The sequence below is a fragment of the Streptomyces sp. NPDC037100 genome (assembly GCF_055606225.1).
Genome location: NZ_JBVJSX010000003.1, coordinates 839,260 through 894,775 on the forward strand (window position 1 = coordinate 839,260; position 55,516 = coordinate 894,775).

At 71.9% G+C, this 55,516-nt stretch carries 54 protein-coding genes and 1 pseudogene (2 of these 55 running past the window's edge); 31 read left to right on the forward strand and 24 right to left on the reverse strand.

What is annotated here, in order from left to right:
- The 6 genes from dacB to folE all read left to right on the forward strand — a co-directional run.
- Positions 1-124, forward strand: the 3' end of a protein-coding gene (gene dacB / locus ACZ7EG_RS13875; RefSeq protein WP_471076840.1) for a D-alanyl-D-alanine carboxypeptidase/D-alanyl-D-alanine endopeptidase. Its footprint begins 1,463 nt before the window's first position; the window shows 124 of its 1,587 coding nt (coding positions 1,464-1,587); its start codon lies beyond the left edge, outside the window; its stop codon occupies positions 122-124.
- Between the two features lie 253 nt (positions 125-377).
- A complete protein-coding gene (locus tag ACZ7EG_RS13880) occupies positions 378-1,517 on the forward strand; it encodes a zinc-dependent metalloprotease (protein ID WP_471076843.1) in 1,140 nt (379 codons plus the stop codon).
- Between the two features lie 196 nt (positions 1,518-1,713).
- Positions 1,714-2,754, forward strand: a complete 1,041-nt coding sequence (tilS, locus tag ACZ7EG_RS13885; RefSeq protein WP_471076846.1) for a tRNA lysidine(34) synthetase TilS — start codon at positions 1,714-1,716, stop codon at positions 2,752-2,754.
- A 61-nt stretch (positions 2,755-2,815) separates the two neighbouring features.
- Positions 2,816-3,376: a hypoxanthine phosphoribosyltransferase gene (gene hpt / locus ACZ7EG_RS13890; protein ID WP_030845937.1), complete on the forward strand. Its 561-nt coding sequence runs from the start codon at positions 2,816-2,818 to the stop codon at positions 3,374-3,376.
- A 186-nt stretch (positions 3,377-3,562) separates the two neighbouring features.
- Positions 3,563-5,602: an ATP-dependent zinc metalloprotease FtsH gene (ftsH, locus tag ACZ7EG_RS13895; RefSeq protein ID WP_471076849.1), complete on the forward strand. Its 2,040-nt coding sequence runs from the start codon at positions 3,563-3,565 to the stop codon at positions 5,600-5,602.
- A 127-nt stretch (positions 5,603-5,729) separates the two neighbouring features.
- Positions 5,730-6,335, forward strand: a complete 606-nt coding sequence (gene folE / locus ACZ7EG_RS13900) for a GTP cyclohydrolase I FolE (RefSeq protein WP_471076852.1) — start codon at positions 5,730-5,732, stop codon at positions 6,333-6,335.
- A gap of 9 nt (positions 6,336-6,344) precedes the next feature.
- Here the strand turns inward: folE and ACZ7EG_RS13905 are convergent, their stop codons facing one another.
- From ACZ7EG_RS13905 to ACZ7EG_RS13930, 6 genes are all read right to left on the reverse strand, one after another.
- Positions 6,345-6,833 carry a DUF3180 domain-containing protein gene (locus tag ACZ7EG_RS13905; protein ID WP_352098759.1) on the reverse strand — a complete coding sequence of 163 codons (489 nt, stop codon included), beginning with the start codon at positions 6,831-6,833 and terminating at the stop codon, positions 6,345-6,347.
- A gap of 59 nt (positions 6,834-6,892) precedes the next feature.
- Entirely contained in the window at positions 6,893-7,504 is a 612-nt protein-coding gene (gene folK, locus ACZ7EG_RS13910) for a 2-amino-4-hydroxy-6-hydroxymethyldihydropteridine diphosphokinase (protein WP_471076856.1), read from the reverse strand.
- Positions 7,501-7,860, reverse strand: a complete 360-nt coding sequence (gene folB / locus ACZ7EG_RS13915; RefSeq protein WP_389976892.1) for a dihydroneopterin aldolase — start codon at positions 7,858-7,860, stop codon at positions 7,501-7,503. The genes folK and folB overlap by 4 nt, the downstream gene beginning before the upstream one ends.
- A 236-nt stretch (positions 7,861-8,096) precedes the next feature.
- Positions 8,097-8,603: a nuclear transport factor 2 family protein gene (locus ACZ7EG_RS13920; protein WP_471076860.1), complete on the reverse strand. Its 507-nt coding sequence runs from the start codon at positions 8,601-8,603 to the stop codon at positions 8,097-8,099.
- Positions 8,600-9,481 carry a dihydropteroate synthase gene (gene folP, locus ACZ7EG_RS13925; protein ID WP_362244304.1) on the reverse strand — a complete coding sequence of 294 codons (882 nt, stop codon included), beginning with the start codon at positions 9,479-9,481 and terminating at the stop codon, positions 8,600-8,602. The genes ACZ7EG_RS13920 and folP overlap by 4 nt, the downstream gene beginning before the upstream one ends.
- A gap of 71 nt (positions 9,482-9,552) precedes the next feature.
- Entirely contained in the window at positions 9,553-11,388 is a 1,836-nt protein-coding gene (locus ACZ7EG_RS13930; RefSeq protein WP_471076864.1) for a phosphatidylglycerol lysyltransferase domain-containing protein, read from the reverse strand.
- 231 nt (positions 11,389-11,619) lie between these two features.
- Between ACZ7EG_RS13930 and ACZ7EG_RS13935 the strand changes: the two genes are divergently transcribed.
- Together ACZ7EG_RS13935 and ACZ7EG_RS13940 are read left to right on the forward strand one after the other, a co-directional pair.
- The gene (locus ACZ7EG_RS13935) at positions 11,620-12,738 is read left to right on the forward strand and encodes an alpha/beta hydrolase (protein WP_471076867.1); all 1,119 of its coding nucleotides are present in this window, start codon (positions 11,620-11,622) and stop codon (positions 12,736-12,738) included.
- A 135-nt stretch (positions 12,739-12,873) separates the two neighbouring features.
- Positions 12,874-14,385 (forward strand): hypothetical protein, encoded by a 1,512-nt coding sequence (locus ACZ7EG_RS13940; protein ID WP_471076870.1) that lies wholly within the window; start codon positions 12,874-12,876, stop codon positions 14,383-14,385.
- A gap of 66 nt (positions 14,386-14,451) precedes the next feature.
- Here ACZ7EG_RS13940 and ACZ7EG_RS13945 read toward each other — a convergent pair whose 3' ends face one another.
- Positions 14,452-15,786: a PH domain-containing protein gene (locus ACZ7EG_RS13945; protein ID WP_471076872.1), complete on the reverse strand. Its 1,335-nt coding sequence runs from the start codon at positions 15,784-15,786 to the stop codon at positions 14,452-14,454.
- Entirely contained in the window at positions 15,783-16,313 is a 531-nt protein-coding gene (locus tag ACZ7EG_RS13950) for a PH domain-containing protein (protein WP_471076875.1), read from the reverse strand. Before ACZ7EG_RS13950 ends, ACZ7EG_RS13945 begins: the two co-directional genes overlap by 4 nt.
- A 31-nt stretch (positions 16,314-16,344) precedes the next feature.
- On the opposite strand from ACZ7EG_RS13950, the gene ACZ7EG_RS13955 reads away from it, so the two are divergent.
- Positions 16,345-17,496 (forward strand): NADH-quinone oxidoreductase subunit D, encoded by a 1,152-nt coding sequence (locus ACZ7EG_RS13955; protein WP_471076878.1) that lies wholly within the window; start codon positions 16,345-16,347, stop codon positions 17,494-17,496.
- A 120-nt stretch (positions 17,497-17,616) separates the two neighbouring features.
- Here the strand turns inward: ACZ7EG_RS13955 and ACZ7EG_RS13960 are convergent, their stop codons facing one another.
- Entirely contained in the window at positions 17,617-18,618 is a 1,002-nt protein-coding gene (locus tag ACZ7EG_RS13960) for an SAM-dependent methyltransferase (RefSeq protein ID WP_471076881.1), read from the reverse strand.
- 117 nt (positions 18,619-18,735) lie between these two features.
- Here ACZ7EG_RS13960 and ACZ7EG_RS13965 point away from each other — a divergent pair, with 117 nt between their 5' ends.
- Together ACZ7EG_RS13965 and ACZ7EG_RS13970 are read left to right on the forward strand one after the other, a co-directional pair.
- Positions 18,736-19,929 carry a sensor histidine kinase gene (locus tag ACZ7EG_RS13965; protein ID WP_471076884.1) on the forward strand — a complete coding sequence of 398 codons (1,194 nt, stop codon included), beginning with the start codon at positions 18,736-18,738 and terminating at the stop codon, positions 19,927-19,929.
- Positions 19,930-19,997: 68 nt separating this feature from the next.
- Complete coding sequence (locus ACZ7EG_RS13970; RefSeq protein ID WP_234749908.1) at positions 19,998-20,666, forward strand: response regulator; 669 nt, start codon at positions 19,998-20,000, stop codon at positions 20,664-20,666.
- Between the two features lie 313 nt (positions 20,667-20,979).
- Here the strand turns inward: ACZ7EG_RS13970 and ACZ7EG_RS13975 are convergent, their stop codons facing one another.
- Positions 20,980-22,086: a DUF5937 family protein gene (locus tag ACZ7EG_RS13975; protein WP_471076888.1), complete on the reverse strand. Its 1,107-nt coding sequence runs from the start codon at positions 22,084-22,086 to the stop codon at positions 20,980-20,982.
- A 159-nt stretch (positions 22,087-22,245) separates the two neighbouring features.
- Here ACZ7EG_RS13975 and ACZ7EG_RS13980 point away from each other — a divergent pair, with 159 nt between their 5' ends.
- Positions 22,246-22,449 (forward strand): hypothetical protein, encoded by a 204-nt coding sequence (locus tag ACZ7EG_RS13980; RefSeq protein ID WP_471076891.1) that lies wholly within the window; start codon positions 22,246-22,248, stop codon positions 22,447-22,449.
- Here ACZ7EG_RS13980 and ACZ7EG_RS13985 read toward each other — a convergent pair.
- Positions 22,442-23,623 (reverse strand): threonine aldolase family protein, encoded by a 1,182-nt coding sequence (locus ACZ7EG_RS13985; RefSeq protein WP_471076894.1) that lies wholly within the window; start codon positions 23,621-23,623, stop codon positions 22,442-22,444. The two genes, ACZ7EG_RS13980 and ACZ7EG_RS13985, sit on opposite strands and share 8 nt — an antisense overlap.
- A 181-nt stretch (positions 23,624-23,804) precedes the next feature.
- Between ACZ7EG_RS13985 and ACZ7EG_RS13990 the strand changes: the two genes are divergently transcribed.
- The 10 genes from ACZ7EG_RS13990 (at position 23,805) to ACZ7EG_RS14035 (ending at position 31,979) form a co-directional block, all read left to right on the forward strand.
- Positions 23,805-24,743 (forward strand): Rossmann-like and DUF2520 domain-containing protein, encoded by a 939-nt coding sequence (locus ACZ7EG_RS13990; protein ID WP_471076897.1) that lies wholly within the window; start codon positions 23,805-23,807, stop codon positions 24,741-24,743.
- The gene (panC, locus tag ACZ7EG_RS13995; protein ID WP_471076900.1) at positions 24,740-25,741 is read left to right on the forward strand and encodes a pantoate--beta-alanine ligase; all 1,002 of its coding nucleotides are present in this window, start codon (positions 24,740-24,742) and stop codon (positions 25,739-25,741) included. The genes ACZ7EG_RS13990 and panC overlap by 4 nt, the downstream gene beginning before the upstream one ends.
- Positions 25,738-27,444: an L-aspartate oxidase gene (locus ACZ7EG_RS14000; RefSeq protein WP_471076903.1), complete on the forward strand. Its 1,707-nt coding sequence runs from the start codon at positions 25,738-25,740 to the stop codon at positions 27,442-27,444. The genes panC and ACZ7EG_RS14000 overlap by 4 nt, the downstream gene beginning before the upstream one ends.
- A 5-nt stretch (positions 27,445-27,449) precedes the next feature.
- A complete protein-coding gene (nadC, locus tag ACZ7EG_RS14005; protein WP_471076906.1) occupies positions 27,450-28,424 on the forward strand; it encodes a carboxylating nicotinate-nucleotide diphosphorylase in 975 nt (324 codons plus the stop codon).
- Between the two features lie 15 nt (positions 28,425-28,439).
- Positions 28,440-29,237 carry a type III pantothenate kinase gene (locus ACZ7EG_RS14010; protein WP_471076909.1) on the forward strand — a complete coding sequence of 266 codons (798 nt, stop codon included), beginning with the start codon at positions 28,440-28,442 and terminating at the stop codon, positions 29,235-29,237.
- Between the two features lie 134 nt (positions 29,238-29,371).
- Positions 29,372-30,007 (forward strand): hypothetical protein, encoded by a 636-nt coding sequence (locus ACZ7EG_RS14015; RefSeq protein WP_471077089.1) that lies wholly within the window; start codon positions 29,372-29,374, stop codon positions 30,005-30,007.
- An 18-nt stretch (positions 30,008-30,025) separates the two neighbouring features.
- The gene (locus ACZ7EG_RS14020; RefSeq protein WP_104783427.1) at positions 30,026-30,214 is read left to right on the forward strand and encodes a hypothetical protein; all 189 of its coding nucleotides are present in this window, start codon (positions 30,026-30,028) and stop codon (positions 30,212-30,214) included.
- 184 nt (positions 30,215-30,398) lie between these two features.
- Positions 30,399-30,836: a BlaI/MecI/CopY family transcriptional regulator gene (locus ACZ7EG_RS14025; protein WP_471077092.1), complete on the forward strand. Its 438-nt coding sequence runs from the start codon at positions 30,399-30,401 to the stop codon at positions 30,834-30,836.
- Between the two features lie 9 nt (positions 30,837-30,845).
- Positions 30,846-31,379 (forward strand): amino-acid N-acetyltransferase, encoded by a 534-nt coding sequence (locus tag ACZ7EG_RS14030; protein WP_471076913.1) that lies wholly within the window; start codon positions 30,846-30,848, stop codon positions 31,377-31,379.
- 264 nt (positions 31,380-31,643) lie between these two features.
- Positions 31,644-31,979 carry a histone-like nucleoid-structuring protein Lsr2 gene (locus tag ACZ7EG_RS14035; RefSeq protein WP_352098736.1) on the forward strand — a complete coding sequence of 112 codons (336 nt, stop codon included), beginning with the start codon at positions 31,644-31,646 and terminating at the stop codon, positions 31,977-31,979.
- A 9-nt stretch (positions 31,980-31,988) separates the two neighbouring features.
- On the opposite strand, the gene ACZ7EG_RS14040 is transcribed toward ACZ7EG_RS14035, so the two are convergent.
- Entirely contained in the window at positions 31,989-32,768 is a 780-nt protein-coding gene (locus ACZ7EG_RS14040; RefSeq protein WP_471076916.1) for an SCO3374 family protein, read from the reverse strand.
- Positions 32,769-33,219: 451 nt separating this feature from the next.
- Between ACZ7EG_RS14040 and ACZ7EG_RS14045 the strand changes: the two genes are divergently transcribed.
- On the forward strand, positions 33,220-35,745 hold the full coding sequence (locus ACZ7EG_RS14045; RefSeq protein WP_471076919.1) for an ATP-dependent Clp protease ATP-binding subunit: 2,526 nt from the start codon (positions 33,220-33,222) through the stop codon (positions 35,743-35,745).
- Between the two features lie 64 nt (positions 35,746-35,809).
- On the opposite strand, the gene ACZ7EG_RS14050 is transcribed toward ACZ7EG_RS14045, so the two are convergent.
- Positions 35,810-36,448 (reverse strand): HAD family acid phosphatase, encoded by a 639-nt coding sequence (locus ACZ7EG_RS14050; protein WP_471076922.1) that lies wholly within the window; start codon positions 36,446-36,448, stop codon positions 35,810-35,812.
- Positions 36,449-36,888: 440 nt separating this feature from the next.
- Between ACZ7EG_RS14050 and ACZ7EG_RS14055 the strand changes: the two genes are divergently transcribed.
- Entirely contained in the window at positions 36,889-37,602 is a 714-nt protein-coding gene (locus ACZ7EG_RS14055) for a M23 family metallopeptidase (RefSeq protein WP_471076925.1), read from the forward strand.
- A 19-nt stretch (positions 37,603-37,621) separates the two neighbouring features.
- On the opposite strand, the gene ACZ7EG_RS14060 is transcribed toward ACZ7EG_RS14055, so the two are convergent.
- A complete protein-coding gene (locus ACZ7EG_RS14060) occupies positions 37,622-38,218 on the reverse strand; it encodes a TetR/AcrR family transcriptional regulator (protein ID WP_471076928.1) in 597 nt (198 codons plus the stop codon).
- Positions 38,219-38,341: 123 nt separating this feature from the next.
- Between ACZ7EG_RS14060 and ACZ7EG_RS14065 the strand changes: the two genes are divergently transcribed.
- The gene (locus ACZ7EG_RS14065) at positions 38,342-39,934 is read left to right on the forward strand and encodes an MDR family MFS transporter (protein ID WP_471076931.1); all 1,593 of its coding nucleotides are present in this window, start codon (positions 38,342-38,344) and stop codon (positions 39,932-39,934) included.
- 64 nt (positions 39,935-39,998) lie between these two features.
- On the opposite strand, the pseudogene ACZ7EG_RS14070 reads toward ACZ7EG_RS14065, so the two are convergent.
- A pseudogene (locus ACZ7EG_RS14070) lies at positions 39,999-40,115 on the reverse strand (IS30 family transposase); the annotation flags it as partial.
- A 158-nt stretch (positions 40,116-40,273) separates the two neighbouring features.
- Here ACZ7EG_RS14070 and ACZ7EG_RS14075 point away from each other — a divergent pair.
- Together ACZ7EG_RS14075 and ACZ7EG_RS14080 are read left to right on the forward strand one after the other, a co-directional pair.
- The gene (locus ACZ7EG_RS14075) at positions 40,274-40,807 is read left to right on the forward strand and encodes a helix-turn-helix transcriptional regulator (protein WP_471076934.1); all 534 of its coding nucleotides are present in this window, start codon (positions 40,274-40,276) and stop codon (positions 40,805-40,807) included.
- A gap of 65 nt (positions 40,808-40,872) precedes the next feature.
- Entirely contained in the window at positions 40,873-41,319 is a 447-nt protein-coding gene (locus ACZ7EG_RS14080) for a VOC family protein (RefSeq protein ID WP_471076937.1), read from the forward strand.
- A gap of 222 nt (positions 41,320-41,541) precedes the next feature.
- On the opposite strand, the gene cseC is transcribed toward ACZ7EG_RS14080, so the two are convergent.
- From cseC to ACZ7EG_RS14105, 5 genes are all read right to left on the reverse strand, one after another.
- Complete coding sequence (gene cseC / locus ACZ7EG_RS14085) at positions 41,542-42,891, reverse strand: two-component system sensor histidine kinase CseC (protein WP_471076940.1); 1,350 nt, start codon at positions 42,889-42,891, stop codon at positions 41,542-41,544.
- A gap of 14 nt (positions 42,892-42,905) precedes the next feature.
- On the reverse strand, positions 42,906-43,607 hold the full coding sequence (cseB, locus tag ACZ7EG_RS14090) for a two-component system response regulator CseB (protein ID WP_471076943.1): 702 nt from the start codon (positions 43,605-43,607) through the stop codon (positions 42,906-42,908).
- A gap of 166 nt (positions 43,608-43,773) precedes the next feature.
- The gene (locus ACZ7EG_RS14095; RefSeq protein ID WP_471076946.1) at positions 43,774-44,427 is read right to left on the reverse strand and encodes a hypothetical protein; all 654 of its coding nucleotides are present in this window, start codon (positions 44,425-44,427) and stop codon (positions 43,774-43,776) included.
- Complete coding sequence (locus ACZ7EG_RS14100; RefSeq protein WP_030251439.1) at positions 44,415-44,954, reverse strand: SigE family RNA polymerase sigma factor; 540 nt, start codon at positions 44,952-44,954, stop codon at positions 44,415-44,417. Before ACZ7EG_RS14100 ends, ACZ7EG_RS14095 begins: the two co-directional genes overlap by 13 nt.
- Before the next feature lie 285 nt (positions 44,955-45,239).
- Entirely contained in the window at positions 45,240-46,193 is a 954-nt protein-coding gene (locus ACZ7EG_RS14105; RefSeq protein WP_471076949.1) for an HhH-GPD family protein, read from the reverse strand.
- 119 nt (positions 46,194-46,312) lie between these two features.
- On the opposite strand from ACZ7EG_RS14105, the gene ACZ7EG_RS14110 reads away from it, so the two are divergent.
- Both ACZ7EG_RS14110 and ACZ7EG_RS14115 read left to right on the forward strand, forming a co-directional pair.
- Positions 46,313-47,887, forward strand: coding sequence for a sensor histidine kinase (locus ACZ7EG_RS14110; protein ID WP_471076952.1), 1,575 nt, complete (start codon positions 46,313-46,315; stop codon positions 47,885-47,887).
- Between the two features lie 56 nt (positions 47,888-47,943).
- Complete coding sequence (locus ACZ7EG_RS14115) at positions 47,944-48,567, forward strand: response regulator (RefSeq protein ID WP_471077097.1); 624 nt, start codon at positions 47,944-47,946, stop codon at positions 48,565-48,567.
- Between the two features lie 216 nt (positions 48,568-48,783).
- Here the strand turns inward: ACZ7EG_RS14115 and ACZ7EG_RS14120 are convergent, their stop codons facing one another.
- On the reverse strand, positions 48,784-49,425 hold the full coding sequence (locus ACZ7EG_RS14120) for a phosphatase PAP2 family protein (RefSeq protein ID WP_471076955.1): 642 nt from the start codon (positions 49,423-49,425) through the stop codon (positions 48,784-48,786).
- A 174-nt stretch (positions 49,426-49,599) separates the two neighbouring features.
- Here ACZ7EG_RS14120 and ACZ7EG_RS14125 point away from each other — a divergent pair, with 174 nt between their 5' ends.
- Complete coding sequence (locus tag ACZ7EG_RS14125; protein ID WP_471076958.1) at positions 49,600-50,475, forward strand: hypothetical protein; 876 nt, start codon at positions 49,600-49,602, stop codon at positions 50,473-50,475.
- A 165-nt stretch (positions 50,476-50,640) separates the two neighbouring features.
- On the opposite strand, the gene disA is transcribed toward ACZ7EG_RS14125, so the two are convergent.
- Entirely contained in the window at positions 50,641-51,765 is a 1,125-nt protein-coding gene (gene disA, locus ACZ7EG_RS14130) for a DNA integrity scanning diadenylate cyclase DisA (RefSeq protein ID WP_361949538.1), read from the reverse strand.
- An 80-nt stretch (positions 51,766-51,845) separates the two neighbouring features.
- On the reverse strand, positions 51,846-53,255 hold the full coding sequence (radA, locus tag ACZ7EG_RS14135) for a DNA repair protein RadA (RefSeq protein WP_104783371.1): 1,410 nt from the start codon (positions 53,253-53,255) through the stop codon (positions 51,846-51,848).
- Positions 53,256-53,508: 253 nt separating this feature from the next.
- Between radA and ACZ7EG_RS14140 the strand changes: the two genes are divergently transcribed.
- A complete protein-coding gene (locus ACZ7EG_RS14140; protein WP_471076963.1) occupies positions 53,509-55,233 on the forward strand; it encodes a BACON domain-containing protein in 1,725 nt (574 codons plus the stop codon).
- Between the two features lie 79 nt (positions 55,234-55,312).
- Here ACZ7EG_RS14140 and ACZ7EG_RS14145 read toward each other — a convergent pair whose 3' ends face one another.
- Positions 55,313-55,516, reverse strand: the 3' end of a protein-coding gene (locus ACZ7EG_RS14145; protein ID WP_471076966.1) for a DUF3109 family protein. It continues 615 nt past the right edge of the window; the window shows 204 of its 819 coding nt (coding positions 616-819); its start codon lies off the right edge, out of view; the stop codon is at positions 55,313-55,315.

The following is a 55,516-nucleotide window of genomic DNA, read 5'->3' on the forward strand; positions in this document are numbered from 1 at the left end:
CGAGGACGGCCGCCTGCTGGCCTTCGCGTTCATGGCCTCCGGCACGGACCCCGGCAGACCGACAGCGTCCCAGCAGGCCCTGGACCGGATCGCGACGGCTCTGGCGGCGTGCGGCTGCAGGTGACGGTCGGGGCCGGGCGGTGGGTGGGTGCGGGTGACGGGGAGGCCGGTGAGGGTCGGGCGGTGTGTGGGTGCGGGTGACGGTGGGGGTCGGGCGGTGTGTGGGTGACGGTGGGGGCCGGGTGGCGTGTGTGGCTGCAGGTGACGGTGGGGGCCGGCCGGTGTGTGGCTGCAGTGACGGACGGGACCGGCCCGCCGGTGTGGCTCCGGCCGTCGCCGCCCTGCCCGAGCGGGCGGGCCTCACGTACGGTTGACGCATGACGAGCATCGGTGGTGCTTCAACCGGCATGGTCGACTGGAATCTCGCGGTCGCGACCGCGACCCGGCTCGTACGGCCGGGCCCCGAGGTCAGTCGCGACGAGGCCCGGGCCGTCGTCGCGGAGCTGCGCCGGCATGCCAAGGCCTCGGAGGTACACGTCCGGGAATTCACCCGTCTGGGCACCGAGGAGGGGCACGACACCCCCGTCCTCGTCGTCGACCGGCCGGGCTGGATCCGGGCGAACGTCGCCGGGTTCCGGGAGATCCTCCGGCCCCTGCTCGACAAGATGCAGGAACGGCGCGGTGACAGCCCGGGAGGCGCGGTCATGAGCGCCGTCGGCGGCAAGGTCACCGGCGTCGAACTCGGCATGCTGCTGTCCTTCCTGGCCTCCCGGGTCCTCGGCCAGTACGAGACCTTCGCGCCCGCGGCCGGCGACCTCCCCTCCGGCGGTTCCCCCGGCGCACCGGGTGGCGGCAGGCTCCTGCTCGTCGCCCCGAACATCGTCCACGTGGAGCGCGAACTCGACGTCGACCCGCACGACTTCCGCCTCTGGGTCTGCCTGCACGAGGAGACGCACCGCACCCAGTTCACCGCCGTGCCCTGGCTGCGGGACCACCTGGAGGGTGAGATCCAGTCGTTCCTCCAGGAGACCGATGTCGACCCCATGACCGTCCTGGAACGCGTCCGGGAAGCCGCCCAGAGCCTCGCCGGGGGCCGCCCCGAGGCCGAGGAGGACGACGGCGGCCGCTCCCTCGTCGAGATCGTCCAGACCCCGGCCCAGCGCGAGATCCTCGGCCGTCTCACGGCCGTGATGTCCCTGCTGGAAGGCCACGCCGACTTCGTGATGGACGGCGTCGGCCCGTCCGTCGTGCCGAGCGTCGGGGAGATCCGCGAAAAGTTCCAGCAGCGCCGCGCCAAGGGCGCCTCCCGCCTGGACCTGGCCCTGCGCAAGCTGCTCGGCCTGGACGCCAAGCTCCGCCAGTACCGGGACGGCGAACGCTTCGTACGGGCCGTCGTCGACGAGGTCGGCATGGACGGCTTCAACCGCGTGTGGACCTCGCCCAACACCCTCCCCACCAAGTCGGAGATCGGCAAACCGGCGGACTGGGTCGCGCGGGTGCATCGCAGGGCCGAGTAGTGAACACCGCGGGAACGTCGTGAAGGGAAACCGGCCGACGGCAGGCGAACGCCCCTCCAATCACCCGTCCGAGGGACCGTGAGGCAGGGGTAGGCGTGCAATGCTCGGGGAACGGCCCGGTTCTGTCACCATCTACATACTCTGCGTGACCGGCACGCGGGCTCACCCCCCGAAAACTTCATGAAGGGAACCGGACATGGGTCCCCATCCTGCGGTCGCGGCGATACGCCTGGCGGTCCGCCGCGTCCTCCACGACCTCCTCACCGAACACCACCGCGCCCCCGCCGCGGTCCCGCACGCCCCTGCGCACGAGCTTCGCCCGTCCCCGCCGCTCGTGCTCGTGGCGTGCTCCGGCGGCGCCGACTCGATGGCCCTCGCCTCCGCCCTCGCCTTCGAGTCCCCCAAACTCGGCATCAGAGCGGGCGGCGTCACCGTCGACCACGGCCTCCAGACCGGCTCCGACCTTCGCGCCGCGGAGGTCGTCCAGCGTCTGCGCGAACTCGGCCTCGACCCCGTCGACTCCGTCGCCGTCACCGTCGGCCGCACCGGCGGACCCGAAGCCGCCGCCCGCGACGCCCGCTACGCCGCCCTCGACACCGCCGCGCAACGACACGGCGCCGCGGCGGTCCTGCTCGGCCACACCCGCGACGACCAGGCCGAAACCGTCCTGCTCGGCCTCGCCCGGGGCTCCGGCATCCGCTCCCTGTCCGGAATGGCCGCGGTCTCGGGGGCCGGCGGCCGTTACCGGCGCCCCTTCCTGGAACTCGACCGGCAGACCGCCCGCAAGGCCTGCATGGTCCAGTCCCTGCCCGTCTGGGACGACCCCCACAACGCCGACCCGGCCTACACCCGCTCCCGGCTCCGCCACGAGGGCCTGCCCGCACTGGAGAAGGCCCTCGGCAAAGGTGTCGTCGAGGCCCTCGCCCGTACGGCCCAGCTCTCCCGCGACGACGCCGACGCCCTGGACTCCTGGGCCGGCCAGGCCGAGGCCACCGTCCGCGACGCCGACGGGCTCCTGGAGTGCGCCAAGCTCTACGCTCTGCCGCCCGCCGTACGCCGCCGCATCCTGCGCCGGGCCGCCATCGCGGCCGGCGCGCCCGCCGGCTCGCTGTTCGCCCGCCACATCGAGGAAGTCGACCGGCTGATCACCGGCTGGCGCGGTCAGGGAGCCATCAACCTCCCCGGCAAGGTCGTGGCCCGGCGCCAGGGTGGCAGACTGGTGATTCGGCAAGGCTGAACCACGACCCCTCCCCGCAGCCGGCGGAGGGGCCGCTCGGCCGGTGGGACGACCGAAAGTGATGCGGGTGGACGCGAAAGACATGGGTGCCGACCTCGAGAAGGTGCTCATCACCAAGGAAGAGATCGACGCCAAGCTGGCCGAGCTGGCAGCGAAGATCGACGCGGAGTACGCGGGCAAGGACCTGCTGATCGTCGGAGTCCTCAAGGGCGCGGTGATGGTCATGGCCGACCTCGCGCGGGCGCTGTCCACCCCCGTCACCATGGACTGGATGGCCGTATCCTCGTACGGGGCGGGCACCCAGTCCTCCGGTGTGGTGCGGATCCTCAAGGACCTCGACACCGACATCAAGGGCAAGCACGTCCTGATCGTCGAGGACATCATCGACTCCGGCCTGACCCTGTCCTGGCTGCTCTCCAACCTCGGCTCGCGCGAGCCCGCCTCCCTCAAGGTGTGCACGCTGCTGCGCAAGCCCGAGGCCGCGAAGGTCGCCATCGACGTGGAATGGGTCGGTTTCGACATCCCCAACGAATTCGTCGTGGGCTACGGACTCGACTACGCCGAGAAGTACCGCAACCTCCCGTTCGTCGGTACGCTCGCGCCCCACGTGTACGGCGGCTGAAATTCCGGCCGGAGTGCCGTCACGGTGATCGGGAACCCCAGCGGGCTTCCCGCCGTTGGAGCAGGCGTAGGCGGATCGCCAGCTGTCCCACGCGGCTTCAGGTGACAATGCTGGGGTACCGTCCGAAGAACAGTCTTTATCAAACTCACTATGGCAGGAGGGACGGGGCGGCACCGCTCCGTATGGATGGACGTGAAGCGATACTTCCGTGGGCCGGTCATGTGGATCGTGCTGGCCGTCCTTGCCGTGGTCGTGTTGATGCAGGTCGTCGGCTCGTCCGGCGGCTACAAGACGGTGGACACCGGCCAGGTCGTCCAGGCGATCAACCAGAACAAGGTCGAGTCGGCCAAGCTCACCACCGGTGACGAGTCGATCATCAAGGTCACGCTCAAGGACGGCGTCAAGGTCGAGGACAGCTCGAAGATTCAGGCGAGCTACATCGGCACCCAAGGCGTCGACCTCGCCAACACGCTGCAGAACAAGTACCAGGACAAGCAGATCCCGGACGGCTACACGGTCTCGCCGTCCAAGCAGAACCCGTTCGTCGGCATCCTGCTCTCCCTGCTGCCCTTCGTGCTGATCGTGGTCGTGTTCCTGTTCCTGATGAATCAGATGCAGGGCGGCGGCTCCCGGGTCATGAACTTCGGGAAGTCCAAGGCGAAGCTCATCACCAAGGACACCCCCAAGACCACCTTCTCCGACGTCGCCGGATCCGACGAGGCCGTCGAGGAGCTCCACGAGATCAAGGAGTTCCTCCAGGAGCCGGCCAAGTTCCAGGCCGTCGGCGCCAAGATCCCCAAGGGCGTCCTGCTCTACGGGCCTCCCGGCACCGGCAAGACCCTGCTCGCGCGTGCCGTCGCGGGCGAGGCGGGCGTCCCCTTCTACTCGATCTCCGGTTCCGACTTCGTCGAGATGTTCGTCGGTGTCGGTGCCTCCCGAGTCCGAGACCTGTTCGAGCAGGCCAAGGCGAACGCCCCGGCGATCGTCTTCGTCGACGAGATCGACGCGGTCGGCCGCCACCGCGGCGCCGGCCTCGGCGGCGGTCACGACGAGCGCGAGCAGACCCTGAACCAGCTCCTCGTCGAGATGGACGGCTTCGACGTCAAGGGCGGCGTGATCCTCATCGCCGCGACGAACCGGCCCGACATCCTCGACCCGGCGCTGCTGCGCCCCGGCCGTTTCGACCGGCAGATCGCCGTCGACCGCCCGGACATGCAGGGCCGTCTGGAGATCCTCAAGGTCCACCAGAAGGGCAAGCCGGTCGCGCCCGACGTCGACCTGTCGGCCATGGCCCGCCGTACGCCCGGCATGACGGGTGCCGATCTGGCCAACGTGCTGAACGAGGCCGCCCTGCTGACGGCCCGCAGCGACAAGAAGCTGATCGACAACCACATGCTCGACGAGGCGATCGACCGTGTGGTCGCGGGCCCGCAGAAGCGGACCCGGATCATGTCGGACAAGGAGAAGAAGATCACCGCGTACCACGAGGGCGGGCACGCCCTGGTCGCGGCGGCTTCGCCGAACTCCGATCCCGTCCACAAGATCACGATCCTGTCGAGAGGCCGCGCCCTCGGCTACACGATGGTGCTGCCGGACGAGGACAAGTACTCGACCACGCGCAACGAGATGCTGGACCAGCTGGCCTACATGCTGGGCGGCCGCGCGGCCGAGGAGCTCGTCTTCCACGACCCGACCACGGGTGCCGCCAACGACATCGAGAAGGCCACGGGCCTGGCCCGCGCGATGGTCACGCAGTACGGCATGACCGAGCGTCTCGGCGCGATCAAGTTCGGTGGCGACAACACCGAGCCCTTCCTCGGCCGTGAGATGTCTCACCAGCGCGACTACTCGGAAGAGGTCGCCGCGCTCGTGGACGAAGAGGTCAAGAAGCTCATCGAGACCGCGCACAACGAGGCCTGGGAGATCCTGGTCGAGAACCGCGACGTCCTCGACAACCTCGTGCTGCAGCTGCTGGAGAAGGAGACGCTGGGCAAGGAGCAGATCGCCGAGATCTTCGCCCCGATCGTCAAGCGTCCGCCCAGGCCCGCCTGGACCGGCTCCTCCCGCCGCACGCCGTCCACCCGTCCGCCGGTCCTCTCCCCCAAGGAGCTGGCCCTGACGAACGGCGCGAACGGCGCGACGCCGGCCATCTCCACCGCGAAGAGCACCGCGGCGGAGCCCGCCCCGGCGCCCGAGCGGACCCCGGAGGACCGCCCCGAGAGCTGACCTGAGCTCTCCCGGCGGACCACCGCCCCGGAATGGATGCCGCGCCCCCCAGGTTTTAGCCTGGGGGGCGCGGCTTTTCGCCATTTCCGCAGGCCGCCCCGTGAAGAACACAGGAACGAGGCAGCAGATGACCGACCCCGTGGCGCTGGACGGCGACGGCCAGATCGGCGAGTTCGACGAGAAGCGCGCCGAGAACGCCGTACGCGAACTCCTGATCGCGGTCGGCGAGGACCCGGACCGCGAGGGCCTCCGAGAGACGCCGGCGCGGGTGGCGCGGGCGTACAGGGAGATATTCGCGGGGTTGTGGCAGCAGCCGGAGGACGTGCTGACCACGACGTTCGACCTCGGGCACGACGAGATGGTGCTCGTGAAGGACATCGAAGTCCTGAGCTCCTGCGAACACCACCTCGTGCCGTTCGTCGGCGTTGCGCACGTCGGCTACATTCCGTCGGTCGAAGGCAAGATCACAGGCCTGTCGAAGCTGGCTCGCCTCGTGGACGTCTATGCCCGGCGCCCACAGGTGCAGGAGCGACTCACCACGCAGATCGCCGACTCCCTGATGCAGATCCTGGAGCCGCGTGGCGTGATCGTCGTCGTCGAGTGCGAGCACATGTGCATGTCGATGCGCGGGGTCCGCAAACCGGGTGCGAAAACGATCACCTCGGCGGTCCGAGGTCAGCTTCGTGATCCGGCGACCCGTAATGAGGCCATGAGCCTGATCATGGCGCGCTGACGGTCTGCGTCAGACCGTCGGCGCCACCCCCGTGCCGTCGTTCTCGTCGTCCTCGGGGAGTTTGCAGACACGTTCCAGGAAGATCGCTGCCGCTATGACGCCGATGCCCGCGAGGACGGAGAAGCCGGCGTAGATGGCCTGGTCGCGGCGGGCGGGGATGTCGAGGGATTCCAGGAGGAAGACGCCGGTGCCGCCGTACATGCCGGCCACGAGGGCGGCGACCAGGGCGCTGGCGTGGCCGAAGACGACCGCGCGGGCCGCCATGAGGGGGTCGACCCCCTTCGCCTCGGGGCGGCGCTCGCGCTGGGCCTTGAGACGGGCGCGGATGGAGAGCGCCGTGGCCAGCAGGACCACGGCGATCACGGCCAGGACGATGGGGGCGGCCAGCGGGACGCTCGGGAGCGTGCCGACCGAGTTCCACAGGCGGGCGCCCGCCCAGGACAGGATTCCGGCCACGACGAAGACGCCGGCCAGCACCCGGATACGCAGCTCTCTCACGGTGTCCCTTCGGTTCCCCCGGCTTCCGGCCCGGTTCGCGGCCGTCTTGACCTTAACGGCTACTCGGGCAGCCGGAGTTCCAGGTCCTGGCGGGGCGCGACCCCGGTCCGGGTGACGGCGTCGAGGAGACCGGCGACGGGACCGCGGCCGGGCAGCTGCGCCTCGGGATCCAGGTCGTGCCACGGGGCCAGGACGAAGGCGCGCTCGTGGGCGCGCGGGTGGGGGAGGGTGAGCTGCGGGTCGTCGGAGACGACGTCGGCGTAGGAGACGATGTCGACGTCGAGGGTGCGGGGGCCCCAGTGCTCGTCCCGGACGCGGTGGAAGGCCTCTTCGACCGCGTGCGCGCGCTCCAGGAGCGAGGACGGCGGAAGGGTGGTCTTGAGGACCACGACGGCGTTGAAGTAGGCGGGCTGGCTGCCGGGGTCCACGCCCCAGGGCTCGGTCTCGTAGACCGGGGAGACGCCCTTGACGCGGACGCCGGGCGTGTCCTCCAGAGCGTCGATGGCTCCCTGGAGGGTCTCCAGGCGGTTGCCGAGGTTGGAACCGAGGGCGACCACGGCCCGTTTGGGGTTGGACAGGGTCGTGTCGGCGGCGTCGACCTTCTCGACGACGGAGGCGGGCACCGGCTGAACGGTCGGGTCGGTCGGACCCTTGAGGAAGGGCGCGGTCATACTCGGCTCCGGGTGATGGTGACGGTCACGTCGTCGAAGGGGACGGTGATCGGGGCGTCCGGCTTGTGGACGCAGACCTCGACCTCCTGCACTCCCTCGTGCTTCAGACAGGCCTGGGCGATGCGCTCGGCGAGCGTCTCGATGAGGTCGACGGGCTCGCCCTGGACGACGGCCACGACCTCCTCCGCCACGATGCCGTAGTGCACGGTCTTCGCCAGGTCGTCGTCGGCCGCGGCCGGTCGGGTGTCCAGGCCGAGGACGAGGTCCACGATGAAGGTCTGGCCCTCCGCGCGTTCCTCGGGGAACACGCCGTGGTGCCCGCGGGCCTTCAGGCCGCGCAGCGCGACACGATCCACGCGAATCACTCCTGCAATCGTCGGGTCGGGGCCGGTGGGTGCCGTGTGCGGTCGGCACACCGGCCTCGGTCGAATCTACCTGCGCGCACAGGCGGGCCCGGGCCACGGGGTGGGGGCGGCGGCCGGGCCCGGCAGGGTTCATCCAGCGTTTCCCCTGGGGAACCCGTCGGTGCACAGGTTGGTAGCCGCCCCTACCCGGGCGTAGGTGATTCCAACCACTCCTGGCGCGTACCCACTCAGGCGGGGGTGTCGTCCTGCTCGTCCTCGTCTGTTTCCGCCAGGACCGGAGAAGCGTGGTGCGACCAGATCTTCCACCCCTGGGGCGTGCGCCGGAACACGTTGGTGGCGACCACGAGCTGTCCGACGAGCGGGCCGAGCTCCTCGCCGGCGCCCTCCGGTGCGGGGCCTCCGCTGAGGATGTTCTCCGTGCAGGTCACCAGGGCGGTGTCGCCGGTGACCGAGACGTGCACGTCGGTCAGGAAGAACTGGATGTAGTCGGTGTTCGCCATGATCAGCGCGTACGACCTGAGGACCTCGCCGCGGCCGGTGAGCACGGGCCAGCCGGGATGCACGCAGGAGACCACGCCAGTGTCGGCCGGGTCGTGGTACGTCTCGTCGACGCCCAGGTCGGAGGGGGTCAGCCAGAGCGACGCCAGCTCCTCGAAGTCGCCCTGCTCCAGTGCCTCGTAGAAGGCGGTGTTGGCGGCTTCGACCTGTTCGACGTCGGTGTGCGGGGCGCTCACCGGGCTCCTTCTGCGCCGGTGCGTGCTCCTTCGATGGCACGGGCGACCCGTACGGCGTCCGCGGTGGCCCGCACCTCGTGGACGCGGACCGCCCAGGCGCCGGCGTGCGCCGCGAGCGCGGAGACGGCCGCGGTGGCCGCGTCGCGTTCGCGTGCGGGCGGCGGGGGACCGTCGGGGCCGGCGAGGACCCGGCCGAGGAAGCGTTTGCGGGAGGCGGCGACGAGCAGCGGGTGGCCGAGCGCGAGGACCCGGTCGAGGCCCGCGAGGAGGGCGAGGTCGTGCTCGGCGTCCTTGGAGAAGCCGAGACCGGGGTCGACGATGACCCGGTCGGGGGCGATGCCGCCGGCCAGGACGGCCTCCACGCGCGCGTGCAGTTCGTCGACGACCTCGGTGACGACGTCGGCGTACTCGCCCCTGACGTTGCCGCCCTGGAGGAAGCCGCGCCAGTGCATGACGACGAAGGGGGCGCCGGCGTCGGCGACGGCCGGGATCATGCGGGGGTCGGCGAGGCCGCCGCTGACGTCGTTGACGAGGGCGGCACCGGACGCGAGGGCCCGTTCGGCGACGGAGGCGCGCATGGTGTCGACGGAGACCGTGACGCCTTCGGAGGCCAGGCCGCGGACGACGGGGATGACGCGCCGCAGCTCCTCGTCCTCGTCGACCCGGGTGGCGCCGGGGCGGGTGGACTCGCCGCCGACGTCGACCAGGTCCGCGCCCTCGGTGACCAGGCCGAGGCCGCGTTTGACGGCGGCCGTGGTGTCGAAGAAGCGGCCGCCGTCGGAGAAGGAGTCGGGGGTGACGTTCACGACTCCCATGACCGCGCAGCGGTCCCGTTCCGGTAGGCCCGCCACGCGCCCGCGTCCGCTCTGGTTGCTCATATGTTCAGCGTAGGCCCCGACGGGGGCCGTCCGGCGCTGCGGCCCGGGTGACGGCCCCGGGCGGGGCGGGGTCACGCCGCACGGACGTCCCGTTCCGCCGGGGTGCCGTGGGCGCAGGGGCGGGGGGTGGCCAGGCGCCGGCGGCGCAGGAAGCGCGGCAGGGGCAGGGCGAGACGGACGAAGCCCTCGGCCTGCATGGCGGCGAAACCGATCCGGGGCAGGTCGGCGGGGGCCCGGTAGACGACGAAGCGCGGTTCCCAGCGCGGCTGGAACTTGGCGTTGAACTTGTAGAGGGACTCGATCTGGAACCAGCGGGAGAGGAAGACCAGCAGTCCGCGCCAGGCGCGCAGCACCGGGCCGGCGCCGATCTTCTCGCCGCGGGCCAGCGCCGCGCGGAACATGGCGAAGTTGAGGGAGACGCGTGCGATGCCGAACCGGGGGGCGGCCTGGAGGGCGGCCACGATGAGCAGCTCGTTCATGCCGGGGTCGGCCGAGCGATCGCGGCGCATCAGGTCCAGGGAGGCGCCGTCGGTGCCCCACGGCACGAAGTGCAGGATCGCCTTCAGGTCGCCGTAGGGGCCCGGGAGGTCGTCCTGCTTGTGGGCGGTGGCGATCAGGCAGTCGCCGTCGGCGGGGTCGCCGACGCGGCCGAGCGCCATGGAGAAGCCGCGTTCGGTGTCGGTGCCGCGCCAGTCCTCCGCGGCGCGTCGGATGCGCTCCAGCTCCACCTCGCCGAGGTCACGGACACGTCGGACCCGGGTCTCGTAACCGGCGCGCTCGATGCGCTTGACCATCTGGCGCACGTTGCGCATCGCGCGGCCGGCGAGGGAGAAATCCGCGACGTCCACCACCGCCTCGTCGCCCAGTTCGAGGGCGTCGAGCCCGGTCTCGCGGGTCCACACCTCGCCACCGGTCTCGGAGCAGCCCATGACGGCGGGGGTCCAGGAGTGGGTCCTGGCCTCGTCCATGAAGCGTTCGATGGCGCCGGGCCAGGCCTCGACGTCGCCGATCGGGTCGCCGCTGGCGAGCATCACGCCGGAGACGACACGGTAGGTCACCGCCGCCTTGCCGCTGGGGGAGAAGACGACGGCCTTGTCGCGGCGCAGCGCGAAGTGGCCGAGGGAGTCGCGGCGCCCGTGCTTCTCCAGCAGGGCGCGCAGCATGGCCTCGTCCTCCTCGGTGAGCTGCGCGGCCGGGTGTTCGGGGCGGAAGGCCAGGTAGATGGTGGTGACGGCGGTGAGCAGACCGAGGGCGCCGAGCGAGAAGGCGACGGTCCAGGAGGTGTCGCCCCGGTAGTCGACCGGGCCTTCGAAGCCGAACAGGCCGTAGATGACGTGGGTGATGCGGTCGGCGAGACTGGGGTCGCCGATGATGCGGCCGCTGTTGACGCTGACGACGAGCAGTCCGAGCGTGAGCGAACCGGCGCTCATGAGCACGAAGTTGGCGAGGGCCTTCCACCGGCTGCGCGGGTCGGGCAGGGCGTTGAACTGGTCGCGGTGGCGCAGCAGGGGCGCCAGCAGTACCAGGGAGATCAGCACGCCCACGAGCGAGTGCCGGTAGGTGAACTGCGCGACGGCACCGGCGGGCAGCAGCGCCACCGCGGCCCGCCAGGCCCGGCGCTTGGCGCGTTTGAGGCCGTGGGCGAGCAGCAGCAACAGCACGCCGGCGCTGAGCGACAGGGCGGCCGCGAACGGGCCGAGCGCGCCGGGCAGGACCTCGGCGATGGCATGCATCCTGCTGTGCCGGAAGCGGGGGAAGACGCCCGCGGCGATGTCCAGGACGCCCACCAGGGCGCAGGCTCTGCCGACGAGGACGGGAACGGCCTCGGGGCGTGGCCCGCGCGGTATCCGGCTCAGCCGGCCCGGACGGGCCGCACCGCTGCTGCGACGCGGAACCTCACCCGACATTTCCTCATCTGTCCTGACAGACATCGCATCCCGTAGTTCTGCGAGAGACCTTGGATCCGGTGCCGATTCGGGCATCCGGCGACATTGCGCCCTCTAGGACGGTGTCTCGGGGAGAGAGGTTCACTCCCCACGTCAAAGCCGTTTCAAAGACCGAGGAAAGTCCGGCACAAGCCCTTGCGAAGGTGTGAGGGGCAGGGGGCCGGACGGAGAGCGCGGACAGGTGACCGACCCATGGGGCTGACGAGCAACGAGGTGCTGGCGCTGGCCGTGCTGTCCGCCGTGCTGCTGTTCACCGGCACGGTCTGGCTGTGGCCACGGCTGGCCCGGCGCAGCCTGCGTGCCGTGAGCGGGCGGGTCGCCCTGCTGCTGGGCACCCAGGTGGCGCTGTTCGCCGCGGTGGGCCTGGCCGCCAACCAGTCCTTCGGGTTCTACGCGAGCTGGGCGGACCTGTTCGGGCAGGAGAAGGACCAGGGCGTGGTCGTCGACCACCTGCGGGGCGGGGGCCCGTTGGAGGTGGTCGGCTCGCGCCGGGTGCCGGGGGCGGGCTCTGCGCTGCCGCAGGCCGGCGGCCGGATCCAGCAGGTCGACATCGTGGGCCGTACGACGCGCATCGCCACGCCCGCGTACGTCTATCTGCCGCCGGAGTACTTCCAGCCCCGGTACCGCACCCACCGGTTTCCCACCGCCGTCGTGCTGACGGGTTATCCGGGTACGGCGTCGGCGCTGGTGGAGAAGCTCCGCTATCCGCGTACGGCTCTGGAACTGGCCCGGGCGGGCCGGGCGAAGCCGATGATCCTCGTGATGCTGCGGCCCACGGTGGCGCCGCCCAGGGACACGGAGTGCGTCGACATCCCGGGCGGTCCGCAGACCGAGTCGTTCTTCGCGAAGGATCTCCCCGACGCGTTGCGCACGCACTACAGGGTGACCGAAAAGCCGGGCGGTCTGGGCATCATCGGCAACTCCACGGGGGGTTACTGCGCGTTGAAGATCGCCCTGCACCATCCCGGTGTGTACGGAGCCGGGGCCGGCCTGTCGGCTTACTACAAGGCGCCGATCGACGCCACGACAGGCGATCTCTTCCAGGGCGACAAGGCGCTTCGCAATCGCGCGGACCTGCAGTGGTACCTCGCTCACGAGCCCGCTCCCGATACCTCCCTGCTGGTGAGCAGCAGCAAGCAGGGAGAGCCCAACTACAAGGACACGCTGAGGTTCATCGAGCGGGTGGAGGGCACCGGGCGGACGCGGATCTCGTCGATCATCCTCGAAAGCGGCGGGCACAACTTCAACACCTGGCGGCGCGAGATTCCGGCGGCGCTGGAGTGGATGAGCGGGCGGCTGATCGAGCCCTGAGAATGATCTTGGGAATTGGTTGAGCGGTCGATTCCGGTTGTTCCCGAGTTCTGAAGTGGTGTGAACGTTTCGGTGTGGCTTTGTTTTTGCGGGGTGGGTCACCATGATTCGCCTACGCGCGGTAAGTTTCTGGCCATGCCACGTGGACGTCACCGCCATTCCCCGCCCCTGCACAGGATGCTGCCCCCGTCGGCGATCGCAGGCGTCTCCCTCGTCTGCGCCCTGGGGCCCTGGGTGTTCACGGAGCCGATGGTGCTCCGCGGTCTGGCCGCCGCCGCCGCGGCGACGGCGGTCATCGGCGCGGTCGTGCTGCGCCGTTGGGACACCCAGGCGGGCAAGCGCGTCGCCGACCTCACGCGCGCGCGGGCGAGCGACGAGTGGCGCTTCGAGGAGCGCGTGGCCGAACTGGAGGCCGACCTCGAGGAGTCGCGCGAGCTGCGCGGGAAGCTGGAGCAGCGGCTGCGTGCCAAGCGCACGGAACTGGCCGGACTGCGCAACGAGCACGCCGCGCTGCTGCGCCGGTACGCCACGGCGGAGGCGGAACGCGCGAGCGTTCTGGAGGATCGCCGGGTCCTCGAGATAGAGGCGACGGCTCCGGCCCGGGCCGCGCTGCCGGCGGGGGCGTCGGACGCGGTGGAGGCTTCGCCGGAGCCGGACGAGGCACCTGCCGCACCTGCCGCTCTTGCCGCCGAGGAGCAGCCCGCTGTCCCCGCCGTCTTCTCGCCGGAGGGCTCCCGGCTGTTCCTGCGGGCCGCCGCCGCGCTCGCCCGGTTCGACGGTGAGACGGTTCCGGACCCGGACGGCGGCGGCGACGGTGACGGCGTGCCGAAGGGCGAGGACGAGGACACGGGCGAGGACGCCGAGGCCGCGCCGGAGCGGGAGCAGGCGGAGCGGAGGGAGCAGGCGCGGGAGGACGAGGCACAGGAGCGGTCCGAGGCGGCCGAGGGCCACGAGCGCGCAGCAGCCGAAACGGCCGTTCCGGCGGCTGGAACCTCCGCGTCGGCGGCTGGAACCTCCGTGTCTGCGGCTGGGGCTTCCGCGGGGGTGGGCGGGACTTCCGTGCCGGCGGCCGGGGTTTCTTCCGCGCAGGCCGGCGAGACCGAGGCAGGGCAACTCCCGGAGCCCGCACGGCCCGAGCAGTCGGCCCGGACCGAACAGTCCGTCGGCCCCGAGCAGTCGGACCGGGCCGAGCCCGCACGGTCCGGGCGGTCCGGGCGGTCCGAGCGGTCCGCCCGGACCGAACAGCCCATCGCCCCCGAGCAGCCCGTCGCCCCCGAGCAGTCCGCCCGGGCCGAGCAGTCCGCCCGGGCCGGGCAGCCCGTCGGCCGGCTCCCCGGGCACTACACCGTGCCGACCGCCGTGGCCGTCCCGCCGCAGTCGCCGGTGCGGCGTCCGCCGGCCGGGGACGGGTTCGACTTCTTCGGCACGAAGGCCGGTACGTCCCGGGCGGCCCTGGAGGCCGTGCAGAACGAGGACCTCGCCGATGTCGTCGGCCAGGAGGCGCTCGCCCTGCACAAGGCCGAGACCGAGGCCCGCTACAAGCCGGCCGACGAGGAGTCGCGCGGCATCGGCCAGGTCATCGACCTGACGGCGCACGACGAGACCGAGCAGATCGACGTACAGGGACTGCGCAGCGCGGTGTCCTGAGGCCTGGAGGCCTGTGGTGACGAAGTGCCCCCGGCTACGGCCGGGGGGCACTTCGCTGTTCGACCGTCACGCCATCCAGCGGTCGGGTCGCGCGTCCCGGCGTCCCGTCCGGGACCGCTCCGCCTGTGCCGCCAGCAGTTCGCGCGCCTCACCGGCGTCCCGCAGCCGGGCCCGCACCGTCTTGTTCGCGCCCGTGTCCACACACACGTCGGCGACGCCCCGGGCCCGCTCCCACGGCCCCTGCGTCATCCGCACGCTCTGCACCTTCGCGTGCGGCACCAGCGCCAGACTCCGTCGCAGCAGCCCGGACCGGGCCGCGAACACCGCGTCCGTGACGGCGAGTCCGTACCCGCGCCACCACAGCGGCACGCACCAGCGGGCGCCGCGCGGCGCCGGTGACAGCGCCGCGGGCCCCGGCACGCTCACCCCCGGAAGCACGCGCGCGACGACGTCCTCGGCGATCTCGCGCGGAGCGACCGGAACCAGTACGGAGTTGGACGAACCGGCCACGTCCAACTCCACCCGCACCCAGCCGCGCCGCCGCCACAGCAGCGGTTCCACGATCCGCACGGTCTGCACGCGCCCCGGCGGCACCGTCTCGTGGGCCCGGTCCAGCAGCCCGTGGTCGATGCGCAGCCCGTCGGGTGACTCGCCCACCGTCCAGTCGTACTCGGCGACGAACCGTCCCACGCTGCTCGCGCCCGCCGCGCCCAGCAACGGCAGGGCGACCGCGAGTACTGTCCACAGGCTGTGGGTGACCAGCCACAGCACCGGCGGGACGACGAGCGCCGCGGCCAGTGACATCCAGGTGGCGCCCGTCAGCACCAGCGACAGGGCGAGCACGCCGGGCGGTACCCGCAACAGCCGCCGGGACGGGGCCTCGCCGACCTCGTGCGCGGTCTCGGGTGCGAAACCGGCCGCCCTGGCGAGCAGTTCGGCCCGCAGTGTCCGTGCCTCGTCCGCGCCGAGGAAGGCCAGCTCGTCCTTCTTGTCGGTGCCTATGACGTCGAGTTTGAGCTTGGAGACGCCCGCGACCCGGGCCAGCAGCGGCTGGGTGATGTCGATGGCCTGGATCCGCTCCAGGCGGATGTGCGCGGTGCGGCGGAAGACGAGCCCGGTGCGGATGCGCAGTTCGCTCTCGGTCACCGCGAAGTGCGTGAACCACCAGGAGCAGAAGCCGTAGAGGGCGGCGGCCGGGACGAGCACGGCGAGGCCGATCAGCAGCGTGGTCGTGGTCAGCCGGGTCAGATGGCGCTGCGCCCCGTCGGGGTCGTGCACGGCCCAGCCGATGAGCACGGCGACCGGTGCCCAGGCGCGGCGCAGCGGTGTGACGGGGTGCAGCCGCCGCTCGGTCACCTCGGCGGCGGCCTCTGAGGCCTCGGCGGCCTCCGGCGTCGTCACAGCCCCGCCGACCGGGCTTCGCCCAGCTCGGTGAGCCGGTCGCGCAGCCGCTCCGCCTCGGCCGGGTCCAAGCCCGGGATGGTCGCGTCGGTGGCCGCGGCGGCCGTGTGCAGCTGCACGCTGGCCAGCCCGAAGTGCCGCTCGACGGGCCCGGACGTGACCTCGACCAGCTGCATCCGCCCGTACGGCACGACCGTCTCCTCGCGCCACAGCACGCCCCGGCTGATCAGCAGGTCGTCGGCCCGTTCGGCATACCGCCAGGAACGCCAGTTGCGCTCGATCATCACCCAGCCCCAGGCCAGCACGGCCAGCGGCGGCAGGGCGAAGGCGGCCCAGGCGGGACCGGCCAGCAGCCCCGGCAGCAGCCCGGCGGCCAGGGCGATCAGCCCGAACCACACGACCAGCAGCAGCCTGCGCATCTTCAGCAGGCCGGGCGGCAACGCGATCCACACCGGCTCGCCCCCGGCCGCCTCGACCGTGCCCTGTGCCCCGTCCGGTCCCGCCTCGTGCGGACTCCCCGTATCCATGGGGCCAGCGTACGTAGGAGAGACTGTGTCCATGACTCCTACGACGGAGACCATGGTCGGAATCGGCGGCGCCGCGGAGAGCACCGACATGGTGCTCAACATCGGACCGCAGCACCCGTCCACCCATGGCGTGCTGCGGCTGAAGCTCGTCCTGGACGGCGAGCGCATCAGGCGGGCGGAGCCGGTGATCGGCTACATGCACCGCGGCGCGGAGAAGCTGTTCGAGGCGCGCGACTACCGCCAGATCATCATGCTCGCCAACCGGCACGACTGGCTGTCGGCGTTCTCCAACGAGCTGGGCGTGGTCCTCGCCGTGGAGCGGATGCTCGGCATGGAGGTACCCGAGCGCGCGGTGTGGCTGCGCACGCTGCTCGCCGAGCTGAACCGGGTGCTCAACCACCTCATGTTCCTCGGCTCGTACCCGCTGGAGCTCGGCGGGATCACCCCGATCTTCTACGCCTTCCGGGAGCGCGAGGAGCTCCAGCACGTCATGGAGGAGATCTCCGGCGGGCGGATGCACTACATGTTCAACCGCGTGGGCGGCCTCAAGGAGGACCTGCCGGCCGGGTGGACCACGCGCGCGCGTACCGCGGTCGCCGACGTGCGCTCCCGGATGGACCGCTTCGACGACCTGGTGCTCGGAAACGAGATCTTCCGGGGCCGCACCCGGGGCGTCGGCACCCTCACGCCGGAGGCCGTGCAGGCGTACGGCGTGAGCGGGCCGATCGGGCGGGCCTCGGGCGTCGACTTCGACCTGCGCCGGGACGAGCCGTACCTCGCCTACGGCGAGCTGGGCGACGTCCTGAAGGTGGTCACCCGGCAGGAGGGCGACTGCCTCGCCCGCTTCGAGTGCCTCCTGGAGCAGACGCACAACGCGCTGGACCTGGCCGACGCCTGCCTCGACCGGCTGGCCGAGCTGCCGCCCGGGCCGGTCAACCAGCGGCTCCCGAAGGTCCTGAAGGCACCCGAGGGCCACACGTACGCGTGGACCGAGAATCCCCTCGGCATCAACGGCTATTACCTCGTCAGCAAGGGCGAGAAGACCCCGTACCGGCTGAAGCTGCGCTCGGCGTCGTACAACAACATCCAGGCGCTGACGGAGCTGCTGCCGGGGACGCTGGTCGCGGACATGGTGGCGATCCTGGGGTCGATGTTCTTCGTGGTCGGGGACATCGACAAGTAGGGGCTCACCCCGGGGGACGAGCAGGGGCTCACGCCGGGGACGAGCAGTGGTTCAGGCCGGGGACGAGCAGTGGTTCAGGCCGGGGACGAGCAGCGGCTCACCCCGCGGACGAGCAGCGGCTCACCCCGCGAACGGGTCAGGGATCCCGACCGGCTGCACCAGCCAGCCGAAGTCGCCGAGACCGCCCGCCGCGGTGAGCTCGGCGGCCTCACCGGCGCTCGCGAGGGCGCGTACATATGCGGCGGGGTCGGTGGAGGCCAGCGCGAGCCGGGGGCGTGCGCCGGTCACGTCCAGGGCGTGCAGTGCCTCGCGCTGGGGGAGCACGCGTCCGCCGGGCAGGGCGCACGCGTCCAGGGCGACATGGGCCGTGATGTCGCAGGAGCCGTCCGGGACGGGTGTGGTCTCGCGGCCTTCCCGGAACCCGGTGAGCGTGCCGAACGGCGGGCGGGTGTCCGCCGTGTGCGCGTAGTCCACGGCCACGGCGAGCCCCCGCCGGAGCGTCGCGACCGCCGCGTCCCAGGCCTCGTCCCGGGGCAGACCGATCTCGGCGCGCAGTCCCTCCTCGCCGGGCAGCGGCCACCACCGCTCCAGCCACCGCGCCGACGCCCCGCCCACCGGCTCCCCGAGCCGCTCGGTTCCGTCTTCGCGGACCATGACCAGGCGCGCGACGCCCGCGGCGTCCACCTCCGCGACCTCCACGGGCACGTTGTCCAGCCACTCGTTGGCGAACAGCAGCCCGGTCGTCCCTTCCGGGGGCGCGGCCAGCCACTCGATCCGGTGATCGAGCCCCGCGGGCCGCTCGGCGATCTCGACGGCGTACGCGCGGGTACGCGCCGCCACGTCGGCGGGGAGCGCGGCGAGCACCCCGCTCGTCAGCTCACCCCGCCCGGCCGCCATGTCGACGAAGTCCAGCACCGCGGGCCGCCCCAGCGCCTGGTCGACCCGGCACAGCAGCCGGGCCACGGCCCCCGCGAACAGCGGCGACGTGTGCACGGACGTCCGGAAATGCCCGGCCGGGCCCTCCACGCGCCGGTAGAAGCCCCCCGGCGCGTACAGAGCGTCCTGCGCCGCCGCACGCCACCCGCGCCACTCGTGCCACTCGTCCCTCGTCCCTGCCGTCACCGGGCCAGGCTATGTGGACACAACGCACGCAACTCCACCTTGCGGAGTACGCGCGCCCGGTACGGATCGGCCCTCCGGTTGACCCTGCACCTATCGCGCTTCCCTACGCTGGGTTACGTGCAGCGCCTCTATGACTTCCTCCGCAGGCACCCGACGTGGGTCGACGGCACCTGGGCCGTCGTTCTCCTCGGGATTTCGGTGCTGGGCGGGGTGGCGGGCGAGCGGATCGGCCCGTGGTCCATGGTCGTTCCGATCGCGGTGCTGCTGAGCCTGGTGGTCGCGTTGCGCCGGCGGATGCCGGAGAAGATGCTGCTGCTCGCGGTGGCGGTCGGCGTGGCGCAGATGGTCACCGACGTCGCGATCCTGCCCGCCGACTTCGCCATGCTGGTGATCGTCTACACCGTCGCGGTGGAAGGGGCCCGCTGGGCCTCCCGCTTCGCGCTGGTCGCCGGTCTGTGCGCGGCCCCTCTGGCGCAGCTGCGCTGGTCGAACGAGCAGACGGGGATCGCGGGCGACGCAGCCCTGGCCGTCCTCCAGACCGTCCCCTTCGCCCTCGCCTGGGTGCTCGGCGACTCCATCCGCACCCGCCGCGCCTACTTCGCACAGCTGGAGGAGAGGGCCGCCCGCCTGGAGAAGGAGCGCGAGGCACAGTCCAAGGTCGCCGTCGCCGCCGAACGGGCCCGGATCGCGCGCGAGTTGCACGACGTCGTCGCGCACAACGTCTCGGTGATGGTGGTTCAGGCCGACGGTGCCGCCTACGTCCTGGACGCCGCGCCCGACCAGGCGAAGAAGGCCCTGGAGACCATCTCCTCCACCGGCCGCCAGGCCCTCGCCGAGATGCGCCGCCTGCTCGGCGTGCTGCGCACCGGCGAGCACCAGGAGGCCGGCGAGTACGTACCGCAGCCCGACGTCCAGCAGATCGAGGACCTCGTCGAGCAGTGCCGCGGACACGGCCTGCCCGTCGACTTCAAGATCGAGGGCACGCCCCGCCCGCTGCCCAGCGGCGTCGAGCTCACCGCCTACCGCATCGTGCAGGAGGCGCTCACCAACACCCGCAAGCACGGTGGGCCGGGGGCGGGCGCGAGCGTGCGCCTGGTCTACTTCGACGACGGTCTCGGCCTGCTCGTCGAGGACGACGGCAAGGGCGCCCCGCACGAGCTGTACGAGGAGGGCGGGTTCGACGGGCAGGGCCACGGTCTGATCGGCATGCGCGAGCGGGTCGGTATGGTCGGCGGCACCCTGGACGCGGGCCCGCGCCCGGGCGGAGGATTCCGCATCAGTGCCCTGCTGCCGCTCAAACCCGCGCACTGACGGCGCCGCACGCCCCTCGCTGACACCTGTAACGACCCCTGAGACGATCCCGACATGGAAGAGGCCCGATGACGATCCGCGTGATGCTCGTCGACGACCAGGTGCTGCTGCGCACCGGGTTCCGGATGGTGCTCGCCGCCCAGCCGGACATGGAGGTCGTGGCGGAGGCGGGGGACGGCGTCGAGGCCCTCCAGGAACTGCGGACGACCGAGGTCGACGTGGTGCTGATGGACGTCCGCATGCCGAAGCTCGACGGAGTGGAGACGACCCGCCGGATCTGCGCGGACACCGACCCGCCGAAGGTGCTCATCCTGACCACCTTCGACCTCGACGAGTACGCCTTCTCCGGGCTGAAGGCGGGCGCCTCCGGCTTCATGCTCAAGGACGTCCCGCCGGCCGAGCTCCTGACCGCGATCAGGGCCGTGCACAGCGGGGACGCGGTCGTCGCGCCCTCCACCACCCGGCGGCTCCTGGACCGCTTCGCGCCCATGCTGCCGGGTACCAAGCAGCCCCAGCACAAGGAGCTGGAGCGGCTCACCGACCGTGAGCGCGAGGTCATGGTGCTGGTCGCGCAGGGTCTGTCCAACGGCGAGATCGCGGCGCGGCTGGTGCTGTCGGAGGCGACCGTGAAGACGCACGTGGGCCGCATCCTGACCAAGCTCGGGCTCAGGGACCGGGTGCAGGTCGTGGTGCTGGCCTACGAGACGGGGTTGGTGCGGGCCGGGGGGCACGGCTGAGCTGTCCGTGTCGGGCTGGTGCGGGCCGGGGGGCACGGCTGAGCTGTCGGTGTCGGGCTGGTGCGGGCCGGGGGCACGGCTGAGCTGTCGGTGTCGGGCTGGGTGCGGGCCGGGGGGACGGCTGAGCTGTCGGTGTCGGGCTGGGTGCGGGCCGGGGGGACGGCTGAGCTGTCGGTGTCGGGCTGGTGCGGGCCGGCGGGCACTGCTGACCTGCCGGTCCGACCCGACTGCGCCGCCCCGGCCGTGCCGGCCCGTCGGCGCGGGGCGGCGTGTCCGGCCGCGCCTCGGCCGCTGACCCTCCGGCGCGGGCCGGCTACCTGAGGATCCCTTCCAGGAACTCGCTGCCGAGCCGGGCCACCACCGTCACGTCCAGCTGGTGCAGCACGTAGCGGCCGCGGCGGCGGGTGGTGATCAGGCCCGCCTTCTTCAGCACGGCCAGATGCCGGGATATCTCCGGGGCCGTCATGCCGAGCACCTGCGCCAGCTCGCTGGTGGTGTGCGCGCTGCGGGCCAGATGGCGGCACATGCGCATCCGGACCTGATGGGACAGCGCGGTCATCCGCAGGGCCAGCTGTTCGAGCGTCTGCGGTACGGCGAGCTCCGGGGAGCCCACCGGGTAGTGCAGCACCGGCTGCCAGCCGTACCGGTGCAGGACCATCAGATGCGGCCAGCCGAGACTCGTCGGGACGAGCAGCAGGCCGCCGTCGCCCGTGGCCGTACGGCCGTCGCCCAGCTTGTCGACCGTGATCCGGGTGCCGGCGGCATCGAGCGTGATCGCCGGCGACACCGCGGCCAGCCCCTCGGCAAGGCCCTTGCGCCGCAGCAGATCCGTCTTGTGCCGGGCATCGGCCGCGAGCTGGTGGCGCAGCCGGGACCAGGCCTCCGCGAAGAACGCCTCCTCGCAGTCCCGCAGGAACTGCCGCAGCCAGGCCCGGATCCTGGGCGGGTCCGCCAGCAGCCGCTCACCGAAGCGCAGTTGCCGCGGTCCGCGCGCGGCGGCCAGCTCCAGTGCCCGGCGGCGCGTCTCCGGGTCGGAGAGCGTCGTCGGTCCGCTGTCGCCGTAGCAGGTGGCACAGGTGAACTCCAGTGCCGCGTCCACGAACTGCTCGTCGGACAGCTTGTCGAGCTGGTCCAGCTCCTCGGCGAGGGTCGCGCCCGGGAGCGTGCGTCGGTCCGGCAGGCCCGCCCAGGGCAGGAACAGATCCGAGAACGTCGTCCGCCACAGGAAGTCCGCCTCGCACATCCGGTCGGCCAGATGCGGGTCGAGCCGGGCCGTCACCCCCGTCACCCAGCCCTGCAGGCCCGGGTGGTGCGCCGGTTCGGACAGCGCGTGCAGGGCCATGCCGAGCTCGGCCAGGGGCGACGGCACGACGGCGACCGCCTCGGGCCGCAGCCCCTCGATGTCGATGTGCACGCTCATGCCCTCATGGTGCACCCGGCCACCGACAACGCCCCCGTCGATTGACGGGCCTGGTCAATCGACGCGACGCCGTTCCCGGTTCGGACGCACGGTGGGACCACCGGGGCAGCCGCGGAGCCTTCGGACCTCCATCACCCCGTCCCGCAGAGGCGATTCACCATGAGCATCACGCAGCAGTACCTCCTCGACACCTACCGCGCCCGGTCCCTCGGCGAGCCCGGCCCGCCCGCCCCCGGCACCGACGACTGGAAGGTCGTGCGGGAGTGGCGCGACGAACGGCACTTCCGCGCCGCCCTCGCGGACCGCCCGGCCCGACGCCGGCTCCGGGACGGCATGAGGAGGTGGCGGCGGCGCCCTACCTGACCTGCTCCGGCAGCCGGGCCACGAACTCCGCCACCGCCGCCTTCACGTCCTCGGCACTCCACTCCAGCCCATCGGCCCGCACATGCACCTCCGTGAGCGCCAGCCCGGGACCGCCCCGGTCCCAGCCATGGCCGAACAGGACGACCCCCGTCTCCTCGGCCATGCGGACCGCAGCCTCCGCGAGGACGTCCGGCTCGTACGGGAGCCACACCTGGAAGTCGTGGGTGTGCGGCACCTCCGGGTGCACGCGCGCCCACGGCACCCCGGCCGCCGCGAACGCCTCGCGCATCGCGGCGGCCACCACGCGCGCGTGTGCCACGTACTCCGGCAGCCGGGGCAGTTGGCGCTCCAGCCCGACCAGCGCCGACAGCACCGTGGGGAACTCCTGGAAGACCGTCCCGCCGTACCGGTGCCGCCAGGTCTTCGCCTCCTCGACGAGCTCCTTCGGGCCCGCGAGCGCCGCGCCGCCGAAAGCGTCCAGGGCCTTGTAGAACGACACGTAGACGCTGTCGGCCAGGCCCGCGATCTCCTCCAGCGGGCGGCCGAAGTGGACGGTGGACTCCCACAGGCGGGCCCCGTCGAAGTGCACCACGGCGTCCCGTTCCCGCGCGGCCTCGACGACCGCGGTGAGTTCCTCCCAGGAGGGCAGCACGAAACCGGCGTCCCTCAGGGGCAGTTCGAGCATCAACGCCCCGAAGGGCTCCTCGAAGTCGCGCACCTCGTCGGCGGTCGGCAGCCGCGGCTCGCTCGTCAGCCGCACCGGGCGCAGCCGGCCGACCTCGCTGAACGCGTTCCGCTCGTGCACCTCGGGATGGCTGAGCGCGTGCAGGGCGACGGTCGGGTTCCCGGTGCGGCCCGCCCAGCAGCGCAGGGCCACCTGCTGGGCCATCGTGCCCGTCGGGAAGAACGCGGCGGCTTCGGTGCCGAGCAGCCCGGCGACCTTCGTCTCCAGCGCCTCGACGACACCGTCGCCGTACACGTCGGACAACTGGTCGAGGTCGTGGACGGCCGCCGCCTCCTCCAGCAGCGCCAGGCGCTCCCGGAGGGTCTGCTGGAAGCCGAAGCGCGCGAACACGCGTCCGGCCCTGTGATGGGCGGCCAGCCGCCGCTCGCGCAGCCGCGCGACCCGGTCCCGGTCCGTCACCCCGTCGTCGCGTTCCGCCCTATCGGTCATGCCCCGGATCCTGCCCCGAGCGCGGGCGGCGGGGCATCCGCATTTCCGGACGCCCTGACGGGAATGCCGCACGGGCATGCACAGCCTGTGGATGGCCGAACGCCCCTCGAACCGATCGCGTTAACATGACGAGAAATCGTCCGGTACCCGGAGCGGACTGGAACGGGAAGGCCGCCGTCGAGTGAACACAACCCCACAGCCAGACCCCAAGGACCGCCCCGCGCGGCTCACCGTCGGCGTCGTCGGCGCCGGCCGTGTGGGCCCCGCGCTGGCGGCGTCCCTGCAGCTCGCCGGGCACCGCCCGGTCGCCGTCTCCGCGGTCTCGCAGGCCTCCCGGCGCCGCGCCGGGCTGCTGCTGCCCGACGTGCCGGTGATGCCGCCCGCCGAGGTCCTGAAGCGGGCCGACCTGGTGCTGCTGACCGTCCCCGACGACGCCCTGCCCGACCTCGTCACCGGCCTCGCCGACACCGGATCCGTCCGGCCGGGGCAGCTCCTCGTGCACACCTCGGGGCGGTACGGGGCGCGGGTCCTCGACCCGGCGCTGCGCGCGGGCGCCCTGCCGCTCGCCCTGCACCCGGCGATGACCTTCACGGGCACGCCCGTGGACGTCCAGCGGCTGGCCGGCTGCTCCTTCGGCGTCACCGCCCCCGAGGAGCTGCGCCTGGCCGCCGAGGCCCTGGTCATCGAGATGGGCGGCGAGCCGGAGTGGATCGCCGAGGAGAACCGGCCGCTCTACCACGCGGCGCTCGCCCTGGGCGCCAACCACCTGGTCACGCTGGTCGCCCAGTCCATGGAGCTGCTGAGCGCGGCCGGCGTGACGGCCCCCGACCGGATGCTCGGCCCGCTGCTCGGCGCGGCCCTGGACAACGCCCTGCGCTCCGGCGACGCGGCCCTCACCGGCCCGGTCGCGCGCGGCGACGCCGGCACGGTCGCCGCGCACGTCACGGAGCTGCGCCGGCACGCCCCCCAGACCGTCGCCGGGTACCTGGCGATGGCCCGGGCGACCGCCGACCGGGCCCTGGCCCACGGCCTGCTGAAGCCGGAACTGGCCGAGGACCTCCTCGGGGTACTCGCCGACGGAACCGACGGCACCGAAGGCACCGAAGGGGACGCCCGATGACCGCCACCCTGCTGAGCACCGCCGGCGACCTGCACGCACGCGCCCGTACGGGCCGCCGCGCCGTGGTGATGACCATGGGCGCGCTGCACGAGGGCCACGCCACGCTGATCCGCACCGCGCGCACCATCGCCGGTCCGGACGGTGAGGTCGTGGTCACCGTCTTCGTCAATCCGCTCCAGTTCGGCCAGGGCGAGGACCTCGACCGCTACCCGCGCACCCTGGACGCCGACGTCGAGCTCGCCGGACGGTCGGGCGCAGACGTCGTGTTCGCCCCCTCCGTGGACGAGGTGTACCCGGGCGGTGAGCCCCAGGTCCGCATCACCGCGGGCCCCATGGGCGGGCGACTGGAGGGCGCCTCCCGCCCCGGCCACTTCGACGGCATGCTCACCGTCGTCGCCAAGCTGCTGCACCTCACCCGCCCCGACGTCGCCCTGTACGGCCAGAAGGACGCCCAGCAGCTCGCCCTGATCCGTCGCATGGTGCGGGACCTGAACTTCGGCGTGGAGATCGTCGGCGTGCCCACCGTCCGCGAGGAGGACGGCCTGGCCCTGTCCAGCCGCAACCGCTACCTGTCGGCCGCCGAGCGGCGCACCGCCCTCGCCCTGTCCGGTGCCCTGTTCGCGGGCCAGGACCGGCATGCCGCACAGGAGGCGCTGCGGGCCCGGGCGCGCGAGGTGCCCGCCACGCGCGCGCGTGCCGAGGCGCTCAGCGCCATAGGGGAGTCCCGTGCGGCGGCCGACGCACACGCCGTGGCGACGGCCGTCCCCGGCGGCCCGGCGGCCGTCCGCGCCGCCGCCCGCCTGGTCCTGGACGAGGCCGCCCGCCTCGAACCCCCGCTCGCGCTGGACTACCTCGCCCTGGTGGATCCGTCCGACTTCACCGAGATCGAGGACGACTTCACGGGCGAGGCGGTCCTCGCCGTCGCCGCCCGGGTCGGGTCGACCCGGCTGATCGACAACGTCCCGCTCACCTTCACACGTTTCGGAGCCGCCTCGTGACCACCACAGGCATACGACTGCACGCGCCCGCCGCCGGGTGGTCCATCGCCGCGGACGTGGTCGTCGTCGGCTCCGGCGTCGCCGGACTGACCGCGGCCCTGCGCTGCGAGGCCGCGGGCCTGCGGACGGTCGTCGTCACCAAGGCCCGGCTCGACGACGGCTCCACCCGCTGGGCCCAGGGCGGCATCGCCGCGGCCCTCGGCGAGGGCGACACCCCCGAACAGCATCTCGACGACACGCTCGTCGCGGGCGCCGGCCTGTGCGACGAGGACGCGGTCCGCCTCCTCGTCACCGAGGGCCCCGACGCCGTACGCCGCCTCATCGAGACCGGCGCCCGGTTCGACGAGTCCGAGGGCGAGCTGGCACTGACCCGCGAGGGCGGCCACCACCGCCGCCGCATCGCCCACGCCGGCGGCGACGCCACCGGCGCCGAGATCTCCCGCGCCCTGGTCGAGGCCGTCCGCGCGCGGGGCATGCGCACCGTCGAGAACGCGCTCGTCCTGGACCTCCTCACGGACGCCGAGGGCCACACGGCCGGTGTCACCCTGCACGTCATGGGGGAGGGCCAGCACGACGGCGTGGGGGCCGTCCACGCCCCCGCGGTGGTCCTCGCCACCGGCGGCATGGGCCAGGTCTTCTCCGCCACCACCAACCCGGCGGTGTCGACGGGCGACGGCGTGGCGCTCGCGCTGCGGGCCGGCGCGGAGGTCAGCGACCTGGAGTTCGTCCAGTTCCACCCGACCGTGCTGTTCCTCGGCCCGGACGCGGAGGGCCAGCAGCCCCTGGTCTCCGAGGCCGTACGCGGCGAGGGCGCCCACCTGATCGACGCCGACGGCGTGCGCTTCATGGTGGGGCAGCACGAACTGGCCGAACTCGCCCCCCGCGACATCGTCGCCAAGGGCATCACGCGGCGCATGCTGGAGCAGGACGCCGAGCACATGTTCCTCGACGCCCGGCACTTCGGCGCCGAGATGTGGGAGCACCGCTTCCCGACGATCCTCGCCGCCTGCCGCGCCCACGGCATCGACCCGGTCACCGCGCCCATCCCGGTCGCCCCGGCCGCCCACTACGCCTCCGGCGGCGTCCGCACCGACTCCCACGGCCGGACGACCGTCCCCGGCCTCTACGCCTGCGGCGAGGTGGCCTGCACCGGCGTGCACGGAGCCAACCGCCTGGCGTCCAACTCCCTGCTCGAAGGCCTCGTCTACGCCGAGCGCATCGCGGCCGACATCGCGGCGCGGGGCCTGCACGCGCGCGTGCCCCAGCCGGTCCCGCACCCGGAGATCCCCGAGCACCCCCTGCAGACCCCCGAAGCCCGCTTCACGATCCAGCGGATCATGACGGCAGGGGCGGGCGTCCTGCGCTCGGCGGGCTCCCTCACCAAGGCCGCCGACCAGCTCCAGCGCCTGCACACCGACGCCCGGGAGGCCCTCGCCGAGAACGGCAAGACGGCCGAGGCCGGTGTCGACACCTGGGAGGCCACCAACCTCCTGTGCGTGGCCCGCGTCCTGGTCGCCGCCGCCCTGCGGCGCGAGGAGACCCGGGGCTGCCACTGGCGCGAGGACCGCCCCGAGCGCGACGACAGCACCTGGCGCCGCCACATCGTCGTGACCCTGAACCCGGACCGCACGCTGGCCGTGCACACCACGGACACCACAGACTTCCCCCCGACCCTCCCCACCCAGGCCCCCCAGGAGCAGTGACCGACGTGAGCACCCCCGACCTTCCCCTCGCCTCCACCGGAGGCTGCTCAGACGGCTGCGCCTGCGGCGCGGACGACGAGGCATACCTGGAGTGCGGCCTGGACCCCGCACTCGCCCAGCTCCTGGCCGACGCCGGCCTCGACCCCGTCGAGGTCGAGGACATCGCCAACGTGGCCCTCCAGGAGGACCTGGCCCACGGCGTGGACGTGACGACGGTGGCGACCATCCCCGAGGGCGCGGTGGCCACGGCCGACTTCACCGCACGCGAGGCGGGCACGGTGGCCGGCCTGCGCGTCGCCGAGGCGGTCATCTCGGTGGTCTGCGAGGAAGAGCTGGAGATCGAGCGCCACGCCGAGGACGGCGACCGCGTCGAAGCCGGCCAGAAGCTCCTCTCCGTCACCACCCGCACCCGCGACCTCCTCACGGCCGAGCGCAGCGCGCTGAACATCCTGTGCCGCCTGTCGGGCATCGCGACGGCCACGCGCGCGTGGGCAGACGTCCTGGACGGCACGAAGGCCAGGGTCCGCGACACCCGCAAGACCACGCCGGGCCTGCGCTCCCTGGAGAAGTACGCGGTCCGCTGCGGCGGCGGCGTCAACCACCGCATGTCCCTCTCCGACGCGGCCCTCGTCAAGGACAACCACGTGGTCGCGGCGGGCGGTGTCGCCCAGGCCTTCCAGGCGGTGCGCGAACGCTTCCCGGACGTGCCCATCGAGGTCGAGGTCGACACCCTGGACCAGCTCCGCGAGGTCCTGGACGCCGGCGCCGACCTGATCCTGCTGGACAACTTCACTCCGGGCGAGTGCGCGGAGGCCGTCGCCGTCGTCCAGGGCCGTGCCGCCCTGGAGGCCTCGGGCCGCCTCACCCTGGTCAACGCCAAGGCCTATGCGGACACCGGCGTCGACTACCTCGCCGTCGGAGCCCTCACCCACTCCTCGCCGATCCTGGACATCGGCCTGGACCTGCGGCCGGCGGAGTAGGGGCGGGTACGGGTCATGCTGCTGACGATCGACGTAGGAAACACCCACACCGTCCTCGGCCTGTTCGACGGCGATGAGATCGTCGAACACTGGCGCATCTCCACGGACGCGCGCCGCACCGCCGACGAACTGGCGGTCCTCCTCCAGGGCCTGATGGGCATGCACCCGCTTCTCGGCGACGAACTGGGCGACGGCATCGACGGCATCGCCATCTGCGCCACCGTCCCCTCGGTCCTGCACGAACTCCGCGAGGTGACCCGCCGCTACTACGGCGACGTGCCCGCGATCCTCGTCGAGCCGGGCGTCAAGACGGGCGTGCCGATCCTCATGGACAACCCCAAGGAGGTCGGCGCCGACCGCATCATCAACGCGGTCGCGGCGGTCGAGCTCTACGGCGGCCCGGCCATCGTCGTCGACTTCGGCACGGCGACGACGTTCGACGCGGTCAGCGCGCGAGGGGAGTACGTCGGCGGGGTCATCTCGCCCGGCATCGAGATCTCCGTGGAGGCCCTGGGCGTCCGCGGCGCCCAGCTCCGCAAGATCGAGGTGGCCCGGCCGCGCAACGTCATCGGCAAGAGCACGGTCGAGGCGATGCAGTCCGGCGTCATCTACGGCTTCGCCGGCCAGGTCGACGGCGTGGTCAACCGCATGGCCCGTGAGCTGTCGGAGGACCCGGACGACGTCACCGTCATCGCGACGGGCGGGCTGGCCCCGATGGTGCTGGGCGAGTCGTCGGTGATCGACGAGCACGAACCGTGGCTGACGCTGATCGGGCTGCGCCTGGTGTACGAGCGGAACGTGTCGCGCATGTGAGGTGCCGACGGGGGCGGGCGGGCGCTCTGGGCGAGACGAGTGGTCCCCCGCGCCACACCCGCCCCCTGTGCGCAAATTGTCTGATTAGCGCGTATCGTCGCCGCATGCCCACGCCATACGGATCCCGCGGCGGCATGGCGTTCGGCGTGGAGGAGCTGCGTGTGCTCCGCCGCGCTCTCGCCCTTGCCCTCCACCCCACCCCCGCCTCGGCCGAAGACGTCCAGGACTGTCTCCGTCTCGCAGAGTCGCTCGACGAGGCGCTGCGGGAGGGGGTCAGGCTGCGTGCCTTCCTCGTGGCCGACCTGGGCCGGTACCGCGCCGCCCTCCCCGGCACCGCCGCCGGCTACCTCGCACTCCTGGACGAGGCCCTGGGCGCCGGTTACCGCCCCCTCCCCGACGACCTCGCCGCCCTGCGCGCCCTGCGCGGCAATCCCGCCGCAGCGGCCCTCCTGGGCCGCTGTACGCCCACCCCTGTGGCCGCCGCGCCCGCCCCGGTGGCCGCGGTTCCCGGCTCCCGCACCCGCACCCGCACCCGTCTCCTGGCGATCCCCGGCGGCCGCCGCGCCCCCGGTGACGCCGTCGAGGGCGGCCCGGAGAAGCAGCCCGAGAAGAAGCCCGTACGCAAGCCGGCGCCCCCCAAGCCCGCCCCGGCCCCCGCCCCCGGCACCCCCAAGCCCTCCCGCCCGATCCCCACGCCGGGCGAGGTCTTCCCGCGCCGCAAGCCGGCCCCGCCACCACCCGCGAACCCCCAGCAGCTCGCCGCGGGCTGACGTGGCTACCCTGGATCCATGGACTACGTCTCCGCGCTGCTGCCCCCGGCCGTCATGGCCGTCTTCTTCATCGGCGTGATCCGGGTGATCGTGAAGACCCAGGGCGGCGCCAACAAGGCCAAGGAGGACGCGGCCGTGGACGCCGCCCTCGCGCGCGTGGAGGGCGCCCGCCAGTCCGGCGCGGCGCCCTCGAAGACCGACGCCTGACCCACACCCTCCCGAGGGCGTACGACTCGGCGGACCCGCACCCCGCGGCGCCCGCACCGCCGAGCCGTACGCCCTTTTTGTTCCTGTTCGCCGGTGAAGCGCACGTCCGCCACGCCATTACCGGGATCTCCCACTATTGTTCTGAGCTGTGCCTCGCCCATTGGGAGAACTCGAAGACGCGGTCATGTCGCGGGTGTGGAAGTGGAACCGCCCGGTGACCGTTCGAGAAGTCCTGGAAGATCTTCAGAAGGAGCGGTCCATCGCGTACACCACCGTGATGACCGTTTTGGACAATCTCCATCAGAAGGGCTGGGTGCGCCGCGAGGCGGAAGGCCGCGCCTATCGATATGAGGCGGTCTCCACCCGTGCCGCCTACGCAGCGGCCCTGATGAACGACGCCTGGTCGCAGAGCGACAACCCCGCCGCCGCTCTCGTCGCCTTCTTCGGCATGATGAGCGAGGAACAACGGCGGTCTCTCAGAGATGCCGTACGGATCGTGCAGGGCCCGGAAACCCAGGAACCGACCGAACCGTCGGAATCCGCGGAACGGGCCGAACGGCCGGAACGCGGGGAAGGCCCCGAGGAGAACCCCGCCTCCGCTCAGGACCTCGGCGGGCGATAGCGTCCCGCCATGTCCGCGAAGAGCCCCGAAGCCACCGCAAAAGCCATCACCGTCCGGCGGGCCCGCACCAGCGATGTCCCGGCCGTGCGCAGCCTCCTTGACGCCTACGTGCGCGGCCGCATCCTGCTCGACAAAGCGACGGTGACGCTTTACGAGGACATCCAGGAGTTCTGGGTCGCGGAACGGGACGACAACGCCGAGGTCGTCGGCTGCGGTGCGCTGCACGTGATGTGGGAAGACCTCGCGGAAGTCCGCACTCTCGCGGTGAAGCCCGGCCTGAAGGGCGCGGGCGTCGGGCACCGGGTGCTGGAGAAGTTGCTGCAGACCGCCCGCTGGCTCGGTGTTCGCCGCGTTTTCTGTCTGACCTTCGAAGTCGACTTCTTCACCAAGCACGGCTTCGTGGAGATCGGCGAGACACCCGTCGACACAGATGTCTACGCGGAGCTGCTGCGTTCCTATGACGAGGGCGTCGCGGAGTTCCTGGGACTCGAACGAGTGAAACCGAACACCTTGGGCAACAGCCGGATGCTTCTGCATCTGTGATCGTCGGGCGCTAGTCGGTCCAAGAGGGCCGGGCAGGTTCGTCAAGGCATATTCCGCGGGGCCGCCCCTGCCCCGGTGCCCTATGTCCGAAACGCGCACGTTTCCGGACCGAGCCCGGGCTGCCGGTCTCTGCCGGGGGTTTGTGTTTTTCCGGCAAAAGCGGTTTGCTTTCCGAGGTACTGCAGTACTGCATATAACAGGGGACGGCGATACGGCGGACGCCGGCACACCCCGGCCCTGAAGATATCGATGAAAGGAAATCCGGTGGCACAGAAGGTTCAGGTCCTTCTTGTCGACGACCTCGACGGTGGCGAGGCGGACGAGACCGTGACGTTCGCGCTGGACGGCAAGACGTACGAGATCGATCTCACCACCTCCAATGCGGACAAGCTCCGTGGCCTTCTCGAGCCTTACGTGAAGGGCGGTCGTCGTACCGGAGGCCGTGCTTCGGGCGGGCGCGGAAAGACGCGCGCGGCTTCGAGCGGCAGCCAGGACACCGCGGCGATCCGCGCCTGGGCGAAGGAGAACGGCTACGAGGTCAACGACCGCGGCCGTGTTCCGGCGACCATCCGCGAGGCTTACGAGAAGGCCAACGGCTGAACAGCGGCATCACCGACCCTGCGCACGCATGGCCGGCGGCTGGGCGCAGGGGCGCCGCAGCCGGATCCGGTGGCACTGTGTGGCCATCGTGTTCACCAGCCGCACGAGATCGGGGGCGTCCCCAGCGCCCCCCGGCGCCGACAGCGTCGGCAGCGAGGCCTCGACCTCGCATCCCGGCTCGGGGGGCCGCAGCCACACGGCGGCCCCCTGGGAACCGACCCGGTCCGGCGGAAACGGCCGGTCGACGGGAGAACCGGGACCAGGGGGCGGTGACCCGTCCCTGAACGGTGTGTCCGCACCGCAGGCCGAGAGGGCATCCGCCGTTACGGCGCCCGACGCGCACGGATCGCGCGACAGCAGCGCCGCCCTCTCCTCGTGAGACACCGGGGGCGACGGCGCCGCCATGAGGCCGCCCGCACCGACCGCCGCCAGATCCAGCGGCAGGCCTCCCCAGTCCAGCCACTCCAGCAGCCCGGGAAGTTCCTCGGCGCTGCCCGCGGCCACCAGGAACAGCATCCGGTCACCGTGGAGGGCGACGGGAGAGCCCGGGTCCCGGCGGCGCAGCGCCGCGTGCCCCGCCCGCGCCGGCACGTCCAGGACGTCGTAGCGCACCCCCACCACCAGCCGCAGGGGATCGCCGGGCACCGTCGGCCAGCCCAGTTCGTTCTCGTACCACCGCCGGACCTGACCGCTCGCGGGACGGATCGTGCCCGGGCCGCTCGCGGCGGGGGCGGACGGGTCGAGCGGCCGGCGGGGGAGCGGGAGGGCCGGGGACGCGGACGCGATCACGGGACGAGGGGCGCCGAACATGCCAAGTGCAACAGCGGGAAAGCCGTGCGAGTTACGCTGGGTGGCGCCGTGGACGCACAGAGTGGCGAATCGAGGGCGCGAAAGGGGTGCGGGGAGGCGCAAGGTTGTTCGCCCGTAGCGGAGGGAACGGGGGCGCTCGGCATGGACTTCCGGTCCCCGCGGGTAAGACATCCCTAGTGGGAGGGGGCGACACGCAGAAAAGGACGTCTCACGTTCGCCATCGGCGTACTGGCGAGTGGGGTATCTGCCTGGCCTGCGGGAACATCGTCTCGCACCATCGGGTTGGAGCAGATGTCGGCGTTCGGGGTCAGGAGGCCAAGGACGGTGTCGGCAGTTGGAATGAGCGGTCCCCGCTTGCGGGACTAAGCTGCGGAAGGACAGGGAGGGGAAGTTCCCCCCACTGCCTGACCGCTCTGAGGAGCGATTAACGATGTTCGAGAGGTTCACCGACCGCGCGCGGCGGGTTGTCGTCCTGGCTCAGGAAGAAGCCCGGATGCTCAACCACAACTACATCGGCACTGAGCACATCCTCCTGGGCCTGATCCACGAGGGTGAAGGTGTCGCCGCCAAGGCCCTTGAGAGCCTCGGGATTTCGCTCGAGGCGGTCCGCCAGCAGGTGGAGGAGATCATCGGCCAGGGCCAGCAGGCCCCGTCCGGCCACATCCCCTTCACCCCCCGTGCCAAGAAGGTCCTGGAGCTGTCGCTCCGCGAGGCCCTTCAGCTGGGCCACAACTACATCGGCACGGAGCACATCCTGCTCGGCCTGATCCGCGAGGGCGAGGGCGTCGCCGCCCAGGTCCTCGTCAAGCTGGGCGCAGATCTGAACCGGGTGCGGCAGCAGGTGATCCAGCTGCTCTCCGGTTACCAGGGCAAGGAGACCGCCACCGCCGGCGGTCCTGCCGAGGGCACCCCCTCCACGTCCCTGGTCCTCGACCAGTTCGGCCGGAACCTCACCCAGGCCGCTCGTGAGTCCAAGCTCGACCCGGTCATCGGGCGCGAGAAGGAGATCGAGCGGGTCATGCAGGTGCTGTCCCGCCGTACCAAGAACAACCCGGTGCTGATCGGTGAGCCCGGCGTCGGCAAGACCGCCGTCGTCGAGGGCCTCGCCCAGGCCATCGTCAAGGGCGAGGTGCCCGAGACCCTCAAGGACAAGCACCTCTACACCCTGGACCTCGGCGCGCTGGTCGCCGGCTCCCGCTACCGCGGTGACTTCGAGGAGCGCCTGAAGAAGGTACTCAAGGAGATCCGCACCCGCGGCGACATCATCCTGTTCATCGACGAGCTGCACACGCTGGTCGGTGCGGGTGCCGCCGAGGGCGCCATCGACGCCGCTTCCATCCTGAAGCCGATGCTGGCCCGCGGTGAGCTGCAGACCATCGGCGCGACCACGCTGGACGAGTACCGCAAGCACCTGGAGAAGGACGCCGCTCTCGAGCGCCGCTTCCAGCCCATCCAGGTCGCGGAGCCGTCCCTGCCGCACACGATCGAGATCCTCAAGGGTCTCCGTGACCGGTACGAGGCCCACCACCGCGTCTCCATCACGGACGAGGCGCTGGTCCAGGCCGCCACGCTGGCCGACCGGTACATCTCGGACCGCTTCCTGCCGGACAAGGCGATCGACCTGATCGACGAGGCCGGTTCCCGGATGCGCATCCGCCGGATGACCGCGCCGCCGGACCTGCGCGAGTTCGACGAGAAGATCGCCGGCGTCCGCCGCGACAAGGAGTCCGCGATCGACTCGCAGGACTTCGAGAAGGCCGCCTCCCTGCGCGACAAGGAGAAGCAGCTCCTCGCCGCCAAGGCCAAGCGGGAGAAGGAGTGGAAGGCCGGCGACATGGACGTCGTCGCCGAGGTCGACGGCGAGCTGATCGCCGAGGTCCTCGCCACCGCCACCGGTATCCCGGTCTTCAAGCTGACCGAGGAGGAGTCCTCCCGCCTGCTGCGCATGGAGGAGGAGCTCCACAAGCGGGTCATCGGCCAGAACGACGCCGTCAAGGCGCTGTCGAAGGCGATCCGCCGTACGCGTGCCGGTCTGAAGGACCCGAAGCGCCCCGGTGGCTCGTTCATCTTCGCCGGCCCGTCCGGTGTCGGTAAGACCGAGCTGTCCAAGGCGCTCGCCGAGTTCCTCTTCGGCGACGAGGACGCGCTGATCTCCCTCGACATGTCGGAGTTCAGCGAGAAGCACACGGTCTCGCGTCTCTTCGGTTCGCCCCCCGGCTACGTGGGCTACGAGGAGGGCGGCCAGCTGACCGAGAAGGTCCGCCGCAAGCCGTTCTCGGTCGTGCTGTTCGACGAGGTCGAGAAGGCCCACCCGGACATCTTCAACTCGCTGCTGCAGATCCTGGAGGACGGTCGCCTGACCGACTCCCAGGGCCGGGTCGTGGACTTCAAGAACACGGTCATCATCATGACGACCAACCTCGGCACCCGGGACATCTCCAAGGGCTTCAACCTGGGCTTCGCGGCCCAGGGCGACACGAAGTCCAACTACGAGCGCATGAAGAACAAGGTCTCGGACGAGCTCAAGCAGCACTTCCGGCCCGAGTTCCTCAACCGCGTCGACGACGTGGTCGTCTTCCCGCAGCTCAGCCAGGCCGACATCCTCAAGATCGTCGACCTGATGATCGACAAGGTCGACGAGCGCCTGAAGGACCGGGACATGGGCATCGAGCTCTCCCAGTCCGCCAAGGAGCTGCTGGCCAAGAAGGGCTACGACCCGGTGCTGGGTGCGCGTCCGCTGCGTCGCACCATCCAGCGCGAGATCGAGGACTCGCTGTCGGAGAAGATCCTCTTCGGCGAGCTGCGCCCCGGTCACATCGTGGTCGTCGACACGGAGGGCGAGGGCGAGACCAAGACCTTCACCTTCCGCGGCGAGGAGAAGGCGGCTCTTCCGGACGTCCCGCCGATCGAGCAGGCGGCGGGCGGCACGGGTCCGAACCTGAGCAAGGACGCCTGAGCGTAACGACCCACTGAGAGGGGCCGGTGCTGAACAGCACCGGCCCCTCTCGCATGTCTGCGGGCTAGGAGAGCTGCCCGTCGTAGTCCGGCAGCTTGAACGTCCTCTCGGCGTGGCCGCCCGACAGGTCGGTGGCGCTGTTGCCGATGTTCGCGATGATCGTGTAGCCCTTCTTCTCGACGTCGATGCGCTGGGCCGTCTTGTAGTCGGCGACGTTCTTGAAGAGGTCGATGAAGTTGCGGACGTAGAGTCCGGAGACCTGGTAGCCGGTCTGCTTCAGGTTGTACTGGGTGAACGAGGCGATGATGTCCGGCCGGGCGGTCACGAAGAACAGGGCGACGCCGCGCTCCTGTGCGTATCTTGCGGCCGCCAGGACCGGCTTGTTGGCCGGCTGCGGATAGGCGAAGCCGAAGTCCGTCTCCAGCGTCGTGTTGTCGATGTCGAAGACGATCGCCTGCTTCTCGCCCGGCTTCTGGGCCGCGATCCGCTGCTTCAGGTAGGGCAGCGCCTGGTCCATCACGGCCTGGCAGTCCTTCTGCCAGGTGTCGTAGTCGACGTCCGCGGCCGTGGCCGTGGCCGTGGCGGTGGTCGTGGGGGCCCGGGCGGCGGTCGCGGCGTCGGCCGGTGCGGCCATCGCCACGAGGGCTGCCGCCGAGACGGCGGTCACTGATGCGCGGCGCAACCAGGGGCGTCGGGTCTGCATGTCGTGGGGGTCCTCTCACGTCCGTGACGCTGTCAACATGTCGTGTGCATGCTTGCGCTCGAGGGTGGCGTGAGGGGAACCGTAGGGTTACCGGACGGTAGGCGCCTAGAGGCCTGCGCCACATTTTCGGAATGGCCGAAGAGGGTCCCCGGTGACATGGCGCACAGGCGATATGTCCGTTACTAGCCGGAATAGTGGATAACGGACAGGGAGAAAAGGGATTCTTCCCCCGTGGCGCGGGTGGAAGTGCTGGCTAGTGTCCTGATTCGTCCCGAATGACTGCTGTGTCAAGAGACGTAGAACACTGACCCAAATTACTAACTAGCGTCGTAGATCACGCTTTTGGGAGTTTGTCGGGCTTCGGGTTACCAAGGGATGGCCACACGGCGAGCGGTTGTGAGCCGGGTGGTTTTCTCCGTCCCCTTCCATACGAGGTTTCGATGTCCCAGCGCGTCACGTCCCGTTCTTCCCGTACGTCCCAGCTCCGCACCCGTGCGACCGTGCTGGCCGCCGGCCTTGGTGTCTCGGTCGCACTGGGAGCCGGGGTCGCGTCCGCCGCCGACACCACGGCCGCGTCCGGGGCCGCCGGTGCCGTCCAGGCGCAGGCCGCCGCCCAGGCCAAGGCCGCCAAGGCCGAGGCCGCGAAGACTGAGAAGGCCGCCAAGGCCGCCGCCGCCAAGAAGGCGGCCGAGAAGAAGGCCGCTGCCAAGAAGGCGGCTGCCAAGAAGGCCAAGCCGTCCTGGGTCGACCCGGTGAAGAAGTACACGCTCTCCGCGAGCTTCGCCCAGAACGGCGGCATGTGGGCGCACAAGCACAGCGGCCAGGACTTCGCCGTGCCGAGCGGTACGCAGGTCGTCGCCGCCCACGGCGGCACCGTGGTCAAGGCCGGCGGCAACGGTGCCGGTGACGGTCCCGCGTACGGCAACGCCATCGTCATCAAGCACGGCAACGGCACGTACTCCCAGTACGCCCACCTGTCGAAGGTCAAGGTGCACATCGGCCAGATCGTCAAGACCGGCCAGGAGATAGCCAAGTCCGGCAACACCGGCAACTCCAGCGGCCCGCACCTGCACTTCGAGATCCGTACGACCCCGAACTACGGCTCGGCGGTCGACCCGGTGAAGTTCCTGCGCGCCAAGGGCGTGACGGTCTGACCCGCGTGAGCGCGCAGGCCTAGGAGCCCCCGGCTCCCCGGTGGGCCTGGGTCACCAGGTCCGTGGCGACCTCGAGGACGGCTTTGTTCTTCTCCTCGGGGTCGTCTCCCATGTCCTGGAGCAGGAACATGCCCGCGTGCAGCGTGAAGATCGCGCTGGCGCAGCGGACCTGGTCGACCAGGTCCGCGTCCGGGTCGACGATGATGTCGCGCAGACTGTGGATGCGCGCCTTGAAGGACTCGCCGATCCGCAGGTCCCGTACCGTCGCCTGGTTCTCGTGCATGAAGCGGAACAGTGGCGCCGCCTCGGCGAGCGTGTCGGCGTAGCGGCGGATGATCTCCTGCTTGGTCGCGAGGGTGGGCGGCTGCTGCCGGCCCCAGTCGATCAGGTCCTCGATCGGCTGGGTGAGGTCCTCGAAGATGCTGACGAGGATCTCTTCCTTCGTCTTGAAGTGGTAGTAGAGCGCCGCCTTGGTGACCTCCAGGTGCTCCGCGATCTCGCGCAGGGAGGTCTTCTCGTAGCCGTGCTCGGCGAAGAGTTCGAGGGCCACGTCCTGGATGCGCCGGCGGGTGTTCCCGCGGCGCCGCTGCCTGGTGCCGTCCATGGTGCCGCCCATCCTCCTACGCCGCCCGCTTTCCATAAAACTTACTTGACGCCCGGCTAGTTCCGCGGCTAGCTTCCGAGTGTAGTCACTAGCCGGTCGACAAGTAAGTAGCGGTAGCTGGGGGAGTGGGAAGCGATGGCGGACAGGACGGACACACCGGCGGCAGACGCCGCCGGGGAGAAGCAGCCCAAGAGCGTACGGGTCGTGCTGCTCGCACTGATGATCGCGATGATGCTCGCGATGCTCGACAACATGATCATCGGTACCGCCATGCCGACGATCGTCGGTGAGCTGGGCGGGCTCGAACACCTCTCCTGGGTCGTCACCGCCTACACCCTCGCGACCGCGGCCTCCACCCCGCTGTGGGGCAAGCTCGGCGACCTGTACGGCCGCAAGGGCACGTTCCTGTCGTCCATCGTGATCTTCCTGATCGGTTCCGCGCTCAGCGGCATGGCCCAGAACATGGGCGAGCTGATCGGCTTCCGCGCGGTGCAGGGCCTCGGCGCCGGCGGTCTGATGGTCGGCGTCATGGCGATCATCGGTGACCTGATCCCGCCCCGGGAGCGCGGCAAGTACCAGGGCATGATGGCCGGTGTCATGGCGCTCGCGATGATCGGCGGCCCGCTGGTCGGCGGCACGATCACCGACAACTGGGGCTGGCGCTGGGCCTTCTACATCAACCTGCCGCTCGGCGTGGTCGCGCTGATCGCCGTCAGTGCCGTGCTGCACCTGCCGAGGAAGCGCTCCAAGGCGCGGATCGACTACCTGGGCGCCGCGCTGCTGACCGTCGGCATCACCGCGATCGTGCTGGTGACGACGTGGGGCGGCACGGAGTACGCGTGGAGCTCCGCGCGGATCATGGAGCTGATCGGCATGGGGGTGGCCGCGCTGGTCGGGTTCGTGTTCTGGCAGACCCGGGCCGCGGAGCCGGTGGTGCCCCTGCACATCTTCCGCAGCCTGAACTTCACGCTGATGTCGGTCATCGGTTTCATCACCGGCTTCGTGATGTTCGGTGCCACGCTCTTCCTGCCGCTGTACCAGCAGTCCGTGCAGGGTGCTTCCGCGACCAACTCCGGGCTGCTGCTCCTGCCGATGCTCGGCGCGATGCTGGTGACCTCGATGGTCGCCGGGCGGGTGACCACGAACACCGGCAAGTACAAGGTCTTCCCGGTCGTCGGCAGCGCGCTGATGATCGTCGGGCTGTACCTGCTGTCCACGATGGACACCGGCACCTCCCGTCTGACGTCCGGCATCTTCATGGCCGTGGTCGGGCTCGGCATGGGCTGTCTGATGCAGATCACCATGCTGGTCGCGCAGAACAGCGTGGAGATGAAGGACATGGGCGTCGCGTCCTCCTCCACCACGCTGTTCCGCACCCTCGGCTCCTCCTTCGGCGTCGCGATCATGGGTGCGCTGTTCAACAACCGTGTCCAGGACGTCATGAGCGAGCGGGCCGGTGCGCTGGGCTCCAAGGTGACCGAGCAGTCGGCTCAGCTCGACGCGAAGAGCCTGCAGAAGCTGCCGGTGCTCGTCCGGGAGGCGTACCAGCACGCGGTCTCCGCCGGCACGCACTCGGCGTTCCTGCTCGGTGCCGTGGTGGCGGTGGTCGCCCTCGTGGCGGCCGTGTTCGTGAAGGAGGTGCCGCTGAAGGGAGCGGGACCGACGGCATCGGACGACGGCAAGGCGGGCGGCCCGACGGCCCAGACGCCGGTGGTCGAGCCGGTCTGACACCTCTCGGCGAAGGCCCCGGGCAGAGCTCGGGTTCACGGGGTCGTCGCAACACCACTTGGTTTCAGGTGGTGAGTAGATCACGTAGACGCTCGGCTGGGGTATCCCAGCCGAGCGTCTTGCGTGGGTGGCCGTTGAGTTCCTGGGCGACGTGTTCGAGGTCTTCGGGGCTGTGCAGGGCCCCGGGGCCTTCGCCTTGCCCGGGCCTCTGCCTCGCGTGGTGCAGGCTCCGCCGGGGCCGTCCGCCCGGGGTGACGTTCTGCCGGGCCTGCTCTGCGCGGCGCAGGACGCTGCTCGCGGCCGGGGCCGTTGTCAGACCCCCGTGCCACCATCGGTCGCATGGACAAGACGCGCCAGGTCCGGCTGGCCAAGGACGCGATGGACCGGGACTGGGCCGATCCCGGGCTCGACCTGGACACCGTCGCCGCCCACGCCGGGTACTCGCGCTACCACTTCATCCGCGCCTTCAAGGAGGCGTACGGCGAGACCCCCGGCCAGTACCTCACGCACCGCCGGATTGAACGCGCCGAGGACCTGCTGCGCACGGCGAACCTGTCGGTGACGGAGATCTGCCACCTGGTCGGTTTCAGCAGCGTCGGCACGTTCTCGGCGCGCTTCAAGACCTGGACGGGTCTCACTCCCAGCGAGTACCGGACCAAGCACGTGGGCCGGGGAGCCGCCCTCATACCCGGCTGCTACGCCATGCTCTGGGCGGGCGGCTTCCGCTCCGCACCCGGCTCCGGCGAGCAGCGCCGTTCCGGAGAGGCGAAGCAGCGCCGTTCCGAAGAAGCGAAGCAGCGCCGTTCCGAAGAGGCGAAGAAGCCGCGCCGTTCCGAAGAGGCGAAGCAGCGCAATTCCGGAGAAGCGGGCTGACACGCCCGCGGCCTACCGTGGCAGGGCAGGCACGACCGGCCGCACCGTCAGAGCAGGAGCACGCCATGATCAAGGGTCTCGCCATCTCGACCGTCTGGGTCCTCGACCAGGACCGGGCCAAGGAGTTCTACACGGAGAAACTGGGCCTGGAGGTCCGTACGGACATGACCATGGGCGAGGGCGGCATGCGCTGGCTCACGGTCGGCTCGCCGAACCAGCCCGACGTCGAGCTGACGCTGATGGTGCCCGGCGGGCCCGCGATGGACCCCGAGTCCGCCGAGATGCTCAAGAAGCTCGTGACGAAGGGCGCGCTCGGCGCGGGCGTGCTGACCACCGACGACATCCACGGCGACTACAAGAAGCTCAAGGACAGGGGCGTGGAGTTCCTTCAGGAGCCGCAGGAGCGCCCGTACGGCACGGAGGCGCTGTTCCGCGACGACTCCGGCAACTGGTTCTCCTTCACCCAGCCCCGCGAGGGCGGCCTCGACATGGACGAGGACTGGTCCTGCTGACCCCGTCGATACGGCCGGTCCCGAAGGCCAGGGAGGCTCACGAGCCCGGCAGCAAGTTCAGGAAGGCTCACGAGCCCGGCAGTAAGTCACGAGCCCGGCAGTAAGTTCAGGAAGGCTCACGAGCCCGGCAGTAAGTCACGAGCCCGGCAGTAAGTTCAGGAAGGGCTCACGAGCCCGGCAGCAAGGCCAGGAAGGCTCACGAGCCCGGCAGCTCAATAAGGCTCACGAGCCCGGCAGCATCGGGTAGCTCCCGGTGTTCGTCGGCGCGTGCTCCGGCAGCCACAGCACGGCGACCGCGCCCTCGGCCGGCAGGTGCTCGGGTGTCCCGGGGGTGCGGACGTTGCGGAAGGTCAGCCGGGCGCCCATCACCCGGGCCTGCCCGGCCGCGATGGTCAGGCCGAGCCCGTGGCCCTGCCCGGCCCGGTCCTTGCTGCCCGTGCGGAAGCGGCTCGGCCCTTCGGCGAGCAGGTCCTCGGGAAAACCCGGGCCGTGGTCGCGCACCCGGATGACCCGGCCCTCGACGCTGACCTCGATGGGCGGCTTGCCGTGCCGGGCCGCGTTGGCCAGGAGGTTGAACAGGACGCGCTCCAGGCGGCGCGGGTCGGTGGTGACCTCCGACTCGTGCACGATGCGCACCTCGATGGCGGGATCCTTGGCCGCGACCCGCCGGGCGACGAACTCTCCCAGCATGAGGTCCTGCAGCTCCGCCCGCTCGGAGGCCCCGTCCAGCCGGGCCACCTCCAGCACGTCCTCGACCAGCGTGCGCATGGCCTTCGCCCGGTCCAGCACCAGCTCGGTGGGGCGCCCGGGCGGCAGGAGTTCCGCGGCGGTCAGCAGCCCGGTCACCGGGGTGCGCAGCTCGTGCGCGATGTCGGCGGTGACCCGCCGCTCGGCCTCGATGCGCTGCCGCAGCGCGTCCGCCATGGCGTCCACCGCGCTCGCCAGGTCGTCGGTCTCGTCCCGTACGACCCCGCCCATGGCGTCCCGCACGCGCACGTCCGTCTCGCCGCCGGCGAGCTGGCCCGCCGCGATGGCCGCCTTGCGCAGCCGCCGCGAGAGGTGCCCGCCGATGAGCACTCCGAGCGCGCTGCCGCCGAGGACGACCGCGATGGACCCGATGAGCAGGGCCTGGTCGAGGTCCTGGAGGATGTCCGAGCTGCGGTCGGTGAAGCCCGAGTGCAGCGACATCACCTGCCCGTTCTTCAGCGGCACGGCGGCCCATATGTCGGGCACGTCACCGGGCCGGTCCGCCACGTAGGTCGCCCGCTGGCCCGCCTCGACCCGGTCGCGCAGCGCCTGCGGCAGATCAGGGTCATTGATCTTGGTGTTGGGGAAGTTCATCCGCCCGGACAGCTCGAAGTTGCGCTGGGCGATCATGATCCGCTCGTCGGCGAGGTCGCGCGCGTTGTCCAGCATCGAGACCCGGGCGGCGTTGTGCACCACGAGGCTCAGCGCGATCGCCACCAGCGCGCCCACCAGGGCGATGGCCGCGCTCAGCTTCCATCTGAGGCCGGTACGGATGCCCGCCCGCTCCAAGCCCGCGGCGACCAGGCGCCGGAAGTGCCCCCTCATACCCCTGCCCCTGCTCAGGCCTTCAACTTGTAGCCGAAGCCGCGGACCGTCTCGATCCGGTCCTGGCCGATCTTCTGCCGCAGCCGCTGCACATGCACGTCGACGACGCGGGTGTCCCCGCCCCAGCCGTAGTCCCAGACCCGCTCCAGCAGCTTGTCGCGGGAGAGCACCGTGCCCGGCGCGGAGGAGAACTCCAGCAGCAGCCGCATCTCGGTCGGCGTCAGGGCCACCGGCTGCCCGGCACGGCGGACCTCCATGCCCTCGGTGTCGACCTCCAGGTCGCCGAAGGCCAGCACGCCACTGCTCGCCGGGGTGTCCGGCTCCTCGCCCCGGCCGCCGCCCGCGTGCCCGAAGCGGCGCAGCACCGCGCGGATCCGGGCGACCAGGACGGCACCGTCGAACGGCTTGGTCACATAGTCGTCGGCGCCCGCCTCCAGGCCCAGCACGACGTCGATGGAGTCGGCCCGCGCCGACAGCATGATCACCGGTACGGTCGACTCGTCCCGGATCCGGCGGCACAGGCTGACCCCGTCGAGGCCGGGAACCATGACGTCCAGCAGCGCGATGTCGGGGCGGTCCGACCGGAACGCCTCCAGACCCGACAGCCCGTCGGGCATGGCGGTGACCACGAAGCCGTCCCGTTCCAGGGCGAGCTGCGTGGCCTCTCGGATGACGTCGTCGTCCTCGACGAACAGGACGTGGGTCTGGTCTGCCATCCCGGTGCTCTCTGTCCTCTGTGATCCGTGGGGGCGCGTTCCACTGCTGGACGCGTGTGCGGTTGCTGGAGATGCGTTCTACTGCTGGGACGCATGGTCCGCGCGATGCGTTCACCGAGGGATCGGTCCGAGTGTCCCGATCGGTTCACGCGGCCTTCCGCCCGCGTCAGCCCGCCGGCGCCGGCGTCGCGCTGTCGCCGGCGACCTTCCCGTAGTCGTTGTGCGTGCGGTACTTCTCGGCGAAGTGGCCGGAGGTCCATCTGTACGTGATCACGTTCTCCCCGGAGGGACTCGACACCGGGTCACCCTTGTCGTACACCTGCTTGGTCACCACCAGGTCGCCGCGGTCGATCTCCGCGTAGACCGGCGGCTCCTCGGACGTGAACACGTTCTCGTACGAGCCGTCCTGCTCGCGGTACACGTAACTGCCGACGCCCACCGCGTCACCGCAGGTCAGCACGTTGACGACGACGTCGTCCGCGGAGCCTTCGGTCAGGTTGCCGTAGGAGACGTCGACCGGGTACTCGTTGGCCACGCACGGCTTCAGCTCGCGCTTCACCTCGGGTGCGACCTTCGGGTCGTCCTTGACGAGCTCGACCGCGTTCACGGTGTCGGGCGACTTCGACGGTGCGGCGGACGGCGTCGCGGCGGCGCCCGCCACCGAGTCGGCGTGCGCCGGGCCCTCGTCACGGGCGCCGGTGCCGCCCGCACCGCAACCGGACACCAAAAGGGCGAGGGCGGTGGGCACGGCCAGGGCCGCGCTCACCGCCTGGATACTGCCCCGGGTCCGTGCAGAACCCTCGCCGGTCAGGCCGCGCACCGCTCCCGCTCCTCACGCTCCAGCGCGCGTGCGTCCAAGTCGCGGGACTCCAGCTCCTCGCGGAGCCGGGCGAGCGCCCGGTGCAGCGTGCTCTTGACCGTTCCGGCCGACATGCCGAGGGCGGCGGCCGTCTCCTCCGTGGACATCTGCTCCCAGTGTCGCAGCACCACGACACTGCGCTGCTTCGGGGCGAGGACCTTCAGGATGTCCATCAGCAGGGCGCGGTCCGCGTGCTGCTCGGTGGCGTCGTCGACCGAGGCGTCCGGGAGCTGCTCGGTCGGGACCTCCTCCAGCTTCCGCGCCCGCCACCACTCCGTGCGGGTGTTGATCATCACCCGGCGCAGGTAGGCGTCGGCCAGCCGCTTGTCCTCGATGGTCTCCCACCGGCCGTAGGTCCGTACCAGCGCCGTCTGCAGCAGGTCCTGCGCGTCCGTCGGGTCCGGGACCAGGCGGCGGGCACTGCGCAGCAGCGCGTCCTGCCGGGTGCGGACGTACTCCTCGAACTCGAGCACCTCGCCCTGCGCCATGGTGAACCGCCTCCCGTTTCCCCGTTCCGGGCCGGCTCCCCGCCGCCCGTGTACTGCCTGTGGTCTTCAGTCGTCCCGTGTCTTCCGGGAACGCATCTGAAGGTACGGAGGCGTTGTCACGGCACTGTCCGAAGCAGCCTGCGGCCAGCACTCGGCTGTCCGTCGGTTGTGTAACGGAAATCCGAACGGGGCAGGGCGGTGGGGGTGTTGAGGCCGGTTCGGGGTGATTTGTCCACCCCGAGCTCTCTTACGGGCGGCGGTCCACGGCTGTGACCTGTCTGTCCGTCAGGTCAGCGGCAGCCGGTACGAACCGCCCGCCAGCGGCTCCACCAGACCGTCGGCGACGAGGCCGTCGAGGGCGCGGGCCCGCTGCACCGGCTCGTGCCACACCCGGTCCAGGGCCGCCTGGGGTACGGGCCCGTGGGCCTCCCGCAGCACGGCGAGCAGCCGCCCGCGCACCTGCCGGTCGGTGCCCGCGTAGGTCTGACCCCGGCGCGGCGGCCCGTCGTGCTCCGGCTTGCCCGCCAGCCGCCACGCGCACTGCGCGGCGATCGGGCAGCGGTGACACGCCTCGCTCTTCGCCGTGCACACCAGCGCGCCCAGCTCCATGGAGGCGGCGGCCCAGCGGGCGGCGGTCGGCTCGTCCTCGGGCAGCAGCGCGCGGGCCAGCTTGCGCTCGGCGGCGGTGGTGGCGTTCGGCGGGTACTGCACACCGGTGACCGCGCGGGCGAAGACCCGCCGCACGTTGGTGTCCAGCACCGGGTGCCGCTGCCCGTAGGCGAAGGAGGCGACGGCGGCGGCCGTGTACTCGCCGATGCCGGGCAGCGCCAGCAGCTGGGCGTGGTCGGCCGGTACGTCACCGCCGTGCCGTTCCGTTATGGCGACGGCGGCGCCGTGCAGCCGCAGCGCGCGGCGGGGGTATCCGAGCCGCCCCCAGGCGCGAACGGCCTCGCCGGGCGCCTCCTTGGCCAGGTCGGCCGGGCGCGGCCAGCGCTCCAGCCACTGCTCGTAGACGGGCAGAACACGGCTCACCGGGGTCTGCTGCAGCATGAACTCGCTGACCATCACCCCCCACGCCCCGGCCTCGGGACGCCGCCACGGCAGGTCACGGGCGTGTTCGTCGAACCAGTCGATGACGGGGGAGTGCAGGTTCTCCCCGGGGGCCGGGCCGGAGGGGGTGCCGGAGGGGGAGGAGGGGGAGGCGGCGGTCGGGTGCGGGGGTTTCGTGGGAGCAGTCATGGCCTCTCGATGGTGCCACGCAGAGGCCCCTGTTCGGGCATACCGCCACCCGTGAAGAAGACAGTCACCTGACGATCGACAGCAGTGCGGGCGGGTCGGGCGCTTGTAGCGTCAGCCGCATGGAACGTCCTGGCCCGGCCTCTGTCGCCCGTGGCGCCCTCCTGTGGGCCGCCTTCGCCGTCCCGGCGCTGACGGCGGACCGGGTCGGGCTGAACGAGCCGCGGCCGGGCTGGCAGCAGGCGGTCGGCGTGGTCGTGCTGGCCGGGGCCGCCGCTGTGTCCCGGCGGCTGCCCCTGGTTGCCTTCGGGCTGGTGGCAGTCTTGAGTCTCGCCGCCGCCCCGGCCCTGTTCACCGTCTCCTACGGCCCCGCCCTCGGCGTGTGCGCACTGTTGCTCGGGCTGCGGGCGGGCCGGGCACGCCCGGCCCTGGCGTGCTTCGCGGCCGTCGGCTGCGCGGGCGCCGCGCGAAGCGCGCTCGTCGGGGTCGACCCGGCCCCCGAGTGCCTCGTCTTGGCAGGCACGCTGCTCTTCGGCTGTGTCTTTCCCTGGCTCGGCGGGCGCTACTGGCGGCAGAGCCGCGAGCTGGCCGAGGCGGGGTGGCTGCGCGCCGCCCGGCTGGAGGACGAGGCCCGCTTCGCCGAGGAGCGGGCCCGGCTGCGCGAACGGGCCCGGATCGCCCAGGACATGCACGATTCCCTCGGCCACGAGCTGAGCCTCATCGCCCTGCGCGCGGGTGCCCTCCAGGTCGCCCACGGCCTCGGCGACGAACACCGGGCCGCGGCGGCCGACCTGCGCGCGGCCGCCGCCGACGCCACCGACCGGCTGCACCGCATCATCGGCGTTCTGCGCGAGGACGACGACGAGCCGGTGCCGCTGACACCGGCAGGCGAGACCCTGGAGCAACTCGTCACCCGCGCGGCCGAGTCGGGTCTCCCCGTGCGCTGGGTGCCTGCCGGACACGCCCCGCCCGCGGACCCCGGCGACGTCGCCGAGCGGCTGTTGCACCGCGTGACCCGGGAGGCACTGACCAACGCGGCACGGCACGCACCGGGTGCCCCCGTGGTCGTGGCGGTCACCGGACGCGCCGCGGGCACCTCCGTCACGATCACCAGCGGCCGGGCGACACAGGAGGGTTCCCCGCCTTCCGGAGGCGGTACGGGCCTGCTCGGGCTGCGGGCCGCGGTGACCTCGGTCGGCGGGGAGTTCGAGGCGGGCCGTCACCCAGAGGGCTTCCGGGTGCGGGCGTACGTCCCCCGGCAGCGGACCGCCGTCACACCTCCGCGCCCCGCCCGGGCTCCGTTCACCGAGGTCCGCCGCCGGGGCGCCATCGGCCTCGGTGCCGCGACCGGCGTGGGCATCGTGCTCGTCGGCGCCGCCTTCGGCTGGTACGCGTACGCCGAGACCCACTCGGTGCTCGAACCGGCCGCGTACGCGGAACTTCGCCTGGGTGCCCCCGCCGCCGAGGTCGAGCGCGTGCTGCCCGATCGTGATGTCAATGACCCACCCGGCGACCGGGCTCCCGTTCCGCCCGGTGGAGCCGAGTGCCGCTACTACCGCGCGAGCGGCGAACTGTTCGTCTCCGTCGACCACTTCAGACTGTGCTTCGAGGCCGGGCGGCTGGTCGCCAAGGACGTGGTCCCCGGGGTCGCCCCGTCGGGCGAAGGCCGGGAAGAGCAGGAGGAGTTCGCACGGTGAGCACAGGGGACGCGAGCGGGGCACCGATCCGGGTGCTGCTGGCCGACGACGAGGCGATGGTCCGGGCAGGGGTGTCCGCCATCCTGGGCAGTGGCGGAGGGACGGAGGTCGTCGCCGAGGCGGGTGACGGGCGCGAGGCGGTCGAGCTGGCCCGCGCGCACCGCCCGGACGTTGCCCTGCTGGACATCCGCATGCCCCGCCTGGACGGCCTCGGGGCGGCGGAGGAGATCGTGCGGTCCGTGCCCGGCACGGCCGTCGCGATGCTCACCACCTTCTCCGAGGGCGCCTACGTGACCCGCGCCCTCGGCGGTGGCGCCACCGGCTTCCTGCTGAAGTCCGGGGATCCGTACGAACTCGTGGCGGGCGTGCGGGCGGTGGCCGCAGGTGCCGCGTTCCTCTCGCCCAAGGTGGCCCGGTACGTCATCGACGAGGGGCTCGGTGGCGGGCGCCTCACCCGCGAGGCTCGGGCACGCGCGCGGGTGGCGGTCCTGAGCCCCCGTGAGCGCGAGGTGCTCGGCCTGGTCGGCGCAGGCCTGTCCAACCCGGAGATCGCTGCCCGGCTGCACCTGGTCGAGGGCACGGTGAAGGCCTACGTCAGCGCGGTCCTGGACCGGCTGGGCGTACGCAACCGGGTGCAGGCGGCGATCGTGGCGTACGAGGCGGGGCTGGTGGAGCAGTGAGCGACCGGGGGCTCGCGGTGTCCGTCGGTGGAGGACGTGAGACCGGACGGCCGTGTGGGCGCGCACCGCTCGACCACGCGCGCATGGCCCGCGGCTCAGCGGCGCGTGTGCGGAGCGGCTGAGCGGCGCGTGTGCGGAGCGGCTGAGCGGCGTGTGTGCGGCGCGGCTGAGCGGCGCGTGTGCGTCCCGGCCCGGCTGTGCGCCGTGCGTCCCGGCTCACCGGCGCGCGGCCGTCTCGTACGACGCGACGAGCGCCGGGCCCGGCCCCAGCACCCACCGCACCGCCGGTGCCGACGAGGTGCGCAGGGCTCGGGTCAGCCGCGTCATCGGCTCGGCGCCCAGCCGTACGGCGACGAGGGCGACGACTGTGCCGAGCCCGAGGCCCGCCATGACGTCGTGCGGGTAGTGCACGCCGACGAAGACCCTGGAGAGGGCCATGAGAAGGGCGAGCGGGGCGGTCAGCCACAGCAGCGCACGCCGGACCAGGGCCAGGGCGACCGCCGACGCGCCCGCGATCGTGGCGTGGTTGGACGGGAAGGACCAGTCGCCGTGCGGGGGGCATTCGGCCAGCGACACGGCCGCATCGGCCACCGCCCGGCACGGACGTTCCTCCGTGACCACGGACTTGAGGACCTCACTGCACACATAGGCCGCAGCAGTGGCCAGAGGTGCGAGGACCGCTGTCGCGAAGGCGTGGGGACTGTCGCGGCGGGCGCGCCACCAGCCGGCGGCGAACAGCGCGACGAAGACGAGCAGTCCGGCCTCCGTCCATGTCCTGGCTCCGTGTTGCACCCACGACGGGGTGGTGTGGGCGAAGTCGGTGATGTCGCGGTAGAGCGTCGTGTCCTGGAAGGTCATGGTCACGGACGGTAGGCGAAGGGCCAGTTCCGTCACACCCAGCGATCGTCATGCCGCACACCTGACGAAAGACGGGGGTGGGAACGCGATTTCCGGGATGATGATCCGGAAAAGTTGTCGCTCCAGCGGCGGGTGGGACGGGCCGGCGTGCCGATCTCTCGTAAGGTTTGCGCCGTGGGATCTCTGCGCAATCCGGTCGGGCCGCTTCCCTCCTCCATCTACTGGCGTCGGAGGGTCGTACTGGTGTCTGTGGTCGCCGTGTTGGCGCTGCTGACCACCTGGATCGTGATGATGGGCGGCGGGGGCGGCAAGGACCGTGACAACGGCGCCAACGGCAAGAATCCCGCGCCTTCCATCACGCCCGGTCCTTCGAGTTCCGGTCCGGCCATCAGCCAAGCACCCGGCGGGCGCGACGAGTCGGGCGGTGGCGGCTCCGGCGGCTCGTCGTCCGGCTCGGGCGACGGTTCGGGCGACGGTTCGGGCGACTCCGGTGACGGCTCGGGGAACGGGTCGGGAGACGGTGCCGGATCCGGCGGCGGTTCCGGCTCCGGCGGCTCCGAGGGGGCGGGCGGTGACGGCGGCTCGGGGAGCGGCGCCACCGCGGGCGGCGTCGGCGCGGGCGACACCCTGCCGGCCGGCTCCACCCTCCCCAACTGCACCGCGAGCGCGGTCAAGTTCAGCCTGCGCAGCCGGCACAACACCTACGACCCCGAGCAGACGCCCACGTTCCTGCTGACCGCACGGAACGTCTCCGGCAGCGACTGCAAGATCGATCTCGGGCCGAAGAACGCGGTGTTCACCATCGCCCCGGCGAGCAGCGACGACGACTACTGGTCCTCCGAGGACTGCCCCAAGGCCGCCGCGCACCAGCTGTACCGGGTCGCCGCCGGCAGCGGCATCACCTACACCGTGAAGTGGGACCGCAAGCCGAGCGCTCCCGAGTGCGCCACGCCTCCCGCGGGCTCGGCCGGGGCGGGCACGTACCTGGTGGAAGCCAAGGCTCCGGGCTTTGCGAAGGTGCAGACGTCGTTCGTGCTCTCGGCCGACTAGGTTCCGGCGCAGAGGCCGGCGCAGAACCCGGCGCAGAGGCCGGGAGAGAGGCCGGGTCAGACGCCGGCAGAGAGGCCGAGCAGAAGAGACGGTCGCGGGAACGTCCGAGGGCGGTACCCCTTGCCGGGTACCGCCCTCAGCCGTTGCGGCAAGGTGTCCTGCGCGCTAGACGTACCGCTCCAGGATCGACGACTCCGCCAGGCGCGACAGGCCCTCGCGGACGCTGCGCGCCCTGGCCTCGCCCACGCCGTCCACCGTCTGCAGGTCGTCGACGCTCGCGGCGAGCAGCTTCTGCAGCCCGCCGAAGTGCTCGACCAGGCGGTCGATGATCGCGCCGGGGAGCCGGGGCACCTTGGCCAGCAGGCGGAACCCGCGCGGGGAAACCGCCGAGTCCAGTGTCTCGGGCGCGCCGGTGTAGCCCAACGCCCGAGCCACCGTGGACATTTCGAGAAGCTCGGCGTGGCTGAGGGCGTCGAGTTCGGCGAGGGCCTCGTCGACCGTGCGGGAGCGCTTGGCCGTGGGCTCGGGGACGTAGTCCCGCACGACCAGCTCGCGCTCGGGCTCCACGCCCGCGATCAACTCGTCGAGCTGGAGGGCCAGCAGCCGGCCGTCCGTGCCCAGCTCCACCACGTACTCGGCGATCTCCGTGGCGATGCGGCGGACCATCTCCAGGCGCTGGGCGACCGCCGAGACGTCCCGGACGGTCACCAGGTCCTCGATCTCCAGCGCCGACAGTGTGCCCGCGACCTCGTCGAGGCGCAGCTTGTAGCGCTCCAGGGTGGCGAGCGCCTGGTTGGCGCGGGACAGGATCGCCGCCGAGTCCTCCAGGACGCGGCGCTGACCGTCGACGTACAGGGCGATCAGCCGCATCGACTGGGAGACGGAGACCACCGGGAAGCCGACCTGCTTGCTGACGCGGTCCGCGGTGCGGTGCCGGGTTCCCGTCTCCTCCGTGGGGATCGTCGGGTCCGGGACCAGCTGCACGCCGGCGCGCAGGATCTTCGACAGGTCCGAGGACAGCACGATGCCGCCGTCCAGCTTGCACAGCTCGCGCAGACGGGTCGCGGTGAACTCGACGTCCAGCACGAAACCGCCGCTGCACAGCGCCTCGACCGTCTTGTCGGAGCCGAGCACGATGAGCCCGCCGGTGTTGCCGCGGAGTACCCGCTCCAGGCCGTCACGCAGGGCGGTGCCGGGTGCCACGGCGCTCAGGGAGGCGCGCATCAGGCCATCGGTACCGGCACTCCCGCCGGACTTTCCGGGAGCCGATGCCCGGTCGTTGGCTGCCACTGCACTCCTCCGGTCGCAGGTTCTGGGCGCCCCCGTGTCGCGCGCTCGGTTCGCACGGACGGGCGAGACCAGGGCAAAGTCTACCGGCGACCCTCCTCGTCCTGTGGGGCCTCTCGGCGACGGGAGCGGGGAAGGACCCGCAGGGCGTCCCCTATGTCCGCGACTTCCAGGACCTTCATGCCCGGCGGGACCTTGCCCGGATCGGCCGGTACCAGGGCATGTGTGAAGCCCAGACGGTGGGCTTCCGCCAGTCTGCGCTGCACGCCCGTGACGCGTCTCACCTCGCCCGCGAGGCCCACTTCCCCGATCGCGACGAGGTTCTTCGGGAGAGGTGTGTCACTCGCCGCACTCGCCAGGGCGAGGGCGACGGCCAGGTCGGCGGCCGGCTCCGAGAGTTTCACACCGCCGACCGTCGCGGAGTAGATGTCCCTTTTGCCCAAGGCGCTGATCCGCCCGCGCTGTTCCAGCACCGCGAGCATCATCGAGACGCGGGAGGTCTCCAGGCCCGAGGTGGTGCGGCGCGGGGAGGGGATCTGCGAGTCGACCGTGAGCGCCTGGACCTCGGCGACCAGCGGGCGGCGGCCCTCCAGGGTGACGGTCAGGCAGGTGCCCGGGACCGGTTCGGCACGGCGGGTCAGGAAGAGCCCGCTCGGGTCGGCGAGACCCGTGATGCCCTCGTCGTGCAGCTCGAAGCAGCCGACCTCGTCGGTGGTGCCGTAACGGTTCTTGACGCCGCGCACCAGACGCAGGCGGGCGTGCCGGTCGCCCTCGAAGGACAGGACGACGTCCACGAGGTGCTCCAGCAGGCGCGGGCCCGCGATCGCGCCGTCCTTGGTGACATGGCCCACCAGCAGCGTGGACATGCCGCGTTCCTTGGAGGCCCGGATGAGCGCGCCGGCGACCTCCCGCACCTGGGCCATGCCGCCGGGCGCGCCGTCGATCTCGGGGGAGGCCACCGTCTGCACCGAGTCCATGATCAGCAGCGACGGCTTCACCGCGTCCAAGTGGCCCAGTACCGCGGCCAGATCCGTCTCGGCCGCCAAATAGAGGTGGTCGTCGATGGCGCCGATGCGGTCGGCGCGCAGCCGGACCTGGCTCGCCGACTCCTCGCCCGTGACGTACAGCGTGCGGTGCTCGTCGCTCGCGGACTTGGCCGCGACGTCGAGCAGCAGCGTGGACTTGCCGACCCCCGGCTCGCCCGCGACCAGCACCACCGCGCCGGGCACCAGCCCGCCGCCGAGCACGCGGTCCAGCTCGGGAACGCCGGTGGGGCGGGCGGTGGCCTGCCGTCCGTCCACCTGGCCGATGGGCAGGGCGGAGGTGGTGACCCGGCCCGGTGCCGTCGTACGCACCGCGGGCGCGCCGTACTCCTCGACCGTCCCCCAGGCCTGGCACTCGGGGCAGCGGCCGAGCCACTTCGCGGTCTGCCAGCCGCACTCCGTGCAGCGGTAGGACGGGCGGTCCTTGGTGGTCTTCGTACGGGCAGCCATGGACGGAACCGTAGCCGCAGGCACTGACATCGCGGGGACCGGCCGCCGGCGGCCGGCTGCGCGCCAGGGGTTCGCCACCCGTGCCGGCGGCGGAACAACACCCGGCGGCCGGCTGTGCGCCAGGGGTTCGCCACCCCGTGCCGGCGGCGGAACAACCGGTTCATGTCCCCGATTGAGGGATCGTTTCACCCGTACGGATTAAATGTGCTCAAGCCGCCGGAAGGTGCCACTCCCGGCCCCCTACGGTCGCCGAATGATGAGCAGTACTCCGGAGATCTCGACCCGCTCGACCCGCACGGCCGGCGCACATCGGGCGCACCGGGAAGCGCGCGACCGCGGAGCGGCGCGCACGCTGGCGCAGCGGCCGCCCGCGCGCTACGAGCCGTACCTGGACGGCCTGTTCACCTACTGCCTGTCGGTGCTGTGCGACCACGAGGCCGCGACCACCGCCCTGGGCGACGTCCTCGCACTCGCCGAACGCCGCGGCCGTCAGGCCCCCGGGGCACCCGCGGACCGCAGGGCCTGGCTGTACGCGCTGGCCCGCTGGGCATGCCTGCGCAAGCTGGCCGAGGCCAAGCAGAAACGTCTGAGCAGCCACGCGGCGGGCCGCACCGCCCGGCAGCGCGCCGACCGTCCGGCCGCCCCGGTCCCCTCCGAGGAGGTCCAGGAGCGGCGCCGTCGCGAACTGGCCCTGCTGGCCTGGCCGGAGGCCGCCGGCACCACCCCGGAGCAGCGCGAGGCGCTCGAGCTGGCCGTGCGCCACCACCTCGCCGCCCACGAGGTCGCCGCCGTCCTCGGCATGGACCTGGCCGCCGCCCGCGATCTGCTCGCCTCCGCCGCGTGCGAGGTGGAACGCACGCGTGCGGCCCTCGCCGTGGTCGAGACCGGGGCGTGTCCGAGCGTCGCGCACCTCATCGGCGACGACCGGCTCGTGCTCGGCACGGCCCTGCGCCGCGAACTGGTGCGGCACGTCGACGACTGCCCGCGCTGCCGCCGCACCGCCGAGCGCGCCATCCCCGGCCGCTGGCCCGGCACCAGCGTCACGCCCGCCGAGCTGCCCGTCCTGCCGGCGCCCCGCGCGGCCGTGCACATCGCCATGGCCCACCACCCCCGCGCGCGGAACGCCGCTCCCCGCTTCGACCGGCGGGGCTTCCCGATGGACCCCAAGGACCACGCCGCCCGAAGAGACCGCCTCCGCGCGCGTGCCGTCACCACGACCGTCGTCGCCACCGTCGTGGCCGCCCCCGTGCTGGCCCTGTGGGCCGCCTACCGGGGCACCCCGATCGGCGAAGGCCAGGACGGCCGCTCGGCCTCCGCGCTCGAGGTGGACGACTCGTTCGCCCTGGACGGTGAGATGGCGGGCGGCGGGTACGAGAACACGGGTAACGCGAGCACGCGCCCGGGGCCCCGCTTCGGCAAGGACGGCAAGGCCGACGTCTCCGTGGAGGTCCTCGGCGTCGCCGGCGCCGGCCGCACGAGCGCCCTGGAGGTCACGGCCGGCAACAGCGGCGACACCACCCTCGTCACCCTGACCGCCGACGGTCAGACCCCGGTCCGCTGGTCGGCGTCCACGGGAGCCCCGTGGCTCTACCTCAGCCAGTCCTCGGGAACGCTCCGGCCCGGCGAGTCGCTGACGATCAAGGTGTACGTCGACCATCTGCGGGAGCCCGCCGGCCCCTGGCACGCGCAGGTGGCGGTGGCGCCGGGGGACGCCGTCGTCCACATCGAGGGCTACGGCACCGCACCCACACCCTCCGGCCCGGACCCCCGCCCCAGCGACCCGGGCGACCCGGTGCCGCCCCACCCCGACCCGACGCCCACGACCGCCGCCCCGGACCCCGATCCGACGCCGACCACCCCGCCCCCGTCGACCGACCCGGATCCCACACCCACCCCGACGGACCCGGGCCCGACCGACCCGGAGGACTCGACGCCCCCGTCCTCGGACAGCGGCGACCCGAGCGCGGTCACGTCGTAGCGGCCCCCCGACCCTGCGGACTCGACGCCCCGTCCTCGGACAGCGGCGGCCCGAGCGCGGTCACGTCGTAGCCGGCCCCTCAGGCCCCGGGGCTCGCCGGATGCGCGGGATCCGCGGGATGCGGTGCCAGCAGCGGCAGCTGCGAGGCCAGCCGCTCCTCGCACAGCTCGACCAGCCGGTCGTAACCGGCCTTGCCCATCAGCTCGATCAGCTCCGGCCGGTAGGAGACGTAGACGGGATCGCCCGCGCCGTGCGCCGAGGTCGCCGACGTGCACCACCAGTG

Excerpts from the sequence above, each read along its gene's own strand:
- ACZ7EG_RS13880 (WP_471076843.1), top strand. The coding sequence starts at position 378 with ATGACGAGCATCGGTGGTGCTTCAACCGGCATGGTCGACTGGAATCTC.
- tilS (WP_471076846.1), top strand. The coding sequence starts at position 1,714 with ATGGGTCCCCATCCTGCGGTCGCGGCGATACGCCTGGCGGTCCGCCGC.
- hpt (WP_030845937.1), top strand. The coding sequence starts at position 2,816 with ATGCGGGTGGACGCGAAAGACATGGGTGCCGACCTCGAGAAGGTGCTC.
- ftsH (WP_471076849.1), top strand. The coding sequence starts at position 3,563 with ATGGACGTGAAGCGATACTTCCGTGGGCCGGTCATGTGGATCGTGCTG.
- folE (WP_471076852.1), top strand. The coding sequence starts at position 5,730 with ATGACCGACCCCGTGGCGCTGGACGGCGACGGCCAGATCGGCGAGTTC.
- folK (WP_471076856.1), bottom strand. The coding sequence starts at position 7,504 with ATGACCGCGCCCTTCCTCAAGGGTCCGACCGACCCGACCGTTCAGCCG.
- folP (WP_362244304.1), bottom strand. The coding sequence starts at position 9,481 with ATGAGCAACCAGAGCGGACGCGGGCGCGTGGCGGGCCTACCGGAACGG.
- ACZ7EG_RS13930 (WP_471076864.1), bottom strand. The coding sequence starts at position 11,388 with ATGTCGGGTGAGGTTCCGCGTCGCAGCAGCGGTGCGGCCCGTCCGGGC.
- ACZ7EG_RS13935 (WP_471076867.1), top strand. The coding sequence starts at position 11,620 with ATGGGGCTGACGAGCAACGAGGTGCTGGCGCTGGCCGTGCTGTCCGCC.
- ACZ7EG_RS13940 (WP_471076870.1), top strand. The coding sequence starts at position 12,874 with ATGCCACGTGGACGTCACCGCCATTCCCCGCCCCTGCACAGGATGCTG.
- ACZ7EG_RS13950 (WP_471076875.1), bottom strand. The coding sequence starts at position 16,313 with ATGGATACGGGGAGTCCGCACGAGGCGGGACCGGACGGGGCACAGGGC.
- ACZ7EG_RS13955 (WP_471076878.1), top strand. The coding sequence starts at position 16,345 with ATGACTCCTACGACGGAGACCATGGTCGGAATCGGCGGCGCCGCGGAG.
- ACZ7EG_RS13970 (WP_234749908.1), top strand. The coding sequence starts at position 19,998 with ATGACGATCCGCGTGATGCTCGTCGACGACCAGGTGCTGCTGCGCACC.
- ACZ7EG_RS13975 (WP_471076888.1), bottom strand. The coding sequence starts at position 22,086 with ATGAGCGTGCACATCGACATCGAGGGGCTGCGGCCCGAGGCGGTCGCC.
- ACZ7EG_RS13980 (WP_471076891.1), top strand. The coding sequence starts at position 22,246 with ATGAGCATCACGCAGCAGTACCTCCTCGACACCTACCGCGCCCGGTCC.
- ACZ7EG_RS13985 (WP_471076894.1), bottom strand. The coding sequence starts at position 23,623 with ATGACCGATAGGGCGGAACGCGACGACGGGGTGACGGACCGGGACCGG.
- panC (WP_471076900.1), top strand. The coding sequence starts at position 24,740 with ATGACCGCCACCCTGCTGAGCACCGCCGGCGACCTGCACGCACGCGCC.
- ACZ7EG_RS14010 (WP_471076909.1), top strand. The coding sequence starts at position 28,440 with ATGCTGCTGACGATCGACGTAGGAAACACCCACACCGTCCTCGGCCTG.
- ACZ7EG_RS14015 (WP_471077089.1), top strand. The coding sequence starts at position 29,372 with ATGGCGTTCGGCGTGGAGGAGCTGCGTGTGCTCCGCCGCGCTCTCGCC.
- ACZ7EG_RS14020 (WP_104783427.1), top strand. The coding sequence starts at position 30,026 with ATGGACTACGTCTCCGCGCTGCTGCCCCCGGCCGTCATGGCCGTCTTC.
- ACZ7EG_RS14025 (WP_471077092.1), top strand. The coding sequence starts at position 30,399 with ATGTCGCGGGTGTGGAAGTGGAACCGCCCGGTGACCGTTCGAGAAGTC.
- ACZ7EG_RS14030 (WP_471076913.1), top strand. The coding sequence starts at position 30,846 with ATGTCCGCGAAGAGCCCCGAAGCCACCGCAAAAGCCATCACCGTCCGG.
- ACZ7EG_RS14045 (WP_471076919.1), top strand. The coding sequence starts at position 33,220 with ATGTTCGAGAGGTTCACCGACCGCGCGCGGCGGGTTGTCGTCCTGGCT.
- ACZ7EG_RS14050 (WP_471076922.1), bottom strand. The coding sequence starts at position 36,448 with ATGCAGACCCGACGCCCCTGGTTGCGCCGCGCATCAGTGACCGCCGTC.
- ACZ7EG_RS14055 (WP_471076925.1), top strand. The coding sequence starts at position 36,889 with ATGTCCCAGCGCGTCACGTCCCGTTCTTCCCGTACGTCCCAGCTCCGC.
- ACZ7EG_RS14060 (WP_471076928.1), bottom strand. The coding sequence starts at position 38,218 with ATGGGCGGCACCATGGACGGCACCAGGCAGCGGCGCCGCGGGAACACC.
- ACZ7EG_RS14065 (WP_471076931.1), top strand. The coding sequence starts at position 38,342 with ATGGCGGACAGGACGGACACACCGGCGGCAGACGCCGCCGGGGAGAAG.
- ACZ7EG_RS14075 (WP_471076934.1), top strand. The coding sequence starts at position 40,274 with ATGGACAAGACGCGCCAGGTCCGGCTGGCCAAGGACGCGATGGACCGG.
- ACZ7EG_RS14080 (WP_471076937.1), top strand. The coding sequence starts at position 40,873 with ATGATCAAGGGTCTCGCCATCTCGACCGTCTGGGTCCTCGACCAGGAC.
- cseC (WP_471076940.1), bottom strand. The coding sequence starts at position 42,891 with ATGAGGGGGCACTTCCGGCGCCTGGTCGCCGCGGGCTTGGAGCGGGCG.
- cseB (WP_471076943.1), bottom strand. The coding sequence starts at position 43,607 with ATGGCAGACCAGACCCACGTCCTGTTCGTCGAGGACGACGACGTCATC.
- ACZ7EG_RS14100 (WP_030251439.1), bottom strand. The coding sequence starts at position 44,954 with ATGGCGCAGGGCGAGGTGCTCGAGTTCGAGGAGTACGTCCGCACCCGG.
- ACZ7EG_RS14105 (WP_471076949.1), bottom strand. The coding sequence starts at position 46,193 with ATGACTGCTCCCACGAAACCCCCGCACCCGACCGCCGCCTCCCCCTCC.
- ACZ7EG_RS14110 (WP_471076952.1), top strand. The coding sequence starts at position 46,313 with ATGGAACGTCCTGGCCCGGCCTCTGTCGCCCGTGGCGCCCTCCTGTGG.
- ACZ7EG_RS14115 (WP_471077097.1), top strand. The coding sequence starts at position 47,944 with ATGGTCCGGGCAGGGGTGTCCGCCATCCTGGGCAGTGGCGGAGGGACG.
- ACZ7EG_RS14120 (WP_471076955.1), bottom strand. The coding sequence starts at position 49,425 with ATGACCTTCCAGGACACGACGCTCTACCGCGACATCACCGACTTCGCC.
- radA (WP_104783371.1), bottom strand. The coding sequence starts at position 53,255 with ATGGCTGCCCGTACGAAGACCACCAAGGACCGCCCGTCCTACCGCTGC.
- ACZ7EG_RS14140 (WP_471076963.1), top strand. The coding sequence starts at position 53,509 with ATGATGAGCAGTACTCCGGAGATCTCGACCCGCTCGACCCGCACGGCC.